Source organism: Streptomyces sp. NPDC087270 (genome assembly GCF_044744625.1).
Classification (GTDB): domain Bacteria; phylum Actinomycetota; class Actinomycetes; order Streptomycetales; family Streptomycetaceae; genus Actinacidiphila.
In genome coordinates this window covers 170,623-228,293 of the sequence record NZ_JBIUYR010000017.1, presented here as the reverse complement: position 1 = coordinate 228,293, position 57,671 = coordinate 170,623, and the positions used below count along the sequence as shown (strand labels likewise).

Genomic DNA, 57,671 nt, shown 5'->3' with positions numbered 1-57,671 from the left:
CGCGCAGTACGGCGTCAGCGGCCCGACCATCCGCGAGGCGATCCGGGTGCTCACGGCGATGGGCCTGGTCTCGTCCAGGAACGGCAGCGGCAGCACCGTGACGGCGCAGAGCGACACGCTCATCGCCGTGTCCATCGCGGCGGTCGTGCAGTTCGGCAACATGAACGCCCGCGACGTCTTCGGGCTGCTCGCGGTGCTCAACACCTACGCGGTCCGGCTCGCGGCCGAGCGCGCCACCGACGAGGAGGTCGCCCGGCTGCGGGAAGCCGCCGAGCGCGCGGCGGACCTGGACGCCGACAGCGTCGAGGAGGCGGCGGCGAAGCTCAAGAACTACTTCCACGCGCTGGCCGAACTCTCCCACCACCCGCTGCTGATCTCGCTGTGCCGGTTCATCACCGAGGTGCAGATCGGGCTCGCCGTCGAGATGTCGGGCGGGAAGCTCGATCGGATCGCGGGCACGCTGCACCGGGCCAGGATGGACATCGTGGAGGCGGTGGAGCGGCGCGACGCGGACGCCGCGGCGGAGCTGGTGGAGGAGTACCACCAGCGGGTGGTGGACCGTATCCAGAAGTCCCGGCGCGGCGACGAGATGACCTCCTCCGACCCGCGGTTCTCCCAGCTGATGGCGTCCTTGCTGACCAGCGGCGCGGCGCTCGGCGGGGAGCCGGAGGAGAGGTGACCCGCGGGCGGATCGGGGGCGGACCGCAGCCTCGGGCGTGAGCCTTCACTCACGCGCGTGAGCACACCCGTGCGTGAGCACTCCCGCGCGTGCGCCCTCACTCCCGGGCGAGCCGCCCGTAGCGCCCGGCGACGCGCAGGTCTGCCGTGATCCGCTCCGCCGCCTGCCGCAGTGGCGGCAGCAGGTCGGTCGTGGCCTGCTCGGCGGTGCCGCCGGCGGCGTGCATGGAGACGTTCACCGCGGCCACGACGCGCCCGGCGCGGTCGCGCACGGGTACCGCGATCGACCGCAGGCCCTCCTCCAACTCCTCGTCCACGAGCGCGTACCGGTCCCGTTCGACCAGGTCGAGGACGGTCGCGAGCCGGTCCGCCGAGGTGACGGTGTGCCGGGTGAGCGGCTTGAGGTCCGCGCCCGCCAGCCGCCGCGCCCGCTCGGCCGCGGGCAGCCCGGACAGCAGCACCCGGCCCATCGAGGTGGCGTACGCGGGGAATCGGGTGCCGACCGTGATGTTGACGCTCATGATCCGCACGGTGGGGACGCGGGCGACGTACTGGATGTCGTCGCCGGACAGGACGGCCATCGACGCGGACTCGCGGACCTGCCCGACGAGCGCGACCAGGTGCGGCTGGGCGATCTGGGGGAGGGCGAGGTGGGACAGGTGCGCGAAGCCCAGTTCCAGGACGCGCGGGGTCGGCCGGAAGAGCCGTCCGTCGTGGGCGACGTAGCCGAGGTGCTCCAGGGTGATCAGTGAGCGCCGGGCGGTGGCCCGGGCCAGGCCGGTGGCCTCGGCGACGGCGGTCAGCGGCAGCGCGGCGCGGGGGCCGCGGTCGAAGGCGGTCAGTACGGTGAGCCCGCGCGCCAGGGACTCCACGAACTCCGGGCCCAGTTCCTGCTTGGAGGCGCGGGTCCAGGCAGCCGGGACCGGGCCGTCCGGGGCCGGACCGTCCGGCGGGGGAGCGGCGGGCTCGGCAGGTCCGCCGCGCACGGCCTGTTCGGCCTGTTCGGCGGGCCCACCGGACGCGGCATTGCCGCAGAGCGCACCCGCCTTGGCACCTTCGCTGAGCGCATCCGCCTTGGCACCTCCGCTGAGCGCACCGGCCTCGGCGCCTTCGCTGAGCGCATCCGCCTTGGCACCTCCGCGGAGCCCACCCGCCTCGGTACCTTCGCTGAGCGCACCCGCCGTGGCACCTCCGCTTAGCCCACCCGCCTCAGCGCCTTCGCCGGCCTCGGCCGTACCGGACAGCGCGGCCTCCATCGCGGCGACCGTCGTACGCAACCGGGGCAGCACCGCCTCGCCCAGGGACCGCGCGCTGTGCCGGCTGGTGTGGCTGACCACGCTCACGGCGCACACCGCGCGGCCGCTCCCGTCCCGTACCGGCATCGCGATCGCGACCAGGCCGGGCTCGATCAGCTGGTCGTCCACCGACCAGCCCTGCCGCCGCGCGTCGGCGGCGCGCCGGTCGAAGGAACCGGCCGCGTCGGCGGCGGGGTACGGCGGCACCGCGGGGAAGCGGCTGCCGGCCGGGTCGGCGGCGCGACCCCGGCGCCACCGCTCCCAGTCCGCGCCGGTCCACTCGGCGGCGAACAGCGCGCCCGGCGCGCCGCACTCCGCGGGGAGCAGGTCGCCGATCCGGAAGACCAGCGACATGGCCCGGCGCCGGGTGGCCTGGGCGACGAAGCGCACCCCGTCCCGGTCGGGGACAGCGAGGGACACCGACTCGTCGAGCCGGTCGGCGAGGGCGTCGGCGAGCGGGCCGAGCCGGTCCGGCAGCCCGCAGGCCGACAGGTAGGCGTTGCCCAGTTCCATCAGGCGCGGGGCGAGGACGGCGTCCCGGCCCTCGACGCGCAGGTATCCGGTCCTGGCGAGGGTGCTGACCACCCGGTCGACGGTGGAGCGGGCCAGGCCGGTGTCCCGGACCAGGTCGCCCACCGAGCGCCGGCCGTCGGCCGCGCCGAGCACGCGGAGCACCGCGAGCCCGCGGATCAGCGGGCCGACGGCCTCCGCGGGTGGCGGAGCCGGCTCGGGGGTGGCGGTGGGACGGGGCATCTGCGGGCTCCACGGGGGACGTCGGGACGGGGGTCGGGACGGTACGGGCGGGGGCGGGTGCCGAGGGGATTTCGCGGCGCGGGTCCCCTGGCACGAGGCCGCACGAGGCCGCACCAAGCCGTACCGGGCCGTACCAAGCCGCGCCAAGCCGTTGACAGGGCGGACCCCTTCGGATCACACTCGGGCGGCAAAATTGATGAACTTAAGTTCACCTGGCGAACAGGCTACTGGGGAGAGCGCGGATGGACAAGGTGGTCGCCTCGGCCGACGAGGCCGTGTCCGACGTCGAGGACGGAGCGTCGCTCGCGGTCGGCGGCTTCGGTCTCAGCGGCGTCCCGAACACGCTGATCGCGGCGGTGCACGCCAAGGGCGTCGGCGGCCTGAGCGTGGTGTCGAACAACTGCGGTGCCATGGACTCCGGTCTCGCCGTACTGCTCGCCGCCGGCCGGATCAGCGCCGTCACCGGCAGCTACATCGGCGGCAACAAGGAGTTCGCCCGCCAGTACCTCGGTGGCGAGCTGGAGTTGGAGCTGATCCCGCAAGGCACGCTCGCCGAGCGGCTGCGCGCCGGCGGCTGCGGCATACCCGCCTTCTTCACCCCGGCCGGCGTCGGCACCCAGGTCGCCGACGGCGGCCTGCCCTGGCGCTACGACGGCCACGGCGGCGTCGCGCTGGCCTCCCCGCCCAAGGAGGTGCGCGAGTTCGACGGCACCGCCTACGTCCTGGAGCGCGCCATCACCACCGACTTCGCCCTCGTCCGGGCCGCCAAGGGCGACCGGCACGGCAACCTGGTCTTCAACAAGTCCAGCCGCAACTTCAACCCGCTCGCCGCCATGGCCGGCCGGATCACCGTCGCCGAGGTCGAGGAGCTGGTCGAACCCGGCGAGATCGACCCGGACCACGTCCATCTGCCCGGCATCTTCGTCCAGCGCGTGGTGGCGCTCACCCGCGCGCAGGCCGCCGACAAGAAGATCGAGAAGGTCACCGTCACGCCCGGGCAGGTGCGGGTCTGATGCCGTGGACGCGAGACGAGATGGCCGCCCGGGCCGCCCGGGAGCTGCGCGACGGCGAGTACGTCAACCTCGGCATCGGCCTGCCCACCCTGATCCCCAACCACCTCCCCGACGGTGTCCACGTGGTGCTGGAGTCGGAGAACGGCATCCTCGGCACCGGCCCGTTCCCGTACGAGGACGAGCTGGACCCCGACCTGATCAACGCCGGCAAGGAGACCGTCACGGTGCTGCCCGGCGCCTCCTTCTTCGACTCGGCGCTGTCCTTCGGCATGATCCGCGGCGGCCACATCGACACCGCGGTGCTGGGTGCCATGCAGGTCTCCGCGACCGGCGACCTCGCCAACTGGGCCATCCCCGGCACGCTGGTCACCGGCATCGGCGGCGCCATGGACCTGGTGCACGGTGCCCGCCGGGTCATCGTCACCATGACCCACACCGCCAGGGACGGCAGCCCCAAGATCCTGGACCGCTGCGCACTGCCGCTCACCGGCCGGGCCTGCGTCGACCGGATCATCACCGACCTGGGCGTCCTGGACGTCACCGACGACGGCCTGCTGCTGGTCGAGACCGCGCCCGGCGCCACCGTCGAGGAGATCGAGCGGAAGACGGCCGCCGCGATCCGGATCGCCGACGGGATCACCCGATGAGCACCCTCCCGCGTGACGTCTACGTCGTGGACGCCGTCCGCACCCCCGTCGGCCGGTACGGCGGCGCGCTGGCGGCGGTCCGCCCCGACGACCTGGCCGCGCACGCCATCCGCGAACTGCTGGCGCGCACCCCCGCACTCGACCCGGCCCTGATCGGCGACGTCTACCTCGGCAACGCCAACGGCGCGGGCGAGGAGAACCGCAACGTCGGCCGGATGGCCGGGCTGCTGGCCGGGCTCCCGGTCACCGTCCCCGGCGTCACCGTCAACCGGCTGTGCGCCTCCGGCCTCGAAGCCGTCGTCCAGGCCGCCCGCGCCGTCGCGCTCGGCGACCTGTCCCTCGCGGTGGCCGGCGGCGTGGAGTCGATGAGCCGCGCGCCCTACGTCCTGCCGAAGAGCGACCGGCCCTTCCCCGCGGCCCACACCGAGCTGTACTCCACCACCCTCGGCTGGCGCATGGTCAACCCGCGCATGGACCCCCAGTGGACGGTGCCGCTCGGCGAGAGCGCCGAACTGATCGCCGACAAGCACGAGATCAGCCGCGAGGAGCAGGACGCGTTCGCCCTCGCCTCCCACCGCAAGGCCGCCCGGGCCTGGCAGCAGGGCCTGTTCGACGACGAGACGGTCCCGGTGCCCGTACCGCGGCGCAAGGGCGCACCGGTCGTCGTCGACCGCGACGAGTCCGTGCGGGCGGACGCCTCGGCGGAGGCGATGGCCGCGCTCAAGCCGTCCTTCCGCGCCGAGGAGGGCACCGTCACCGCCGGCAACGCCTCCCCGCTCAACGACGGCGCCGCCGCCCTGCTCCTCGTCGACGAGGACGGGCTCAAGGCCACCGGCCGCGAGCCGCTCGCCCGTATCCGCGCCACCGGCGTGTCCGCCGTGGCGCCGCACTACTTCGGCCTCGCCCCCGTCGAAGCCGTCAACCGCGCGCTGGCCCGCGCCGGCCGGACCTTCGACGACCTCACCACCCTGGAGCTCAACGAAGCCTTCGCCGCCCAGGTGCTCGGCTGCGTCGCCGAATGGCCCGCGTTCGACCCCGCGATCCTCAACCCGCGCGGCGGCGCGCTCGCGATCGGCCACCCGCTGGGCGCCTCGGGTGCCCGGCTCGCCGGGTCCGTCGCCCATCAGTTGAAGGCGGCGGGCTCCGGCACCGGCGTGGCCGCCCTCTGTATCGGCGTCGGCCAGGGCCTCGCCCTCGTCCTGGAAAGGTAGGAGCGTCCCGCATGCCCACCCCGCCCCCCTCCCTCACCCCGTCCGGTCCCTCCGCCCCGCCCGCGCCCGGCGCGGTTCCCCCCGGGGCCGCCCCGCCCACCCCGCCCAACCCCCTCACGCAGCACGACATCAGCGCCGAAATAGCCGCCGAGCAGCAGGCGTACGCGACCCGCCGAGCGGCCGGCGCCCCCGCCGAGCACCACCCCGACCGCGGCTACGCCCCCTACCGCAGCAGCGCCCTGCGCCACCCCCGGCAGCCGCTCGTCTCCGTGGGCGGCGACCCCGAGGCCGTCGAGCTGACCGGCCCCGTCTTCGGCGCCACCGACCTCACCGCCCTCGACCACGACCTCACCCGGCAGCACCTCGGCGAGCCGCTCGGCGAGCGCATCACGGTCACCGGCCGGGTCCTCGACCGCGAAGGACGCCCGGTCCGCGGCCAGCTCGTCGAGATCTGGCAGGCCAACGCCTCCGGCCGCTACGCCCACCAGCGCGACGACCACCCGGCCCCGCTCGACCCCCACTTCACCGGCGTCGGCCGCACCCTGACCGGCGACGACGGCGGCTACACGTTCGTCACCGTCAAACCCGGCGCCTACCCCTGGCGCAACCACCGGGGCGCCTGGCGCCCGGCGCACATCCACTTCTCGCTGTTCGGCACCGCGTTCACCCAACGCCTGGTCACCCAGATGTACTTCCCCGGCGACCCGCTCTTCGACTACGACCCGATCCTGCGGTCCGTCACCGACGAGTCCGCGCGGGCCCGGCTGGTCGCCGCCTACGACCACGACCTGTCCACCCCCGAATGGTCGCTCGGCTACCGTTGGGACATCGTCCTCGACGGTCCCGCCGCCACCTGGATCGAGGAGGGCCGCTGATGTCCCTCGCCCCCACCCCCTCGCAGACCGTCGGGCCGTTCTACGGCTACGCCCTGCCCTTCGCCAAGGGCGGCGACATCGCGCCCACCGGCCACCCCGACACCCTCACCGTCCACGGCCGGGTCCACGACGGCGCCGGACAGCCCGTGCCCGACGCCCTCCTGGAGGTCTGGCAGCCCGCCCCCGACGGCTCCCGCACCGGCGCGCCCGGCTCGCTGCGCCGCGACCCCGTCGACGGCCGGGTGATCGGCCGCGACGGCGTGGTCTTCACCGGCTTCGGCCGGGTCACCACCGACGCCGACGGCCGCTACGCGATCCGTACGCTGCCGCCGGGCGGGGTGCCGTACCTGGCGCTCATCGTCTTCGCCCGCGGCCTGCTGCACCACCTGCACACCCGGGTCTACCTGCCCGGGCGCGCCGACGTGGCGGCCGACCCGCTGCTCGCCGCGCTGAGCCCGGCCCGCCGCGCCACGCTGCTGGCCACCCCCGACGAGGGCGCGGCGCCGGGCGTCCTGCGGTTCGACATCCGTCTGCAGTCCGACGGCGTGCACGAGGAGACGGTCTTCCTTGCCTTCGACTGATCCCACCGATTCCACCGATTCCACCGATCTCGCCGATTCCTGTGAACCCACGCCCTCGCGGGAACCCGCCGACGCCGCCGCCCACGCGGACCCCGCCGGGGACTTCGGCCTGCTCGCCCCGGGGCGGGCCGGGTCCGCGGCCGAGGCCGCCACGGGCGACGCCGCGTACGTGCGCGCCATGCTCGACGCCGAGGCCGCGCTCACCCGCGCCCAGGCCGCGCTGGGGCTGGCCCCGGCGTCGGCGGCGGCCGCGGTCACGGCGGCCGCCGCGGTGACCGGCCGCTACGACGTGCGCGACCTGGCGCTGCGCTCCCGCGCCGGTGGCAACCCGGTCATCCCGCTGGTCGCCGACCTGACGGCCGCCACCGCCGAACTCGACCCGGCCGCAGGCGAGTTCGTCCACCGCGGAGCGACCAGCCAGGACATCCTGGACACGGCGACGATGCTCGTCGCCTCCCGCACGCTGGCGACGGTGCTGGCCGACCTGGGCCGCGCGGCCGGCGCGCTGGCCCGGCTCGCCGCCGAGCACCGCGACACGCCGCTGCCCGGCCGCACCCTGACCCAGCACGCCGTCCCCACCACGTTCGGGTTGAAGGCGGTCGGCTGGCGGTCACTGCTGCTCGCCGGACACGACCGGCTCGCGGCCGTACGGAACTCGCTGCCCGCTCAACTCGGTGGTGCGGCAGGGACGTTGGCAGCCGTCGCGGCCTTCGCCGGGGCCGACGACGGCAGCGCGGGGGAGGGGGCCGGCGCGCGGGACCGGGCCGGCGCGCACGACAGTGACAGGGCGCACGACAGTGATAGGGCGCGCGACGGCGACATCGGCCTGCGGCTGCTCGCCGGCTACGCCGCCGAGACCGGCCTCGCCGAGCCCGCGCTGCCCTGGCACACGCTCCGCACCCCCGTCGCGGACCTCGCCGGTGCGCTGGCCTTCGCGGCCGGCGCCCTCGGCAAGGTCGCGGCCGACGTGCTGGTGCTGTCCAGGACCGAGATCGGCGAGCTGTCCGAAGGCAGCGGCGGGGGCTCCTCCGCCATGCCGCACAAGGCCAACCCCGTACGCGCCACCCTCATCGCGGCCGCCGCCCGCCAGGTCCCCGCGCTCGCCGCCGTCCTGTTCGGCTCGCTCGCCGCCGAGGACGAACGCCCCGCCGGCGCCTGGCACGCTGAGTGGCAGCCGCTGCGCGAGGCGCTGCGCCTCGTCGGAGGCGCCGCCCGCGACGCCGTCGAACTCGTCGAGGACCTGCGGGTCCACCCGCACCGGATGCGCGCGAACCTCGACGCGACGGACGGCCTCATCGCCACCGAGCACCTCGCCGCCGCCCTCACTGCCCTGATCGGCCGCGGCGAGGCCCGAACCCTCCTCGACCGCGCCGTCCGCCGCGCGGTCGAGGAGGACGTCGAACTCGAGGACGCCCTGCGCGCGGACCCGGCTCTCGCCGCCGCGCTGACCCCCCAGCGCCTGCGCCACCTCCTCGACCCCGTCACCTACCTGGGCTCCGCCCCCGCCCTGGTCGACCGCGCGCTGCGCCCCACCGGACCGTGAGCAGGCGCGCGCGGCGGACGCGGCGCCGACCGGCCGGGCGCGGGGCCAGGCCGTGTGGGGAAAGTCCCTCCCCTTGGTCTGGCGGCCGTGAGGTGCCCCCGGGCTCGCGGCGCCTGGCACGCGCACTCGTCCCCTGCCTTCGCCGGGTGGGGGCAACTCCGGCGAAGCCAGGGGGAGCGGCCCCGGCGTTGCCGGAGCCGCCCGGGTACGCCCGCGCCTGGCGGCCGGGAGGTGCCCGCACCGCCTTGCGATGCGGGGGTGCCCCCAGGCCGAAGGCCGTGGTGGACCACCGGACACCGCGAACCAGGCCGGCCCTTCCGGCCACGCCACCAGCGCGATCGACCGCTGGCGCGGGCCGGCAGGTTCCCGGTGCGGGCCGGTCGGCGGGTGGTGTTGTCCGATTGGTCGAAAGGGTGGGCCGGGTGGGCGTGGTGACGGCCCGACTGGCGGGTGGTGGGGGTCGGTTGGGGGCTGGTGTTGTCCGGTTGGTCGGGGGTGTGGCTGTGCTGGTTGGAGGGGCGGGCCTGGCGGGCCCGGTGTGGGCCGGCGCCCAGGGTGCCCAGGACGCCGGAGCACCTGCACCGTTCGGACCGGCCGCCGCGCTGTCCTCCCGGGAGTGCGGCACCCGCTACCCGCTGAGCCCGGTCTTCGCCTGCCAGGAGTGTTTCGGGCCGCTCGAAGTGGCCTACGACCTGCCGACCGGCGACCCCGAGGTACTGCGCACGCGGAGACCTGCGGGTGCCGGGGGTGGGCCGGCTGCTACCGGTCCGGCCGACCGGAGGCATGGCCCGGACGGCGGGTGTCGTGGGATGGGCGGTGCGTACGGCTGGCGGCGCTCGTGTCCGACCGTACGAACAGGCCGGAGGCATGGCCCGGACGACGGGTGTCGTGGCGTGGGTGGCGCGTACGGCTGGCCGCGCTCGTGTCCGACCGTACGAGCGGGCCGGGGGCATGGCCCGGACGACGGGCGTTGTGGCGCGGGTGGCGCGTACGGCCGCTCGCGCTCGTGTCCGACCGTACGAGCGGGCCGGGGGTGTGGCCCGGACGACGGGTGTCGTGGCGTGGGCGGCTCGTACGGCCGGCCGCGCTCGTGTCCGACCCTACGAAGCAGGCGCCGCCGGCCCGTTGGCGGCGTCACCGAGCGGACCGAGGAGAACGTATGACGAACCTGTTGCACCACCGGGTGGACGGCGCCGGCGGCGCGCCGCCGCTCGTCCTCGGCCCGTCGCTCGGCACGTCGCTCGCGGTGTGGGACGCCCAGGTCCCGGCGCTGGCGCGTACGCATCGGGTGATCCGCTACGACCTGCCCGGGCACGGCCGTTCGCCGGCGCGGCTGCCCGCGACCGGCGCCACTGTCGCCGACCTCGGGCGCATGGTGCTGGAACTCGCCGACCGGCTCGGGGTGGAGAGCTTCGCGTACGGCGGGGTGTCGCTCGGGGGCGCGGTCGGCACGTGGCTCGCGGTGCACCACGCCGAGCGGGTCCGCAGCCTCGCGCTGGTGTGCACGTCGGCGCGGTTCGGCGAGCCGTCCGGCTGGCGGGAACGCGCGGCGCTGGTACGGGCGGAGGGCACCGGGCCGGTCGCCGACACCGCGGTGCACCGCTGGTTCACCCCGGCGTTCGCCGGCGCGCCGGCCGCGGCGGCGCTGGTGGCCGACGCGCGGGCCGCGGACCCGGAGGCGTACGCGGCCTGCTGCGACGCGCTGGCCGCCTTCGACCTGCGCGCGGAGCTGGCGCGCATCACCGTACCGACCTGCGTGATCGCCGGCCGGGACGACCCGGCGACGCCACCCGCGCACGCGCGCGAGCTGGTCGACGGGATCGCCGGGGCGAGCCTGACCGAGGTCGGGCACGCGGCCCACCTGGCGAACGTCGAACGGCCCGGGCCCGTACTGGCCGCGCTGACCGCGCACTTGGCGGACGGGCCGGACGGCGGTGCCTCCGGTGGGCCCTCCGGCGGCCCCTCCGACGACGCCTCCCGGCACGCGGCCGGGATGGCGGTGCGCCGGGCCGTGCTGGGCGACGCGCACGTCGACCGGGCGGAGGCCCGCAGCACCGACTTCACCGCGCCGTTCCAGGACCTCATCACCCGCTACGCGTGGGGCGAGATCTGGACCCGCCCGGGCCTGAGCCGCAGGACCCGCAGCTGCGTCACCCTCACCGCGCTGGTCGCGCGCGGCCACCACGACGAACTGGCCATGCACGTGCGCGCGGCGCTCCGCAACGGCCTGACCCCCGACGAGATCCAGGAAGTCCTGCTCCAGTCGGCCGTCTACTGCGGGGTGCCCGCGGCCAACTCCGCCTTCGCCATCGCCAACTGGGTCCTCGAAGAGGACCGGGCCGAAGAAGAAGAGGGGCACTGATCCTCATGCACACCCCCAACCACACCACCGTCGGCATCATCGGCGGCGGCCCGGCAGGGCTGCTCCTCGCCCGGCTGCTGCACCGCTCCGGCGTCGACTGCGTGGTCCTGGAGAGCCGCGACCGCGACTACGTCGAGCAGCGCCAACGCGCCGGCATCCTCGAACAGTCCACGGTGGACGTGCTGCGGTCCTCCGGCGCCGGCGAGCGGCTCGACCGCGAGGCCCTCGTCCACGACGGCATCGAACTGCGCTGGGACCGCAGGTCGCACCGCATCGACTTCCCGTCCCTCACCGGCGGCCGCCGGGTCTGGGTCTACGCCCAGACCGAGGTCTGCAAGGACCTGATCGCCCTCCAACTGGAGGACGGCGCCCCACTGCTCTTCGAAGCGCACGTGCGGGCGGTCGAGGGCGCCGACACCGACCGGCCGGTGGTCCGCTACACGCACGAGGGCCAGGCCAGGACCCTCACCTGCGACTACGTGGTGGGTTGCGACGGCTTCCACGGCGTCACCCGCGACGCGGTGCCGGACCGCGTCCGACGCACCTACGAACGCGTCTACCCCTACTCCTGGTTCGGGGTCCTCGCCGACGTGCCGCCGTCCAGCGACGAACTGGTCTACGCCCACTCGCGGCGCGGCTTCGCGCTGCTGAGCATGCGCTCGCCGACCGTCAGCCGGCTCTACCTCCAGGTCCCCAACGGCACCGATCCCGCCGACTGGCCCGACGAGCGGATCTGGGACGAGCTGGACGCGCGCTTCGCGGTGGACGGCGGCGGCTGGACGCTGAAGCGCGGGCCCATCACCTCCAAGGGGGTGCTGCCGATGCGCAGCTTCGTCTCGGAGCCGATGAGCCACGGCCGGGTCTTCCTGGCCGGCGACGCCGCCCACATCGTGCCGCCCACCGGCGCCAAGGGGCTCAACCTCGCGGCGGCCGACGTGATCGTGCTGGCCAGGGCGTTCGCCGAGCTGAAGGAGACCGGCTCCACCGCGGGGCTGGAGGCGTACTCGGCGACCTGCCTGCGGCGGGTCTGGCGGGCCGAGCACTTCTCCTTCTTCATGACCAGCACGCTGCACACCGACTCGGCGCAGGGCCCGTTCGAGACCCGGCTCCAGATCTCCCAGCTCGACCGGATCGCGGCGTCCCCGCACGCGGCCGCCGAACTCGCCGAGAACTACGCGGGGTTGCCGATCGGCTGACCCTGCGGCTGCACGCCGCTTTCGTCTCACGCCGCTTTGGCCCCGCCACGCTCTCGTCCCAACCCGCCGCCGGCCGCGACGCGTTGCCGGTCGCCCGCTGACGGCTGCCCGCCGTCACCGTCGTGCCGCCGTACCCGCCTGTCCCGGCGGGTGCGGCGGCTTCTGTGCGTCCCGGGGCGCGGTGGGCCGGCGGGCCGCTCCGCACAGGATGCGGCGGAAAACCGTCAGCTACCTTGACACCAAGCTACTAAGAAGGTTGTGTGGATCGCGACGCCAGGACGCCCTCGGCGGGACGTGCCGTTCACGGGACCGCCGGTTCGCGCGTCCACGCCGGCCGCACGAGCCGGCCACCCCACCCTGGCCGCACACGGGCTCACACCGGACACCGGAGGACAGCGATGAAGATCGCGCCGTACGACGAGAACGCGTACAAGATGGACCACCCCAGAGGGACGGTCTCGTTCAACTACCTGCTGATGGGGGACCGCGGCAAGCCGCTGGAGAACTACCGCTACATCCTCGGCCGGCAGGAAGCCGACTTCCGCATGCCCCGGCACTGCCACACCTTCGAGCAGATCCGCCTGCCGATCGTCGGCGACATGAACCTGGGCGAGCAGGGGATTCTGCGCGAGGGCGAGGTCGGCTACTTCCCCGAGGGGCAGACCTACGGGCCGCAGGACGACCCGCTCGGCGACCCGAAGCAGCTCCAGCTGGTGCTCCAGTTCGGCGGCGCCTCCGCGCTCGGCATGGGGGCCGGCCGCGGCCGCGGCCCGGACAACAAGGAGGCGCGGGCCGAGCGGCGCGAGCGCCGGCCGATGAAGTTCCCGCGGCCGCGCTACAACGGCGTGGTGATCAGCAACCCCGTGCACTTCAACTGGGTGCCGGTGGCCGGGGCGACCGGGGTCGAGCGCAAGCACATCGGCACCTACACCGAGCGGCGGTTCTGGATCGAGTTCCTCAAGATCGAGGCCGGCGCCGAGTGGATCTGCGCGAGCGAGGACGCGCGCCGGCTGACCGTGGTGCTCTCGGGCGCGGGCACCGTCGAGGACACCGAGATCGGCCGGCTCGGAGCGGTCGAGGCCGACCCGGGGGAGAAGGCGCGCTACGTCGCGGCCTCGGAGCTGCTGCTCTTCACGGTGGGCCTGCCGCCGATCCACGTGCCGGCCGTGCCCTCCGACCAGTTCGACCTCGTCACGACCGACGGCGGGATCAGGTTCGAGAACTCCCGGGACGCCGACGCCGGTTGAGCACGGCGCGTTCGCGGCCGGGTGCGCCGGCGGCTCCGGCTCCGGCAGCTGGGCGATTGGCGCCGGCGGTCGGCGGTCGGCGGTCGGCGGCTCGGGGCGCGCGGGTGGTCCCGGGCCCTGCCCCGCCCGGTCGCTCCTCCGCCGGCCCGCTCGGACGCCCGAACGCCCGAACGCCCGAACGCCCGCTCGCACCGCTCCCTTTCCTCCCGCACGCCCCCTCATCCGCACCCACGGAAAGCACCCCAGATCCCCGTGAAAATAGCCTCCCGGCGGACGCCCCTCGGCGACCGGCTCTGCTTCCCCGACGTCGTTCCGGGTCAACTTGTCGATATCCGGGCCGCGTTCGTCCGTCGGCTGGAGACCGGCGGCGTGCATCGGGACGACGCCCTGGCCCGGGCCCGGCTCGCCGTCGCCGGCGACCTGCCCGCGCTGCTGCGGGCGGACCCTCAACTGACGTCCGTCCGTGAGGTGTTCGAGTGGGCGGTCGGCCATGCCGGTGGCGGCGATCTGGACGAGGACTGCCTGTGGTCCGACGAACCCGCCCGGCTCGGACCGCCGATCGGCCGGCCGCGGACCATCTGGTGCATGCTCGCCAACTACCCCCGCGAGCGGCCCGGCGCCGCCGGACCGGCACCGTCCGGTACGGCACCCGCGCCGGCCCGGCGGAGCCCGCAGGGCTGCCTGAAGGCCGCCAGTGCGCTGGTCGGGCCGCACGACGACCTGCGGTACCCGGCGATCTGCGAGAAGGTCGACCCGGAGATGGAGCTGGGCGTCGTCATCGGTTCCCGCGCGCGCCACCTCACCCCCGAGAACGCGATGCGGGCGGTGGCCGGTTACGTCGGCTTCTGCGACGTCGGCTCGCGGGACGTCTCCGAGCGGGACGGCAACCGGATGGACCGCGGCAAGGGCTTCGACACGTTCGGGATCGCCGGCCCCTGGTTCGTCACCGCGGACGAGATCCCCGACCCGCACCGGCTGAGCATCCGTTCCTGGGTCAACGGCGAGCCGCGGCAGGACGGCAGCACCGCCGAGATGTTCCACTCCGTTCCCGACCAGCTGGCCTGGCTCACCGAGGCCCTCACCCTCGTGCCCGGTGACCTGCTCTCGACCGGAACGCCCCTGGGCCACCCCCTCGTCAAGCCCGGCGACGTGGTCCGCGGGGAGATCGAGGGGCTCGGCGTCATCGAGACCGCGGTCGTCGCCGACCGCTGAGGGCCGCCCGCCGCCCGCCCCGCCCCGCCCCGCGGCGCACACGGCGCACGACCGTACGACCGCACCGGTCGCGATCGACCCGACGAACCCGTACCCGACGAACCCGTACAAGGAGTCACCGACATGGCATACCTGACCCTGGCCCAGGCATCCGAGATCGTGGATGCCGCACTCGGCCACGCACGCGAGCTGGGGCTGCGGCCGCTGACCATCACCGTGCTCGACCCGGGCGGCCACCCGCAGGTGGTCAAGCGGGAGGACGGCGCGGGCATCCTGCGCCCGCAGATCGCGCACGCCAAGGCGTGGGGCTGCCTCGGCACCGGCTCGGGCGGCGCCACGGGAGCGCGGCACGCGACGCGCGACCCCGCGTTCTTCGCCGCGCTCGCGGCGATCTCCGAGGGCCGCATCGCCTCCTCCCGGGGCGGGGTGCTGATCCGGGACGAGGACGGCGCGCTGCTCGGCTCGGTGGGCGTCAGCGGCGAGCGGCCGGAGAACGACGAGGCCGTCGCGGTCTTCGGCGTGCGGAAGGCCGGGCTGGTGGCCGACGCGGGCTGAGCGCGGCCCGCGCGGGCGGCCCGGACCGGTGGGAGGTCCCGGCCGCCGCCGTACCCTTCCGAGCCGAACCGCCGCTCGCCGTAAGCCCGTTGACCGCCCGCGCTGACGTGCTCCGCCTGGCGGGCGCCGGGTCGGGCGGGGGAGCGGTCAGCGGTCAGGGGTGGGTGGCGGGGCCGGGGTGTGGCCGTCGAAGACGCTCAGCAGGCGTTCGGCGGCGGCCGCGGCCGTCATCGTGCCGGCCCGGACCTGCTCCTCGAGGCCGGGGGCCAGCGCCTGGACGCCCGGGTGGCCGTGCAGCCGGCCGAGCAGCTCGTCGTCGGCCATGGCCCACGCCCAGTCCACCTGCTGGTCGCGGCGCTTGGCCGCCAGCCGGCCGCCGGCCTCCAGCAGCGCGCGGTGCTGCTCCAGCCGCTCCCACACGGTGTCGAGCCCGGTGGACTCGCGGGCGCTGCAACTGAGCACCGGCGGCGTCCAGTTGGCGTCCGCGGGGTGCATCAGGCGCAGCGCGCCGGCCAGTTCGCGGGCGGCGCCGCGCGCGTCGCGCTCGTGCGGCCCGTCGGCCTTGTTGACCGCGATCACGTCGGCCAGCTCCAGCACGCCCTTCTTGATGCCCTGGAGCTGGTCGCCGGTGCGGGCGAGCGTGAGCAGCAGGAAGGAGTCCACCATCCTGGCCACGGCCGTCTCCGACTGGCCGACGCCGACGGTCTCCACCAGCACCACGTCGTATCCGGCGGCCTCCATCACCACCATGGACTCCCGGGTGGCCTTCGCGACGCCGCCCAGGGTGCCCGCGCTCGGCGACGGCCGCACGAACGCCGCCGGGTCCACCGCCAGCCGCTCCATCCGGGTCTTGTCGCCGAGGATGGAGCCGCCGGTCCGGGTCGAGGAGGGGTCCACCGCCAGCACCGCGACCCGGTGCCCGAGCGAGGTGAGCATCGTTCCGAACGCGTCGATGAAGGTGGACTTGCCCACGCCCGGCACCCCGCTGACCCCGATCCGCCGGGCCCCGCCGCTGTACGGCAGCAGCTCCGTCAGCAGCCGCTGCGCCAGCACCCGGTGCTCGGCGCGGGTGGACTCCACCAGCGTGATAGCCCGCGCGACGAACGCCCGCCGGCCGTCCAGCACGCCCTTCGCGTAACCCTCGACATCCCTGAGCATGCCGCGGCTACAACTCCCCGTGGCCCAGGGCCGCGCCGAGGCGGGCCACCAGATCGCGCGCCGCGTCGGGGATCACCGTGCCCGGCGGGAAGACCGCGGTGGCGCCCGCCTCGTGGAGCGCGGCGATGTCCTGCGGCGGGATGACGCCGCCCACCACGATCATGATGTCCTCCCGCCCCTCGGCGGCCAGTTCCTCCCGCAGCGCGGGCACCAGGGTGAGGTGCCCGGCGGCCAGCGAGGACACGCCGACGATGTGCACGTCGGCCTCCACCGCCTGCCGCGCCACCTCGGCGGGGGTCTGGAACAGCGGGCCGACGTCCACGTCGAAGCCGAGGTCGGCGAAGGCGGTGGCGATCACCTTCTGGCCGCGGTCGTGCCCGTCCTGCCCCATCTTGGCGACGAGGATGCGCGGGCGGCGCCCCTCCGCCTTCTCGAACCGCTCGACCAGGTCCCGGGTGCCCTGCACGGTGGGGGACTGGCCGGCCTCGTTGCGGTACACACCCGTGATGGTACGGATCTGGCCCGCGTGCCGCCCGTAGACCTGCTCCAGGGCGTCGGAGATCTCGCCGACCGTCGCCTTGGCGCGGGCCGCGTCCACCGCGAGCGCCAGCAGGTTGCCGTCGAGGTCGGCGCCCGGCGCGCGCCCGGCCGCCGCGGTCAGCGCCCGCAGCGCGTCCTGGCAGGCGGCCTCGTCGCGCTCCTCGCGCAGCCGCCGCAACTTGGCGACCTGCTGGGCGCGCACCGAGGAGTTGTCGACCGACCGGACGTCGATCTGCTCGTCGGTCTCCACCCGGTACTTGTTGACGCCGATGACCGGCTGCCGGCCGGAGTCGATCCGCGCCTGCGTGCGGGCCGCGGCCTCCTCCACCCGCAGCTTCGGGATGCCCGCGTCGATGGCCTGCGCCATGCCGCCGGCCGCCTCGACCTCCTGGATGTGCTGCCAGGCCCGCCCGGCCAGGTCGTGCGTGAGCCGCTCGACGTATGCGCTGCCGCCCCACGGGTCGATCACCCGGCAGGTGCCCGACTCCTGCTGGAGCAGCAGTTGGGTGTTGCGGGCGATCCGGGCGGAGAAGTCCGTCGGCAGGGCGAGCGCCTCGTCGAGCGCGTTGGTGTGCAGGGACTGGGTGTGGCCCTGGGTGGCGGCCATCGCCTCCACGCAGGTGCGGGTGACGTTGTTGAAGACGTCCTGCGCGGTCAGCGACCAGCCGGAGGTCTGCGAATGGGTGCGCAGCGACAGCGACTTGGGGTTCTTCGGGTCGAACTGCCGCACCAGGCGGGCCCACAGCAGCCGGGCCGCGCGCAACTTCGCGATCTCCATGAAGAAGTTCATGCCGATCGCCCAGAAGAACGACAGCCGCGGCGCGAAGGCGTCCACGTCGAGCCCCGCGGCCTGACCCGCCCGCAGGTACTCCACGCCGTCGGCCAGCGTGTAGGCCAGCTCCAGGTCGGCCGTCGCCCCGGCCTCCTGGATGTGGTAGCCGGAGATGGAGATGGAGTTGTAGCGCGGCATCTTCCGCGAGGTGTACGCGAAGATGTCGGAGATGATCCGCATCGACGGCCGGGGCGGGTAGATGTAGGTGTTGCGGACCATGAACTCCTTGAGGATGTCGTTCTGGATGGTGCCGGCCAGCTTCTCCGGCGGCACCCCCTGCTCCTCGGCGGCCACGATGTAGAGGGCGAGCACGGGCAGCACCGCGCCGTTCATCGTCATCGACACGGTCATCCGGTCCAGCGGGATGCCGTCGAAGAGCTGCCGCATGTCGTAGATCGAGTCGATCGCCACGCCCGCCATGCCGACGTCGCCGGTCACCCGCGGGTGGTCGCTGTCGTAGCCGCGGTGCGTGGGCAGGTCGAAGGCGACCGACAGGCCCTTCTGGCCGGCCGCGAGGTTGCGCCGGTAGAAGGCGTTGGACTCCTCGGCGGTGGAGAAGCCGGCGTACTGCCGGATCGTCCAGGGCTGGTTGACGTACATCGTCGGGTACGGGCCGCGCAGGTAGGGCGCGATGCCCGGGTAGGTGCCCAGCGAGGTCAGGCCCTCCAGGTCGGCGCCGGTGTAGAGCGGCTTGACCCCGATGCCCTCCGGGGTCTCCCACACCGGATCGGGGTCGCCGCCGCCGGCGGCCTCCTTCACCGCCGCACGCCACTGCTCCTCGGTGGCCTGCGCGGGGGCGCCCGGCCCCAGCGGGATCTGCGAGAAGTCCGGAACCTGTGAGAAGTCCGGTGCCTGCGAGAAGTCCGGGGTCTGCATCACGCCGCCACTCCCGCACGGTCGAGGACGGAGGTCAGGACCGCGACGGCGTCGCAGCCCAGGAAGAGGTGGGCGTCGGCGCCCGGGCCGGCGGCGGGCTTCCCCGCCAGGCCGATCCAGCGCGCCCCGGCCGAGCGGAGCGCCGCCAGCACCGGCTCGGCCTGCTCGGCGTAGAGCGCGTCGCTGGAGCACAGGCAGGCGAGTTCCGCGCCGCTGGCGGCGAACGCCGCGGCGACGCTGCCGGCGTCGACGGTCACCGGGTCGTGCACCGGCTCGACGCCGCCGGCCTGGAACAGGTTCGCCGCGAAGGAGACCCGCCCGGTGTGCACCGACGGCGGTCCGAGCGCGGCCAGGAAGACCCTCGGGCGCTCCCCGGTGCTCGCCAGGTGGGCGTCGGAGCGGGCGCGCAGCTGTTCGTACGCCTCGTCGCGGCGGACCTGCGGAAGGGCGCGGGCACGGCCCTGCGGCACGTCCCGCGACGGCGTGTCCGCTGTGCCGGGTGCGGCCTGGGACGGGTCGGGCTCGCGCACCACGGGCCGCTCGGCCAGGTGCGGGAACTCGCTGACGCCGGTCACCGGTTCGCGGCGGGTGGCCAGCGCGCGCTTGCGGGCCTGCCAGGTGGCCGCGATGCGCTCGCCGGCGAGCCCTGAGGACAGCGCCTTCTCCTGGCCGCCGGCCGCCTCCAGCTCCTGGAAGAACTCCCAGGCGCTGTGGGCGAGTTCGTCGGTCAGCCGCTCCACGTACCAGGACCCGCCGGCGGGGTCGGCGACCCGGCCCAGGTGGGACTCCTCCAGCAGGATCGTGGAGGTGTTGCGGGCGATCCTGCGGGCGAACGCGTCGGGCAGGCCGAGCGCCTCGTCGAAGGGGAGCACGGTCACCGCGTCCGCGCCGCCCACCCCGGCGCCCAGGCAGGCGAGGGTGGTGCGCAGCATGTTCACGTACGGGTCGCGCCGGGTCATCATCACCGTCGAGGTGACGGCGTGCTGCCGCTGGCCGCCCGCCGCCAGGGCGCCGGCGACCTCCGTGACCCTGGCCCAGGTCCGGCGGGCCGCGCGCAGCTTGGCGATGGTGAGGAACTGGTCGGCGGTGGCCGCGTACCGGAACTCCAGCTGCCCGCAGGCGGTGCCGGCGTCCAGCCCGGCGGCGGTGAGCGTACGCAGGTAGGCCACGCCGGTGGCGAGCGAGGCGCCCAGCTCCTGCGCGGCCGACGCTCCTGCCTCGTGGTACGGCAGCGCGTCCACGGTCAGGGCCCGCAGGTGCGGATACCGCTCGGCGGTCCGCGCGGCCAGCGCCACCGCGTCGTCGTACCCGGGGGCCGCGCCGGTCCGGGCGGCCAGGCCGAGCGGGTCCGCGCCGAGGTTGCCGCGGGCCTGGCCGGCGTCGACGCCCTCCCGCTCGAAGAGGCTCAGCAACTCCTCGGCGGCGGCGCCGGTTTCGGCGCCGGCCTCCAGCACGATCGGGGCCAGGTCGAGGTAGACGCCCGCCAGTGCCTGCCCGAGGCCGGTCACCGGCAGGCCCGCGCCGCCCACCGCCAGCCACACCGAGGTGACGCCGTTCTCCAGGTCGGCGAGCACCGCCTCGTTGGCCGCGGCGGCCTGCGGCGACCGGTGCCGCTGGCGTACGTCCCAGCCGCCGAGCGGTCGGCTGCCGCGTACATACGGTGCGAAGCCCGGCAGGCCGGGGTCGGGAGAGGTGTCGTCGGCGGTATAGAGCGGGTGCACGGTGAGACCGCCGGCCAGCTCGGTCGACAGCGCCTGCTCGGCCTCCTCGCCGGAGACCTCGCGACCCGACTTGCGCAGTACACCTGCCACGAGCGCTTGCCACTGTTCGCGCGTGGCGTGCGGAAACACGTCGGGTTCTGAGACCCCGTCGTCCGGCAGAACTGTCATGGCACCGATGCTAGGGAAGCCACCGGCCCGATGTCTGCCTCGCGAGGTGAACAGCTACCGCCCCGTAGCGTGACATCGCCCACTTCCACGGGCCTGGCCGCCCGGCCTGACGTGCGGCTTCGCCGGGCACGGCGAGTGACGCCCGCGCGGCGGGGGACCGGCGGGGCCGCGGAGACTGGGGAAATGCCGGGCGGTTCCGTCCTGTGAGGTTCGGAACGGTTTAACGGCGCGGGGTGCCCGGGCGCCCCGTACGAGGGTGACCTCTCCCCGGCGTGGCGGCTGGGAGCGGACCGGCCGTCTGGCTCACCGGGACCGCCGCATCGACGGTCCTCGGGAGCATCGGGCACCGCGCACCGGGCGGACCGTTCCGGTCGGGGCACCGGGGGTCCGCCGGCGGGGTCAGCAGTAGGGCGCCTGGTTGGTGAGGGCGGTCGCCACGCGCGTCCACACCCCGAAGAGCCGGTAGAGCTGGGGGAGCGGTCCGGAGACCCGGACCGTCCGGTCGTCGGTGGAGGTGACGCCCGGGATGCCGAGCAGCGTGGCGGCGACCGACGCGGACTGCCAGCGGACGGTGAGGGTGGACGGGGCGTGGCCGGCGGCGGGTTCGGCGGGTTCGGGGGCGGGTTCGGTGGTGGCGGCGCGCCGGGCGGTGAGGGTGGTGGCGACCGCGGTCTCGATGGCCAGGCGGGCCTCGGCGACCGGGGACAGCTCGGCGGCGAACCGTCCGGCCGCCCGCTTGACGGCGACACAGGTGACCGCGGGGTCCCACGCGGCCGTCTCGGCGCAGGCCGTGTCGTCGCCGGAGAGCATCACCACCGGGACGCCGAGTGCCGCCGCGGTGGCGTGCGCCAGCCCGATCTCGCCGACCGGCCGGTCGTCGAGCCACATGTCCTCGATCTCGTGGCCCATGAAGCTGTGGCTCATCACGCCCAGCGCGCCGGCGCGGGAGTGGTAGCCGACGCAGAGCGCCGCGTCGTGGCCCGCGTCGAGCCCTTCGAGCATGCCCATGGCCTTGGGCCGGCCGCGGACCAGGCGCGCGGCCGGGTGCAGCAGTTCGGGGAGCAGGTTGCGCATCGGCCCGTGCGCGTCGTTGACGGTGACCGCGGTGGCGCCGGCCGACAGGGCGCCGCGGACGGCCGCGTTGACGTCCTCGGTCATCATCACCCGGCCGCGTTCGTAGTCCCGGCCGCCGGGCTGCACGTCGTCGGCGTCGACGAGCCCGGTGACGCCTTCCATGTCGGCGCTGATGTAGATCCGCAAAGCTGCACACTCCCTGGTGGTCGATCACTTGCTCGGACGCAGGGAGGGTGTGCCGCGGTTCGGGCCGGTGGCGATCTTCGTGCGTCCGGCTGCGTGCGTCCGGCGGGGCCGGCGGGGTGCGTTACGCCTGTCCGCCCGTCCGCTCTCGCGCCCCTCCGGGTGCGGGTGCCGATACGCGTGCGGGGTCAGCGGGGCTTCTCCAGCGCGGGCAGCGCTTCGATGACGGAGCGCAGATGGGCCCGCATCGCCGCCTCGGCGGCGTCCGGGTCGGCCGCGCACACCGCGTCGATGACGGCGAGGTGCTGGGGCAGCGAGACCTGCGGGCGGCCCGGGTGCATGGCCAGCCGGAACTGGCGGCGGACGTTCTGCCCGTGCAGGCGCTCCAGCACCGCGCAGGCGGTGTGCTGGCCGCTCATGGCCAGCACGCGGGCGTGCAGCCGGCGGTTGAGGTCGGAGTAGCCGAGCACGTCGCCGGAGGCCACCGCCGCCTTCATCCGCGCGCCGAGGTCGCGCAGCGCCTCGCGGTCGTCGTCGGTGACGCGCTCCGCGGCCTTGGCCGCGCACAGGCCCTCCAGGGCCATCCGCACCTCGGTGATCTCGACGGCCTCGTCGAGCGACACGGCGCGGACCCGGGCACCGCGGTTCTGGATGCGCTCGACCAGCCCCTCGGTGGCCAGTTGGGCGAGCGCGTTGCGCACGCTCGCCCGGCTGGCGCCGAACTGCTCGGACAGCTCGGCCTCCACGAGGCGCTGGTTGGGGGCGAAGTCCCCGGCGGTGACGGCCTCGCGGATCGCGTCGGCGACCTTCGACCCGGCCGGGTCCGCCGCTGCGGCCGTCCTCGCGGTCACAGCCATGACCGGTCCCCCGTTCCTCACATTGGTGACAATATTGTTTCCCGTATCGTAGCGGGTCCGGGTGCCGCCGGAGGTCGGGCGCCCGCGGTTGCTACGACTCCACCGGCGGGGTGCCGTGGGTGTGGAAGGACTCGATGGTCTTCAGCCCCCACGCCTGGCCCTTGGCCCGCTCCGCCTCGGTCCAGGTGATGGTCTTCCAGTCCGGGGCGAGCACCAGGCGGGCGACCGGGTTGCACAACTCCACCCGGTTGCCGCCGGGTTCGTAGACGTAGAGGAAGAACGTCTGCTGGATGGCGTGCTTGTGCGGGCCGGTCTCGATGAAGACGCCGTTGTCCAGGAAGATGTCCGCCGCGCGCAGGATGTCCTCGCGGGTGTCGGTGGCGAAGGCGATGTGGTGCAGCCGGCCGCGGCTGCCGGTCCGGTCGCGGGTGTAGACGACGTCGTAGGACTTGTTGGTGAAGGTCAGCCAGCGTCCGGCGATGATCCCGCTGTCGAGGCGGATCTGCTCGGTGGCGTGGGCGCCGAGCACGTCCTGCACGAACTCCGTGGCCCCTTCGACCTCGGCGGCGAGGAAGTTGACGTGGTCCAGCCGCCGCACCGACACCCCGCGGGCCGGGTACGCCTGGGCCTGGTTCTTCAGCGCGGGCGCTGACTCCGGGGGAGCCTGGTACCACTCGCTCTCCCAGTACACCTCCAGTTCGTGGCCGTCCGGGTCGCGGAAGACGTACGTCGGTCCGAGTCCGGGGTCGCCGTCGCGCCAGCCGATGCCGAGGCCGGCCGCCTCGATCGCCTTCACCCGGCGGTCGAGGGCTTCCGGTCCCGCGGCCCGCAGCCCGGTGCGGCGGATGCCGGAGGTGTGGTGGGCGGTGAGCTTCAGCGAGTGGTGCTCGTAGTCGTCCCAGGTGCGCAGGTAGACCGAGTCGCCCTCGGTGCCGTTCTCGGTCAGCCCCATCACCCGGGTGAAGAAGTCGAGGCTCTCCTCGGGCCGGGGGGTGAGCAGTTCGACGTGGGCGAGGTGGGCGATCTCGTGTGCGGGTGCCACGGTCGGGGTCCTTTGTTCGGGGGGTGTGACGGGGTCCTGGCGGACACGTCGCCTACGTCGCACGGGAGTCGGGGCGGCGCGGACGCGGAGGCGTTCAGCGGCGGCGCGGGGGAGGGCCGTGCCGCCGGAGAGTTTGCGTGCGGTGCGCACCCCTCGGGGCCGGCGCACACAGGTCGTGCACAGTTGCCTTCTCCACTCTTGGATCGTCGCCGCGGCCGGAGGATCGTTGCCAGGGGTTGGGACATCGCTGCCGCGCAGGGCGGGTTCGGCGCGACTCTAGGGGCGCCCCACAAAATCGTCAACAATCTCAGTCGCAACTCTTGCGCCAAAATCAGCGCGAGTTTACGGTCCGTTGACGCGGCGAACGCGCGGTCCGCCCCCACAGGAGTGAGTGAAGGACGCGATGACAACAGCGACAGGGCAACACGCCTCCGGTGACGCTGACGGCGACGCCGGCAGCGAGGGCGGCGGTGCCGGCACGGGCAGCGCACTGAGAACGGGAACGATCGTCGCGGCGCTCTTCGCCGTGTGCCTCGCCCAGATCGGCCTGGCCATGCCGGCCACCCTCAACGGCACCTTCCAGGAGGTCTTCGAGCCGAGCAGCTCCCAACTGACCTGGATCTCCGACTGCTCCCTGCTGCCGATCACGGTGCTCGAACTGACCTGCGGGGTGCTGGGCGACCTGTTCGGCCGCAAGCGGCTGCTGCTGGGCGGCGCCGCGATGCTCGCACTGGGCGAGGCGATATCGGCCGCCGCCCACGGCATCGGCGTGATGTGGACCGGCCAGATCATCGCGGGCATCGGCTGCGCGGCCCTGTTCCCCACCACGCTCGCCATGCTCGTGGCCGGCGAACGCACCCCCGCCCAGCGGGCGAAGATGATCGCGCTGTGGGCCGCGATCCTGTCCACCGGCAACTTCCTGGCCCCGCTGCTCGGCGGCATCACCGCCACCTACCTGCAATGGCGCTGGGCGTTCCTCATCGTCGTGGTGCTCGCGCTCGGCGACGCGGTGATCACCTACCTCGCCGCGCAGGACTCCCGCTCGCCCGCGGGCCGTTCACTCGACCCGCTCGGCCAGACCACGGTCGGACTCGGCCTGTGCGCGCTGCTGTTCGGCGTCATCCAGGGCGCCTCGGACGGCTGGGGCAGCGGCACGGTGGTCGGCGCGTTCGCGCTGTCCGCCGTGTGCCTCGCGGCGTTCGTCGTCGTCGAACTGCGGGTGCGCGACCCGCTGCTGCGCCTCGACCTGTTCCGCTCCCGCACCTTCGCGCTCGCCTCCGCCGTCACCGTGGTCGGCATGTTCGCCTTCCTCGGCACCGCCTACTCCATCAGCCTGCGGATGGGCCCGATCCAGGGCCAGAGCTCGATGCGCACCGCGGTGGCCTTCCTGCTGCTGAGCGGGCTGACCATCTTCCTGCTGCCGCTCACCCACCGGCTGATGGCCGTACTGGAGCCGCGCTGGGTGCTGGGCTTGGGCTTCCTGCTCATGGCGGTCGGCGACTTCCTCGCCGGACGGATGCCGATCACCGACAGCGCGCTGCCCTCCCTGATCGTGCCGATGGGCCTGGTCGGCGTCGGCTTCAGCTTCGCGGTCTCCGCGGTGACCGCGACCGCCGTCGAGACCGTGCCGCACGGCCTGGCCGGCATGGCCAGTGCCACCACCAGCATGCTGCGCGACTTCGGCTTCACCCTCGGCCCCGCGGTGATCGGCGCGGTGGCCACCGCGAACGCCGTCCACCACTTCAGCGGCTCGCTGGCCGCCTCCACGCTCGGCGCCGCCGACCAGGCCAAGGCCCACGGCATCCTCTCCTCGGGCGGCCCGGTCGCCGTGCTGCACGCCGACCCGCCGGCGTCCGGCCTCGCCTTCAAGGCACTCGGGCACGCCTACGCCCTCGGCTTCGAGGTCTGCGCCGTCGCCGCGCTGGCCTGCTGCCTGGTGACGGCGCTGCTGCTGCGCCCCGCGCGGCAACCGGACACCCCGCCGCTCGCCGCACCGGCGGCACCGGCGGCGCTCTAGCCGCGCGGGGACGTGTCGTCGGTTGCCCGGTCCGCGTGCTTCGCGCACCCCGCGGTCAGCCACCGCGCGGTCACCTCGATGGCCGCCGCCTCGTGCGCGGGGGTGTGGAAGCCGTGGTCCGCGCCCGGCAGGGCGTGGAACTGCCAGCCGGGGAGCGTCCCGGCGACCTGCCGGGCGATGTCGTAGGAGACGTAGCTGTCCCGGTCGCCGTGGACCACCAGCGCGGGCAGGCCGCCGGCGGCGTACGACTCGATCGGGCGGTGGCACGCCATCTCCGCGAACAGCACCCGGCCCAGCGAGAAGCGGCCACCCAGCGGCAACTCCCCGGTCTCGGCGAGGCTCTTCATCGGCCCGGGGCCGAAGTTCGCCAGGCCCCACGGCAGTTCGGGTGCGAGGAAGGTCCGCCGCAGGTCGAGGACCGGGTTCCACAGCGCCAGCCGGGCCAGTCGCGGGCCCAGCCACGGCATCGACAACCCGGTGGCGACGGCACCGAAGCTCGCCGCCACCACGGCGGTCGGACCCCCGAACTCCCGTGCCGCGTAAGCCGCGACCGCCTCCAGGTCGAGCATCTCCCCGGCGATCGTGACCCCTTGGGGGCTGCCGCCGCTGGCGCCGTGCCCGCGGAAGCTGAACCGTACGGCGGTCAGGCCCTCGCCGGCCAGCCGCTCCGCCAGCCGGACGAACGCCCCGCCCTCGTCCAGGTCCGCGGAGATGCCGTGCACCAGCAGCACCGTGCCCCGGGCACCGGACCGGCCGGACCCGTCGGGCGCATCGGACCCGTCGGACGCGGGGCGGTGCACGGCGGTGTCCAGTTCGATCCCGTCCGGTGCGACCACCCGCACCCGCTCCACGTCGTCCGTCACGGAACTCCCCGCCTCCTGGGCTCGGTTGCTTGTCTGCGGTGCGCCGCGCCGTACGACTTCCGCGCGCCGAGACCGTAAGGCGTCGGGCACGTCCCCCACCTCGGCGAGCCCCGCGTCCCGGAAGCGGCGCCGGCGCGGGCGGGCTTCCGGGACACGGGCGCGCGGCCCGCAGGCTACGGCGTCCAGCGGTAGAGCAGCACCTTGTTGTAGAGGTCGTCCTCGACCTGGACCAGGTAGTCGCCGTCGGAGCGCTTGGTCGCGGAGATGCCGTACGGCACGTCCACCCACCCCGACCGGTCGGGCGTGCCGATGATGGAGCCGGCCTGCCAGGTCCCCACCGGGCTGGCGTCGGACGCCTTCCACACCCACACCTGGCCGCGGGTCTCGATGCCGGCCGCGAAGATGTAGTCGCCCGCGAAGGCCAGGCTCACCATCGTCACCACGATGGTCGCGTCGGTGTCCCAGGGCAGCAGCAGGGTCCAGGTCGGCGTGGTGTTGCCGGTGCTCCACTTGTCGTAGCGCACCAGGACCTTGCCGCACTCCTTCCAGTGCGCGTTGTCGAACGGCTGGTCAGGGGTGTAACCGACCATGTACATCACGTCGGTGGCCACGTCGTAGTGCAGCCGGCGGACGACGCTGAACGGAGCCGGGAGCGCGATCGTCTCCATGCTCTCGTAGGTGTAGATCGGGTTCTTCTGGGCGTCGAAGCCCTGCAAGGGGTAGCGGCGCAGGTTGCGGTCGCCGCCCTCCCAGATGTCGCCGCGGTCGTCGACGTACCACACCCAGCAGTTGCTGGGGGAGCTGGTGCCGTCGCCCGGCTGGAGGAACTCCCCTGCCTCGAAAGCCCCGTTGCCGCTCAGGTCGCGCCAGATCCACTGGCCGGTCGCCGGCTGGTTCGGCGGCCAGGTCGGGTCGTCGCCGTTCCAGCGCGCCTTGAAGATGGCGCTGGAGGGCTTGGCGATCTCCCCGTCCATGCGGTAGATGAGCAGGTGCCCGCAGTACATGCCGGTGACGTACATGTACAAGGAGCCGTTCAGGCGCTTGAGGAACGGCGAGGTGGCGGAGTGGGTGTGGCCGGTCAGGAACAGCCGCGGGTCCTGGGGGTACTTGACGGAGTCCAGGGTGTAGCTGCGCCAGGTCGAGTCGCTGCCGGGCGCCTTGCCGTAGTCGACGCTGTAGTGGCACTGCTTGGTGTAGATCTCCACGCCGTCGGAGGCCGGGTCGAAGTCGGCGGCGTCCACGAACGCGCTGCCCTGCAACTGCCAGACCAGCGCACCGGCCGGCGAGAACTTCCGCAGCCAGACGCCGAATTCGAACATCGCCACGTAGACGTTGCCGGCCGAGTCGCCGCCGACGCCGACGATCCCGAAGAGCTTGTCCGGCGTGACCCGGCCGGGCGTGCCCGCGCCGATGCCGCCGGCCTGGCCGAGGCTGCGGGCCAGTGACGGCGTCCCGGACAGGTTGGTGTACGTGTGCACCTGGCGCAGCGGGCCGTTGTCGCCGACCAGCAGGTCCCCGTTGACGTCCACTGCCAGCGAGGTCGGTATCCAGTCGGCGGACGGTCCGCTGATCGTCCCGCCCAGCGCGGCACCGGCGTTGGAGAAGTGCAGGATCTGCGCCGGCTTGGTGGGGTCGACGTGCCAGAAGTGGCCGTCGTTGGTGTCGCGGGTGATGTTCGCGACCACCCAGATGTCCCCGTTGGCGGCGATCGTCACCGAGCCGGGCTGGTTGACGCTCCAGGAGTGCTGCACCGCGCCGGTGGCGGCGTCGAAGACCAGGACCTTGTTGTTGGTGCGGTCGGTGGCCACCACCTGCGTGTCGGAGGCCGCCGCCGCGGCCGGCGGGCTGCCGACGGCGTACGTCTGCGAGGTGACGGTGCCGTCCAGGCCGAACCGGGTCAGGCCGTTGCCCACGCTGAGGTACGCGTAGGAGCTGTTGACCGCCACCGCGTCGCCGTTCGCGCCGTGGCAGTTGCCGATGAGGTGGCCGTCCTTGTAGATGCCGGCGTAGTCCCCGCCCTCGTCCCAGAAGCTGACGGTGTAGACGGCGCCGTCGGCGGTGACGGCGATGTTGAAGACGAAGTCCTGCACCCACTCGGTGGCACCGGAGAAGGTGTTCCCGGTCCAGGAGGTGACGACGTTGGTGAGGGTGGTGTCCAGGGACGCGGCCGGCCGTGCCTTGGCCAGGCTGCCCTTGGCGGTGGTGGCCGTGGCGGCGGAGGCCGAGCCGCCGGCGGCGGCCGGGATCGCCAGGGCCGTGCCCGCGACGATCGCGGCGTTCCGTCCGTAGGTCAGCAGTTGACGGCGGCTGACGGCACCGGTGCGAGGCGCGGGTGGAGTCTGTGCGGGTTCCTGCTCGCTCATGAAAAGGGGTCCTTCGTCGTGGGGGCGGCACTGTGGGGCCGGCCGGGAGTCGATCGAGTGACCGTTCACTTGACGGGACGCCAAGCTAGGTCCCCCCGCATCCCGCGTCAATGGCTCGGACCTCTTCCGCTCGGACGCGTGCGCGCTTAGGATGCGTCACATTGTCAAGTGAACGGTCACTGAGAAACGAGGTCCCGCGTGTCCGACCGGCCGACCCTGCGGACCGTCGCGGCGGAGGCGGGCGTCTCCCACCAGACGGTGTCCCGGGTGATCAACGGCGACCCCACGGTCACCGAGACGATCCGCGACCGGGTGCACTCCGCGATGCGCGTGCTCGACTACCGGCCCAGCGCCGGGGCGCGCGCCCTCGCGAGCGGACGTACCGAGGTCGTCGGCGTGGTCCTCCCGCACAACCCCGGCTTCGCCTTCTCCAACGACCACCTCATCCGCCTGGTCCAGGGCGCGGACCAGGAACTCACCACGCGCGGCTACGGGTTGCTGCTGTCCACCCGCGAGGTGCCCGACGACCCGGCGTCGGCCTACCGGCGCTTCGTGCAGCGCCGCCAGGTCGACGGGCTGCTGGTGGAGGCCGGGGCCGGCGGCGAGTCGCTCAACGCCCTGCGCTCCGCCGGGTATCCGACGGTGGTGATCGGCTACACCGACGAGGACCTCACCTGCGTCCACCCCGACGACGAAGGCGGCGCCTACGCGGTGACCCAGCACCTGCTGGCCCTCGGCCACCGCCGGATCGCGGTGGTCGACGGCCCGCGGGAGAACGGCCTCGCGATGGCCGCGCGGCTGCGCGGGCTGCACCGCGCGTTCGCCGACGCACACCGCCCCGTCCCCGAAGACCTCATGGAGCAGGGCGACTTCACCGCCGGCTCCGGCTACGCCGCGGCGGAACGGCTGCTGGCCCGGGCCGACCCGCCCACCGCGATCTTCGCCTTCAACGACGGCATGGCGCTGGGCGCGCTGCGCCGGCTGCGCGAGGGCGGGCACGCCCTGCCCGGCGACGTGTCGGTGGCCGGGTTCGACGACACGGAGGCCGCGGACCTCGTCGACCCCTCGCTGACCAGCGTCAGCCTGCACAGCGTGGACGTGGGCCGGCGCGCCGCGCAGATCCTGCTCGACCTGCTCGACGGACGGCCCCCGGCGCAGCGCGAGAACGTCATGCCCAGCACTCTCAAGGTCCGCGCGTCCACGGCGCCGCCGGCCGCGGGCTGACCCCCCGTCGGACCTGACGGGACCCGACCCGACCCGACCCGTTCCGTCCGACGTGAACCGCAGATCCGTCCGACGTGACGCGATCCGACCAGATCCGACCTGACGCGACCCGAACCGCTCATCCCCCGGAAAGGACCGTCGTACCGATGGACCACGCCCAGAGCCGGACCCACCACCCGGACGGCTGCGCCTACGTCGAGGACGTCTCGCCCGGCAACGGCCGGCTGCGGCCCCGCGCCTCGTTCGACTCCGACGCGCCCGCGATCGACCTGGACGGCCGGTGGAGTTTCCGGCTCGCCGCCGGACTCCACGACCTCACGCCCGGGTTCGAGGACCCGTCCTTCGAGCCCGAGCCCGAGCCCGACGCCGCGTCCGCGTCCGACGCCGTGTCCGACCGGTCCGGCGCCGGCGGCTGGACCGGCATATCGGTGCCCTCGTGCTGGCAGATGGACGGCGTCCCCGGCCCCGGCCGCTTCGGCACCCCCGCCTACACCAACGTCACCTTCCCGATCCCGGTCGACCCGCCGCGGGTGCCCGACGAGAACCCGACCGGCGAGTACCGCAGGGAGTTCGAGGTCGCGGAGGGCTTCGGCGGCGCAGGAGCGGTGGTCCTGCGCTTCGAGGGCGTGGACTCCTGCTTCGCGGTCTGGCTCAACGGGCAGCCGCTCGGCGACGGCAAGGGCAGCCGGCTGCCGACCGAGTTCGACGTCACCGAGGTGCTGCGCCCCGGCCGCAACGTCCTGGCCCTCCGGGTCCACCAGTGGTCCGCCGCCACCTACCTGGAGGACCAGGACATGTGGTGGCTGTCGGGGATCTTCCGCTCGGTACGGCTGCTGGCCCGGCCGGCCGGCGGCATCGCCGACTTCTTCGTGCACGCCGACTACGACCACCGCACCGGCGCCGGCACCCTGCGGATCGACGTCGAGGGCGGCGCCCGCCTGAGCGTGCCCGAACTCGGCATCACCGGCGCCGACCCCGCCGGGCCGTACACCCTGCCGTCCGTCGAGCCCTGGAGCGCCGAGCAACCGCGCCTTTACGAAGGCGAGTTGGCGACGGCGACCGAACGGGTGCCGCTGCGCATCGGGTTCCGCCGGATCGCGGTCGAGGACGGCGTGCTGACCGCCAACGGCACCCCGCTGCTGCTCAGCGGGGTCAACCGGCACGAGTGGGACCCGGTCAGCGGCCGGACCCTGACCCGCGAGACGATGGTCGCCGACGTGCTGCTGATGAAGCGGCACAACATCAACGCCGTACGGACCAGCCACTATCCGCCGGAGTCGGCCTTCCTCGACCTCTGCGACGAGTACGGCCTGTGGGTGGTCGACGAGTGCGACCTGGAGACCCACGGCTTCTCCGAGAACGGCTGGCGGCGCAACCCCAGCGACGACCCGGCCTGGCGTCCCGCGCTGCTCGACCGCGCCGAGCGGATGGTCGAGCGGGACAAGAACCACCCCAGCGTGGTGATCTGGTCGCTCGGCAACGAGTCGGGCGTCGGCGCGAACCTCGTGGCGATGTCCGAGTGGATCAGGGGCCGCGACCCGGACCGGCTCATCCACTACGAGGGCGACTGGGACGACTGCGCCTTCACCGACCTGTACTCGGCGATGTACGCCGACTACCCGGTGGTGGCGGCGATCGGGGCGGGGCAGGAGCCGCGCACCGGCGACCCGGCCAACGACGCCCGGCGGCGCGCGATGCCGTTCCTGCTGTGCGAGTACGCCCACGCGATGGGCAACGGCCCCGGCGGACTGCGCCAGTACCAGGAGCTGTTCGAGCTGCACCCGCGGCTGGCCGGCGGCTTCGTGTGGGAGTGGATCGACCACGGCGTCGCCCAGCGCAGCCCCGAGGGCACCCTGTACCACGCCTACGGCGGGGACTTCGGCGAGCCGGTGCACGACGGCAACTTCGTCGCCGACGGCCTGCTCTTCCCCGACCGCACGCCCTCGCCCGGCCTGCTGGAGTACGCCAAGGTGATCGAGCCGGTCCGGATCACCGCCCGCGCGGACGGCGGCGGCATCGACGTACGCAACCTGCACCACACCCGCGACACCGGCTACCTGCGGTGGACCTGGCTGCTCGAAGTGGACGGCGAGCAGGCCGGGGAGGGGGAGTGGGAGGTGGCCGTGACCGGCCCCGGCGAGAGCGGCCGGGCGGACTGGCCGGAGGACCTGGTGAAGGCGCTCGACACGGCGGGACCGGGCGAGCGCTGGCTGACCGTGAGCGCGCAACTCGACGCGGACGAGCGGTGGGCCGCGGCCGGGCACACCGTCGCCTGGGCGCAGTTCGCCCCGGCCGGCTCTCCGGTCGCCGGCGACCCCCCGGCCGCCGGTGCGGCCCCGCGCACCGGGGAGCCCGGCGCACGCGCTCCGCGCACCTGGTCGCCGCGGCCCGCGGCGCCGCACCTCCCCGCGGCGCACGCGGACACGGCGGGCACCGCGGGCACGGCGGACACCGCGACGACGACGCCGGTGGTCCGGCGCCGGGGCGCCACCGTCACCCTGGGCGCCGGCGAGTTCGACGCCGTCACCGGTACCCTGATCCGCCTCGGCGACCTGGAACTCGACGGGCCCCGCGTCGACCTGTGGCGGGCCCCGATCGACAACGACCGCCGCTCGCCGCTGCTCGCGGCATGGCAGCGCGCCGGGCTGCACCGGCTGCGGCACAAGGTCCTGGGCATCGAGGCCGGCGACGCGACCCTGACGGTGCGCACCACGATCATCCCGGCCGGTCTGGACATGGCGCTGCTCGCCGACTACCACTGGAGCACCGCCCCCGGGAACCGGCTCGTGCTCACCGTCGACACCGCGCCGACCGCGCCCTGGCCGGTCCCGCTGCCCCGGCTCGGCGTCGCGTTGGGCCTGCCGGGCGCGCTCGACCGGGTGGACTGGTTCGGGCTCGGACCCGGCGAGTCCTACCGGGACAGCGAGGAGGCCGTCCGCGTGGGGCGGTACGCGAGCACCGTCGCCGGGTTGCAGACGCCGTACGTGTACCCGCAGGAGAACGGCAACCGGCGCCATGTGCGGTGGGCCCGGCTCACCGCGGGCGCGGGCGGCCAACCGGCCGTGCCGGGGCTGGAGATCACCGGCAGCCCCTGGTTCGACCTGACCGCGAAACCCTGGTCCACCGCGGAGTTGGCGGCCGCCGCGCACACCTCGGAGCTGCGGCCCGACGGCCGGACACACCTCAACCTGGACCTCGAACACCACGGACTCGGCAGCGCTTCGTGCGGTCCCGCGCTCCAGCCGCGGCACGAACTGGCCGCGCTCCCGGCCCGCTTCACGCTCGGCTTCGGACCGGTCGGGACGGAGGCGGGCGATGGCGTAGGGTGACACCCGCGATGTGGACGGATGTATGATCGGGCGGCGAGACAACGTTGGCCCATCTCTCGGCGCCACGTCGCCGAGGGGAACATCACGTGAGTACACCGAGCCCGAGCCCGAGTGCGGCCGCCCCGCGGCGACCGACGATGACCGATGTCGCCCGTGAGGCCGACGTCAGTCTCAAGACCGTCTCCCGCGTGGTCAACGGCGTGTCCACCGTCGATCCGGAGATGGCCGCACGGGTCCGGGCGGCGGTGGCGCGGCTCGGCTTCCGGCGCAACGGCATGGCCCGTGACCTGCGCACCCGCAGCACCTCCGCCACCGTCGGCCTGCTCATCGAGGACCTGGCCAACCCGTTCTACGCGGGCATCGCCGCCGCCGCGGCGCAGTGCGCCCTGGAGAACGACACCCTGCTGATCACCGCGAGTTCGGAGGAGGACGCCGACCGGGAGCGCAGGCTCCTGCTGCAGATGTGCGAGCGGCGCGTCGACGGGCTGCTGGTGGTACCCGCCGGCAGCACCGCCGACCACGTCTACCTGCGCTCCGAGATCGAGATGGGCACGCCCGCGGTGTTCCTGGACCGGCCGCCCACCAACGTGCGCGCGGACACGGTGCTCATCGACAACGCGGCGGGCGCGCGCTCCGCGATCGAGTACCTGACCGCCCAGGGGCACGAGCGGATCGGCGTCGTGTCGGACTGGCTGAGCATCCATCCGATGTCCGCGCGGCTGTCGGCCGCCGAGGCCGCGCTGGAGCGGGCCGGGGCGCCGTACCGGCCCGACCTGATCCGGTTCGGCCTGCACACCGTGCCGGACACCGAGGCCGCGGTCGAGGAGATGCTCACCGGGCCGCAGCCGCCGACCGCCCTGTTCGCGCTCAACAACCGCCTGACGCTGGGCGTGCTGGGCGCGCTGAACCGGCTCGGGCGGGAGGCCGCCGTGGTCGGCTTCGACGACTTCGAGACCGCGGGACTGATGGCCCACCCGCTGACCGTGGTGTCCTACGACGCCCGCGCGATGGGCCGGATCGGCGCGGAACTGCTCTTCCAGCGGATCGCGGGCGACACGTCGCGACCCAGGACCGTGGTCATCCCCACCACCCTGGTGGAGCACGGCGGGGCGCGCCGCCGCGCGCCCGGCACCCCGGCGGGGGAGTGACCCCCCGGCCGGGCCCGACGGACCGACCGGGGACGCACGCACCCCCATCCGGCCACCGTCAGCCGGTGGCTTCCCGGCCGGGGCCCCGGCCGCCGGCCAGGGCGCGGTCGAGGAGGGGTAGCAGCCGGTCCCAATGCCGTTGCAGCGCTGCCGGGTTGAAGGAGTCGGTGTCGGACATGGTGAAGCCGTGGACGGTGCCGGGGTAGATCTCCGAGGTGTAGGCGACACCCGCGGCGTCCAGGGCCTGGTTCAGCTCGCCGAGGGCCTCGGGCGTCAAGTCGCCCTCGGCGTGGCCGAGGTGGACCTGGGCGGTGAGCCCGGCGAGCCCGTCGGCGCTCACGGGGCCGTGGAACACGGCGACCGCGGCCACCTGGCCGGGGTGGGCCGCTGCGGTGCGCATCGCCAGCAGACCGCCGATGCAGTAGCCGGTCACGGCGACCGGTCCGGCGGCGACCTCGGGCTGGGCGGCGAGGAACCCGAGGTAGGCGTCGGCGTCGCTCAGGACACGCTCGGTGGTGTGCGCCTGGATCAGGGGCATCACCTGCGCGAAGACCGCGGGCCGGGCCTCTTCCCCGATGTACTCGGGCAGTTCGATCACCGGTGCCGGACCGTGCCGGTAGAAGTAGTTGGGGACGAGTACGTAGTACCCGTGCCCGGCCAGTTCGCGGGCCATCTCCCGGAGCACGGGCCGGATGCCGAAGCCGTCGGCGTACATCAGCACCCCGGGGTGCCGGTCGCCGCCGTCGGGGAAGGCGGCGAACGCGTCGGCCCGGCCGTCCGCGGTGGGAACCCGCACGGTCCTGGTCTGCACTGGTTGGGTGGGCATGACTTCTCCTGTCGTGGTGGACGTGTCGAGCGGTGGTCAGCACGACAGGAGGCGGAGCCCGCGCGGCGGCGCCGCATTCTCTTTCCCGCGGCGGGCCGGCGGCGGCCCGGACGGCGCTCAGAGGAGCGCCGGGGCATCAATCCGTGTGTGGCGCGAGGCCGTCCCGGTAGTCATCGCCGCACACCGTAGCCACCGGACAGGAGCGGTGCCAACCCCTCGGTCCGGTCCAGCCGGCTCACCCGGTCCACCCGGTCCACCGAGCGGTTCGCGAGAACGATCCCGGTCGGTCCGAGGGCTGCGGTATCGTGCTCGGCGCCGCCGAGTGATCGGCGCTGACCGCCGTCGGGTGATCGCCGCACAGGAGTGAAGGGGGTGTTGTCGATGGCCACCGTCTCCGGGTCCCGCATGCACGCGGGCGAGGAACACGCCGTCCAAGTCACCCCGCTCACCGGTTGATCCGCCTGGTGGCGAGCCGGTGGGCTCTCCTGTCAGGAGACCCCTGTGCACGAGCACACACCTGTCATCTCCGTTCCCGCGGCCGGGAGTTCGACCGCGCGGTCCTTGAGGAAGCTGCGGCCGTACCTGTGGCCGCGCCGCTGGAGACTGTGCACCGTATCCGCCCTGGCCGCGCTGGCTTCCCTGCTGGCACTCGCGATGCCGCAGGTCGTCAAATGGATCGTCGACGGGCCCGTGGCGCGGCACGATCCGCGCGGAGTGGCGCTCGGGGGGCTGGCCCTGCTGCTCCTTGGCGCTGCCGAGGCTTCGCTCTTCGGCGTCCGGCGCCGGCTGGCGGCCGGCCCGCTCGCCGACATCGAGGCACGGATGCGGGCCGACCTCCACCGGCACGCCCAGCGGCTGCCGCTCGCCGCCCACGACGGCTGGACCAGCGGGCAGTTGCTGTCGCGGGGAACCTCGGACCCCCAGGTCATCCACATGTTCATCGCCGGGCCGCTGACGTTCCTGCCCGTGCACGCCGCCACGCTCGCCGTCGGGGCCGCGATCCTGGTCTCCCAGCAGTGGCTGCTCGCGCTCGTCGTGCTGGCACCCGTTCCCCTGCTGGTCATCGAGTCCTACCGGTTCGAGTCCAGGTACGCGGACGTCACCCGCCGGGCCCTGGACCTGTCGGGCGATCTGACCACCGCGGTACTGGAGTCGGTGGCGGGCATCCGCGTGATCAAGGGCTTCCGCCGCGGCGAGGACCGGATCGCCCGATTCCGCGACCAGGTCCGGCGGGTGCGGGAAGCCGAGCTGGACAAGGCGCGGCTGCTGGGCGGGATGTCGGCGGTCACCACCGTGCTGCCGGGACTGGCGACCGTGGCCGCGCTGGCGACGGGTGCGGTCCAGGCCGCGGACGGGCAGCTGTCGATCGGATCGCTGCTGGCCTTCCTGGGAACGGTGGCCGCGCTGCGGCCGGCCGTCGAGGGGGCGGGCGGACTGCTGGCCGGGTGCCATGACGCGGCGGCAGCGGCCGACCGGTACTTCGAGGTGCTCGGCCGGCCGATGACGGATGAGCCGGACCCGGGGGACGGTGAACCGGACGTGGGGGACGGCGAGCCGGACCCGGGGGACGGTGAACCGGGCCGGGTGGCGGAAGAAGGCGGGGCCCGCGGCGACCGGCCCACCTGGACCTCCAGGACCCCCGGCCCCGACGCGAGGCCCCGGTCACCAGGGGCGCGGCGCCCCGCCGAACTCGCCTTCGCCCGGGTGGACTTCCGCTACTCCGACGCCCCCGCCGGTGATCCGCCCGCGCTGCGCGAGGTCACGTTGCGCGTCGCACCCGGTGAGACGCTGGCCGTGGTCGGGGCGACCGGAAGCGGCAAGTCGACGCTCGCCGCCCTGGCCGCACGCATGTACGACCCGGTGGCAGGCCGGATCACCCTGGACGGCGTCGACATCACCCGCGTCCCCCGCGCCGAGCTGCGGTCCGCGGTGGCCGTCGCCTTCGACGAGCCGGTGCTGTTCACCGGGACCGTCATGGACAACGTCCTCATGGGCGCGGAAGCCGGCGCCGACGAGATCGACGAGGCGCTACGGGCCGCGGGCGTCGACGAGTTCGTGCACCGCCTCGCAGACGGTCCCCGCACGCGCGTCGGGGAGGGCGGCATGTCACTGTCGGGTGGACAGCGGCAACGGATCGCCCTCGCGCGGATCATGGTCCGCCGGCCCCGGCTCGCGGTGCTCGACGACCCGCTCTCCGCGCTGGACCTGCACACCGAGGCGCGGGTCCAGGACGCCCTGCGCGAGGTGCTGGCCTCGACGACCGCGGTGGTGGTCGCGCACCGGCTCTCCACCGTGCTGATGGCCGACCGGGTCGCCCTGCTGGAAGGCGGGCGGGTCACCGCTGCCGGCACGCACGAAGAACTGCTGGCCGCCAGCCCGGCGTACGCGGCACTGATGACCCCGATCGACGTCGCCGCTCACGGGCAGGAGGGAGCCTGATGCGCCGCTCGACCCGCTCCTCGACGCCCGTGGTGCCGGCGGCTCGGCCCGACGCTCCGACCGGGGAAGCCGGGGAAACCCGGGAAACCGGGGAAGTCGATGAAACCGGGGCGCCGCGGCCGTTCGCGGCTGCCGCCCACGCCGACCGTGAGCGGGCGGACCCGCTGGAGGCGGCCCCGCCGAGGGGCGCGGCCCGGCGGCTGCTGCGCTCGGTGCTGGGACCCGGCGCCCGGCGGCTGCGGCTCGCCGCACTGGTCGTCCTGCTCCAGCAGGCAGCCGCGCAGGCCGGGCCGGTGGCCGTCGCCGTCACGATCGACCGGGCGATCCCGGCGCTGCGGGCCGGAGACGCACGGCCCCTGGCCGCCGTGGCCGCCGGCTACGCGGGCTGCGTCCTGGCGGCGGGTCTGCTCCAGCGCACGTTCATCCGGCTCTCCGTCCAGGTGGGGCAGCACGCGGTCGCCGAACTCCGGCTGCGGCTGTTCGCCCATCTCCAGGCGCAGAGTGTGGAGTTCCACGACACGCACGCGTCCGGCACGCTGGCCTCCCGCGCGTCGAGCGACGTCGAGGCCGTCCGCTCGCTCTTCGACAGCGGGATCGACCAGATCGTCACCGCGGCGGTGTCCCTGGTCTACATCTCCTCGATCCTGCTGGTGCTCGACTGGCGGCTCGGCTGCGCCGCGGTGGCCGCGATGGCCCCGATCCACTGGACCATGCGGTCCTTCCGGCGGCGCTCGCTCCAGGTGTACCGGCGCCGTTCCGGCGCGGCCGCCGCGGCGTCCGCCGACATGAGCGAGTCCTTCGCCGGCATCCGCACGGTGCGGGCGTTCCGTCTCGAACGCGCCAACGAGCGCAGGTTCGGGCGCCTCAACCAGCGGCACCGGAACGAGAACCGGCAGGCCGAACGGGAGATGGCGCGCTATGTGACCTCCTCGCGCCTGGTCGCCAATACCGCCGTCGCCGGTCTGGTGCTGTGGGGCGGATATCGCGTCGCGTCCGGCGCGATGGAACTGGGCAGCTACGCCGGTGTCGTGCTGTATCTGCGGGATCTCTACGACAAGCCGCTCCGGCTGGGCGGCGTCCTGGACGCCTACCAGTCGGCCACGGCTTCGCTGGGCAAGATCGCGGTGCTGCTGTCGACCGAGCCGACGGTCGCCGAGCCCGCCCGCCCCGCGCTGCTGCCCGCGCCCGCCCGCCAACCCGGCGGGCGGCGGGTGAGGTACGACGATGTCACCTTCGCCTACCGCGACGGGCCTGACGTGCTGCGCCGCTTCGCTCTCGACATCCCCGCCGGCCAGACGGTCGCCCTGATCGGCCCCTCCGGCGGCGGGAAGTCCACGCTGGCCGGGTTGCTGGCGCGGGTGCACGATCCGACCGGTGGCCGGGTGCTCCTCGACGGGATCGATCTGCGCTCCCTCGCGGCGAGCGACCTGCGCAACGGCGTGGTCATGGTCCCCCAGGAGGGTTTTCTCTTCTCCGGCACCATCGCGGAGAACATCGCCTTCGCGCGCCCCGACGCCACCTTCGACGAGATCCGGCGCGCCGCCGAAGCGATCGGTGCCCATCCGTTCATCGCGGCGCTGCACGACGGATATCGGACCCAAGTCGGCGGGCGCGGCGGCCGTTTGTCGTCCGGCGAGCGGCAACTGATCTCCCTGGCACGGGTCCTGCTGGTGGACCCGTCCGTCATCGTGCTGGACGAGGCCACTTCGGTCATCGACATCCCGAGCGAACGCGCGGTGCGCACCGCCATGCGTGCGGTGTTCCACGGGCGGACAGCGCTCGTCATCGCCCACCGGATGTCGACGATCCGGATCGCCGACCGCGTGCTGGTGCTGTCCGGCGGCCGGATCGTCGACGACCGCACCCCGGCCGAACTCGCGGCGGAGTACGGCCCTTCACCCCAGGATCTGCCCTCCGGCCGGGTCGCTCACCCCGCGAACGTGCCCACCGCGACCCCGCGGAAGGCCGTGCCCGGCAGCGCGAACACCGACCCGGCGAGCGGTTCCGCCCCAGGTCGCAGCCCGTCGGACGCCGAGGTGACGTAGAGCGTGCCGTCCGGCCCGAACGCGCAGGACGACGGCTGCGAGACGGGCAGCCGCAGGACCGCCAGGAGGCGGCCGCGCGGGTCGTGGCGGCGTACCTCGCCCGCGCCCCAGACCGCGATCCACAGGCAGCCGTCCTCGTCGACGCACAGGCCGTCCGGCATGCCGTCGCGGCGGTCGTGGCGCAGCAGTTCGCGGAGCGGCCCGAGCCGGCCGGCGGCCGGGTCGTACGGCGCGGTGAGCACCACGCGGCGCACGCTGTCGGCCAGGTAGAACCGGCTGCCGTCCGGGCTCCAGCCCAGGCCGTTGGGCAGGTCGAGGCCGCGCAGCGCGGTGCGCACCCCGCCGTCGGGGTCCCAGCAGTGCAACGCGCCGCCGCCGGCGGGGAATCCGAGCGTGGTGCTGCCGGCCCAGAAGCGGCCGGCCGGGTCGCACTTGGCGTCGTTCATCCGCCGGTCCGGCTCGGGCAGCAGCGGGTGGACGACGGTCAGGGCGGGGCCGCCGTCGCCTGCCGCGCCGATCACCCCCAACCCCGCGCCCACCGCGGCGACATACCCGCCGCGGTCGCGTACCGCGACCGCTCCCAGGCTCATGCCGACCCGGGCCACCACGGACGCGGAGCCCGGCGCCGACCCGTCCGCCGACCCGGTCGCGGAACCCCCGGCGGCGAGCGGGGTCCGCGACAGCACCCCGGCCGGAATGTCCACCCAGAGCAGCTCGTTGGTGCGCGGGTCGATCACCGGACCCTCGCCGACGACGGCGTGGCCGCGCACGAAGATCTCCGGGGCGGGCAGAGAAGTGGCTGGTGACACGGGTGTCCTCCGGTGCGGGCGAAGAGATTTCTCGGTAACTCGGGTGAAAACCCTAGGCAACGTTGTCTCGGATGGCTATGGTTCAGCACGACCGAACGCGAGGGACGACCGGGTCGGGACACCAGCCCCGAACCTCCCCCCTCCGTACGGTGGTTGACGATTCGACAGGTGTCATGACTCATCTGACCAGGAACGAAGACCTCAACTACTGGTGAGCGCACGGCTCGTGCCGTGACGTGTGCCCGTTGCGATCCCTGGAGTGTCCCCTGCGATCCCCGCTGTCCGGGATCTCAGCCAACGTTGTCTCAGATGGTCGGGTGCGACCCGACCGTGGAGGGGAGTGGTGATGGCCGAGTTCGCCGATCCGGCGCGACTGTGGGTCGACGGCGACGCGCTGCGCGTACGGGGCGCCGTGGTCAGCCTGCTGACGGACGGCGCGCGGCTGGGCATCGAGGACGCCGGGGCGCAGGAGGCCGGGACGCAGGACGCCGGGGCGCAGGGCGCCGAGAGCGCGACGGTGCTGCACCTCCGCGCCGAGACCGCCGCAACGACCGTGCTGCGCCTGGACGTTCCGCTCGGGGACGCCTCGGGCTACTGGCACCCCGGGGCCGGCTGGGACCGCCACCTGGTGGCGGACTGGGCCAACCCGTGGCGCACCGTCGGCCTCGTCGACTCCGCGCCGCTGGGCTGCCTGTACGACGCGGCCGGCCGCACGCTGCTGGCCTTCGGCTCCGACCGGCTCGCGGCCACCACCCGGCTCCGGTTCGGTGTCGGCGAGGAGGCGGGCCGCTTCGGTGTCTGGCTCGCGATGGACCTGCGGGCGGGCGAGTCCTGCCGGATACGCCTCCAGGCGCCGGGCCGCCCCTGGGCGGAGTCCGTACGGGCCCTGACCCGCGCCCTGCCCGACGTCGGCGCGCTGCCCACCCCCGACGCGGCCCGCACCCCCGCGTACTCCACCTGGTACGCGATGCACCGCCAGGTGACCGCCGCGGGGGTCGAGGCCGAGGCCGAGCGGGCCGCGGCGGCCGGCTGCGGGGTGCTGCTGCTGGACGACGGCTGGCAGCTCCACGCGGAGGGCGCCGGCTACTCCGGCAGCGGTGACTGGCACCCGGACCCGGCGAAGTTCCCGGACTTCGCCGCGCACGTGAAGACCGTGCAGGGCATGGGGCTGCGCTACGTGGCGTGGATCGCCCCGCTGCTCGTCGGCGAACGCACCGCGGCCCACCGGGAGATGGCCGAGGTCGCGCCGCACGCGATCGAGCGGCTCGGCTGCCGGGTGCTGGACCCGCGCCGGCCGGAGGCGCGGCGGTTCGCCGTCGACTCCTGCGTCGAGCTGGTCCGCCGCTACGGGCTCGACGGACTCAAGATCGACTTCCTGGACTTCGCGACGGCCTACGCGGGCCGGGACGGTGAGAGGGCCGGCCGCGATGACGGCGCCGGTGCCGGCGGTGGTGCCTCCACGGACGCCGGCACCGGCGTCGCCACCGATGCCGGCACCCATCCCGGCACGGAACCCGACGTCGCCACCGACGCCGAGCACGAGCACGAGCCCGAGCCCGCCACCGAACCCGAACCCGACACCAGCGCCGAACCCGGCACCGATGTCGGCCTGGCCATGCGGCAGTTGCTCACCGAACTGCGGGACCGGCTGCGCGAGCTGCGCGGCGACGAGCTGCTCGTCGAACTCCGGCAGCCGTACACCGGGCCCGGCATGCACGGCTTCGGCAACCTGCTGCGGGCCGCCGACTGCCCGGCCGACGCCACCGCCAACCGCGTCCGCACCCTGGACGTCGGGCTGCTCGCCGGGACCGCCGCCGTCCACTCCGACATGCTCATGTGGGACCCCGGCGCCACGGCGCGGGCGGCGGCCAGGCAACTGCACTCCGCGCTGTTCGCCACCCCGCAGATCTCCGTCGAGCTGGCCGGACTGTCCGCGGAGCACCATGCGATGACCGTGTTCTGGCTCGGGTTCTGGCGGACCCACCGCGACGTCCTGACCCGGGGTGAGATCCGGACCGGACGCCCCGACCTGCTCCACCAGACGGTCACCGCGAGCCTGGGCCGGCGCGTCGTCATCGCCTTCTACGCCGAGCACCGCGTCGCCCCGGTCCGCCTGGCCGGCCGCAGCGAGGTGGCCCTGGTCAACTCCACCGCCGCCGCCCATGTGGCCCTGGACGTCGAGGGCCCGGGCGTCCGGGTCCGGCTCGACACCTTCGACGCCTGCGGCAGGCCCGCCGGTTCGGGCCCGCGCACGCTCGGCCCCGGGCTCACCCGGATCGCCGTTCCCCCCTCCGGCCTGTGCGTCGTCACGCCGGAGCCGCCGGAGCCGCCGGAGCCGCCGCAGCCATCGCCGCCACCGCAGTCACCGCAGCCATCGCACTCGCCCGACCCATCCCCGCGCTGAAGAACCGAAGACGAAGACGGAAGAGGACCGACCGTGACCGACAGCCACGCCAGATCCGACCGCACCACCCCGGCAGCGCCGGCCCCCGCAGAGATCTCCCGACGCAAGATCATGGGCTACGGCGCCGCCACCGTGGCGGGCGCCGCGGCCGCCAGTGCCCTGGACTGGGGCCTCGCGCCGGCCGCCGGCGCCGCCACGCCCGAGGGCGCGGCCACGCCCGCCGCCGCGGTGCCGGTGGTCGCCGCCGCCTTCTCCGACCCGACCGGCCTCTACCCGGTGCAGGGCGACACCCCGGCCCGTCCCGCCCTCCAGGTCGTGTTCAACCCGACGGCGGCGCTCAGCGGTTCGGTGGCCTGGTCGGTGTCCGCCCGTACCGGGGCCGCGCTGCGCAGCGGGACCACCGCGTTCACCGCGCCGGCCGGCACCGAGACCACCACCAGCGTCGCGCTGGGCGCCCTGGACCCCGACTTCTACGCGGTCACCGTCACCGTCACCGACTCGGCGGCGAACCAGCTGCTCGCCCAGACCCTCGGCCTCGGCGTGATCCGCCCGACCGTCGCGGACCGCCGGCCCGACTCGCCGTTCGGGATGGGCATCCGGTCGGAGTCCTCGCCGGTCATCACCAAGCAGATCGCCCAGCGGATCGGCGTGAAGTGGACGCGCGGCATCGTCGCCGTCCAACCGGACACCGTCTCGCCGTCGCCGGGCGTGTTCTGGGGGCAGGCCGAGATCGACGCCGCCCGCGCCGAGGTCCAGGAGTGGAACCGCTACGGCATCGAGGCCCTCGGCAGCATCAACTACAACATGTCGTGGAACGTCGAGCCGGGCCCGGACGGCAAGCCGGTGCTGCTCTACCAGAACCGGCCCAAGGACATGGCCGCGCACGCCGACATGGTCTACCACTCCATCGCGCCGATGCAGGACCTGGTGCAGAACTGGGAGCTGTGGAACGAGCCGTGGGTGCACGGCTGGACCTGGATGACCGGCGACGCCCAGGACTACCGCGACATGTGCAAGCTGATCTGGGACCGGGTCAAGCCGGACTTCCCGCAGGTCAACCTGATCGGCGGCGGATCGGTCACGTACAACCGCGACATCGTGTACGCGCAGGGCTCGAAGGACACCGGCTACATCGACGGCTCGGTGAACCACGCCTACGGCTACCCCGACCCCACCCAGTACGCGATGACCAAGACCCAGATCAAGATGGACCGGCGGTGGTCGCGCACCAAGGGCCGCGGCGGGCAGTGGCAGACCGAACTGGGCAACGCCGAGTTCAACTTCACCGACGTGCCGGCCGGCCAGGCGCCCTACGGGGTGGCCCGTACGGTGGCGCCGACGTACCTGCTGCACATGCTCGCCGGCGCCGAGGAGGGCTCGCCGGTCCGGGCCTTCTGGTTCTCGCTGTCCTACGACAAGCCGTACTCCGGCGACGACTTCGACATCTACGACATCGCGACCAGGACCCCCAAGCCCGCGGTGGTCGCCTACGCCACCATGACGGGCCTGCTGGAGGACGCCCGGATGGAGGGCGAGCTCTACCCGGACGCCAAGTCCACCTGGGGCTTCCTGTTCCGCGGCGCCGACGGCAAGGGCCGGGCCGCCGTCTACTGCGACCAGCTCTTCGACGGCACCGAGGAGCACCAGAGCGCCGGCTGGACCGGCACGCTCACCCTGGACGACGCGCGTGGCATCCGCGTGTACGACTACCTCGGCCGCCGGCTCGCCGACGGCCGCTCCTCGCGCGTCACCCTCCCGCTGAACCCCTGGGAGGTCCTGTACTTCGACAGCGACCTGAGCCCCGCGGCGCTCAAGGCCGTACTGACCCGCGGCGCGCGCTTCGACTACAGCACCCCGGTGAAGGTCAGCCTGCTGTCCTTCACCAAGCCGCTGGACGCCACCAGCGCCGTCGAGGTGCGGGTGGAGAACGTCTCGCCGCAGAAGCTGGGCGCGCGGGTGCGGATCACCCCGCCGTCCGGCTGGCGGCTGGCGGCACCGGTGTCACCGGTGGTCGAACTCGCGCCCGGGCAGGCGAAGACGCTGTCCTTCCCCGTCACGGCGTTCCAGGTCGACAGCCGGAACGCGTACACCGTCGGCTACGAGGTGACGGTGCCGCAGCGGCCCGGCCTGCGCCAGACCGGCACCCAGGACGTCCAGGTCGCCTACCTGCCGTTCCGGTCGATCACCGTCGGCGGCAGCGCCAGCCAGTGGAACGGCGTCCTGCCGGTGACGATGACCAGCACCACCGCGGCCGGCGACACCAAGAAGTACGCGTTCCAGGCCGCCTGGGACCACAGCTTCCTGTACGTCAGGGCCGTCGTCGAGGACGACGTCCAGCTGTCCAACGCGCCCTTCCCGGCCAACGAGTACCTCTTCCCGTTCAAGGCGGACAGCATCCAGCTGGCCTTCGACGCGCTGGCGGACAAGACCGAGGACCTGCTCGCGGGCGACGCGCACTACGAGAAGTGCCTGCGGTCGATCTCCCACCTGTACGTGGCGACCCTGGCCACCGGCGGCGTCTCGGAACTGCACCGCCAGCTCGCGCCCGGCACCAACTACCAGACCTACTACCCGACCAACGCGGTGCTCCCGACCCCGCTGGGCCCGCTCGACGCCAAGCCCGACAGCGGCGCCGAGGGCCGGGTGCTGGTCTCCCGGGACGACACGGGCAAGCAGACCCGGTACGAGGTCGCGCTCGCCTGGAGCCAGCTGCCCGAACTGGCCGCCGCGGTAAGGGCCGCGCGCCCCGGCACCGTCACCCCGGCGACGTTCGCGGTCCAGGTGACCGACGCGGGCACCGGCGGCCACGGCGCCACCTACTCGACCACCACCGCGGAGCCCCCGACCTCGGGCTGCTACAACTTCGCGCCGTTCTGGGGCACCGGCGCCCAGTTCGCCGGCGGGCGCGTGGACACCCGCTGGGGCATCGGCCGCTGAGCCGCACCCCCGACGCGACACCGCACCCCGCCGCCTCCCCAGGCCGGCACCTTCCGACAGCACCTCCAGAACCAGGAGCCTTCCCGTGAGCGACCACGCAGCCGATGCCGGCGCACTCCCGCCGGCGCCCGAGCCGGTCGAGCCGCCGTGGGCACAGCCGTCCGGCGTCCGCATCACCGGCGTCCGGACGATCCTGACCGCGCCGGCCGGCACCACGCTCGTCGTGGTCCGCGTCGACACCAGCGAGCCCGGCCTGTACGGACTCGGCTGCGCCACCTTCACCCAGCGCGCGGCGGCCGTGGCCACCGCCGTCGACGAGTACCTGGCCCCGCAGCTCATCGGCCGCGACCCGGCCGACATCACCGACATCGCGTCGACCCTGCACGTGAGCGGCTACTGGCGGTCCGGGCCGGTGCTCAACAACGCGCTGTCCGGGGTGGACATGGCGCTGTGGGACATCAAGGGCAAGCAGGCCGGGCTGCCGGTGTGGCAGCTGCTCGGCGGCCGCTGCCGTACCGCGGTGCCGCTGTACGCGCACGCCGCCGGACGGGACCCGCAGGAGGTCACCGACGAGGTGCTGGCGCTGATGGCGGAGGGCTACCGGCACGTGCGCTGCCAGGTCGCCGTGCCGGGCGCGGGCACCTACGGGGCGCCGGCCGCCGCCGCGGCGGCCGGCGCCCACCGCCCGCTCACCGCCGACGCCTGGGACCCGGCGGCCTACCGGCGCACGGTCCGCGGGCTGTTCGCGCACCTGCGCGAGCACGCCGGCCCCGAGGTCGAGCTGATCCACGACGTGCACGAGCGGGTGCACCCCACCGACGCCGTGCGGATCGCGGCGGACCTGGAACCGTACGACCTGTTCTACCTGGAGGACCCGGTCGCGCCGGAGGACATCGAGTGGCTGCGGATACTGCGCGGCCGGTCGGTGACGCCGATCGCGATCGGCGAGCTGTTCACCAACCCCGCGGAGTACCGCCCGGTCGTCCAGGAGCGGCTGTGCGACTTCATCCGCGTGCACGTCTCGGCCATCGGCGGCATCACCCCCGCCTGGCGGCTGGCGAACGCCTGCGAGCTGTTCGGCGTGCGCACCGCCTGGCACGGGCCGGGCGACGTCTCGCCGATCGGGCACGCCGCCAACCTCGCGCTCGACATGGCCGCGCCCAACTTCGGCATCCAGGAGCAGCACCTGTTCGGCGCCGCCGCGCGGGAGGTGTTCCCCGGGTGCCCCGAGATCCGCGACGGGCACCTGTGGCCGAGCGACCGGCCGGGGCTCGGCGTCGACCTCGACGAGCGACTGGCCGCGAAGTACCCGCCGCGGCCCGCCGCGCTGCCCGGCCAGGCGTGGAAGCCGCCGCGGCGGGCCGACGGCGCCCTCCAGCGCCCCTGACCCGGACCTCCGTCACCCTTGCCGGTCACCCCCGTACCTCTTCCAAGGAGCCACCCTCATGAGACCCCGCATCACCGTCACCCTGCTCGCGGCGACCGCGTGCCTGTCCATCGGCCTCACCGGCTGCAGTTCCTCCTCCTCCGGCGGCGGTGGCGCGAAGACCACGCTGACGGTCGCCGAGTGGACCAACCCCGGCGCCATCCAGTTCACCGAGGAACTGAACGCCAAGTTCGAGAAGGCCCACCCGGGGGTGAAGGTCAAGATCCAGCAGGCGCCGACCGCCAACGGCGCCTGGGGCCAGCTGTGGAACAGCCTGCTGCAGTCCAAGTCCGTCGACGTGCTGGGCCTGGCCGCGCCGACCCAGGCGGGCTTCGCCCCCAGCTACACCAGCCTCAAGCCCGCCGGGGCCGCCGCGCTCATCCAGGCCGGGCAGCTGGTGGACCTGAAGAACCAGCCGTTCATGAAGAACTACAGCGCCACCGACCAGGCCGCCGCGGTCGGGCACAACGGCGGCGTCTACGGCGTGATGGCCGCGCAGTACGCCGCGGCCGGGGCGATCTGGTACAAGAAGGACCTGCTCGCGAAGTACGGCATGACCGTGCCGACGACGTTCCAGGAGTTCGTCGACGACTGCGCGAAGCTCAAGAAGAAGGGCATCACCCCGATCTTCGTGTCCGGCAAGGACGGCATGCAGGGCGGCGTGTGGCAGGGCGTCGAGAACCAGATGCTCATGCAGGGCAAGCCCGCGTCGGACTCGGTGAAGGTCTCCAACGACCGCGCCGACGCGTTCTGGAAGGGCACCCAGTCCTGGACCGACCCGGTCTACAAGGAGTCCTCCGCGCGCTACGAGCAGGTCATGAAGTACATCGAGCCGAACGCGTCGGGCGTCGCCCAGCTGACCGCGCCCGGCGTCTGGGCGGCGCGCGCCAGCGACTACCCCTTCCTGCTGGACGGTTCCTGGGACGGGGCGGTCATCCAGAAGGCCAACCCCAACCTCAAGCTCGGGTTCTTCACCATGCCGGGCACCGACACCGCCTCGGCCAACCGCGTGTCGCTGCGCCCGGACCTCACCTGGATGGTCCCGACCAGCGCGAAGCACAAGGACCTGGCCATGGAGTGGCTGTCGATGTTCTCCCAGCCGGAGAACTACCAGGAGTGGCTGAAGCTGACCGGTTCGGTCTCCACCCAGCCGGCGGTGAAGAACACCGGCCTGGACTGGACGGACTGGCTCAACAGCCACATGGACGGCGCGTTCCAGCAGCTCGCCAACCCCTGGGTGCCCGCGGGCGCGCCCCTGGACGCGGCCGGCCCGGACTTCTACAAGCTGAAGCCGATCGGCAGGGACAGCGTCGACACCATCCTCAACCGCTCGGCCGACGCGTACCGCAAGTCGGTCAAGGGCTGACGACCGACCCTGAGCACAACTGAGAGAGGAGGCGCGGCGTGGCACGCTGTCCCTTCGGAACCCAACGGACGCGGCGGTTCATCCCCTGGGCCAGCATCGCGATACCGGGAGCCGGTTGGCTGCTGTTCGGGCTCTACCCGTCACTGGCCACCATCATCTACTCGTTCACCCGGTACTCCGGACTCCCCGGCACGCCGCTCAACTTCTGCGGGATGTGCAACTACCACACGGCCTTCACCTCGCTGCTGCCGCAGCTGTGGAGCGCGGTACGGGTCACGCTGATCTACGTGGTCGGCGTGACCGTGCTGCAGAACGTGATCGGCCTGGGCCTTGCCATGCTGCTGAACCGGGGCGGTCGCTCGTACACGTTCTACCGTGCGCTGATCTTCATGCCGCAGATCTTCTCGGTCACGGTGGTCGGCGCGGTCTTCTCGCTCATGCTCGACCCCTACTCGGGTCCGGCGGAGAAGCTCGTGCACGGCCTGTTCGGCATCAACTCCGCCTTCCTCGGGTCGAGTTCGCTGGCGCTGCCGCTGGTGATGCTGGTGAACGTGTGGATGTTCTCCGGGTACTCGATGCTCATCTACATCGCCGGGCTGCGGAACATCCCGCGCTCGGTGTACGAGGCCGCGGCCATGGACGGCGCCGGGCGCTTCCGGGTGTTCCGGCACGTGACGTGGCCGCTGCTGGCCTCGGCCACCACCGTCAACGTCTTCCTCACCACCATGGCCACGCTGGGCGAGTACGCCCTGGTGCTGGTCCTGACCGGTGGCAACTTCGGCACCAAGACCCTGGGGCTGTACATGTTCCAAGCCGCCTTCGGCAGCGACAGCCAGCTCGGCTACGGCTCGATGCTGGCGATGCTCCAGTTCGTGCTGACGATCGTGATCGGCGGCGGCCTGCTGTACGTGCTGCGCCGGCGGGAGGTGGCGCTGTGACGACGCTCCAGGTGTCCCAGGCACCCGAGGCCCCCGACGCTCCGCGCACCCCCTCCCCGTCGCTGCGCGGGCTGCTGTCCCGGCAGCGGACCAAGTCGGCGGGGGTGAACCTGCTCTGCTTCGCCATCGCCGCCGGGCTGTTCGCCCTTCCGCTGGTGTACGTCCTGCTCCAGGCGTTCAAGACGTACACCGGCTTCCTGCAGAACCCCACCGGCACCCCCCACCCGTGGACCACCGAGAGCTTCTCGGCGGCCTGGCACCAGGGGCACTTCGGCCGGGAGATGGTCAACAGCCTGGTCTACGCGGCCGTCCCCGACGCCATCACGCTCATCCTCGGCGTCTTCCTCGCCTTCCCCATCTCCCGCGGCTACTTCAAGTACTCCAACGGGCTCTACACGTTCTTCATCTTCTCCGGCTTCCTGCCCGGCGGCCTGATACCGCTGTTCATCGAGGCCCGCACCCTGCACCTGTACAACAGCATGGCCGGCTACCTGATCCTGACCAGCCTGTCCGGCGCCGGGTTCTTCTTCTTCGTCGGCTACATCAAGGGCATCCCGCGCGAGATCGACGAGGCGGCGGCGCTGGACGGCTGCGGCTACATCCGGTTCATCTTCACGATCATCATGCCGCAGATGAAACCGGCCCTGGCCACCTTCGGGATCTTCGGCTTCGTGCACGCCTGGAACAACCTGATCCTGCCGCTGGTGATGCTCTCCGACTCCGCGCTGTGGCCGGTCACCCGCGGGCTCTACTCGTTCTTCGGCGAGTACTCGCAGAACTGGCCGCTCATCGCGGCCGGCACCTTCATCGTGGCCGCGCCGATCATGCTGCTGTTCATCCTGCTCCAGCGCTACCTCGTCGAAGGCGTCGCGGGCGGTGCGTCGTTCGGCACCCAGGGCGTCGCGCCCGGCGCGTCCGGCGCCGGGGGCGCCGAGATGGGAGGCGGCGCGTGACGGCCCCCGTCACCGACTGGCCGGCCGGCGGCTCGGAAGTGCGGTTCCTGCTCCACGACCCGCTCGCCCACCCGGAGTTCGCCTGGCCCAGGACCCTGCTGCACTATCCGGTGCGGTGGGCGGCGCCCGCGGTGCGCGCCGACGCGCTCCGGCTGCTCGACGAGAACGGCTCGCCGGTGCCGTTCCAGCTGACGGAGGTCACCGGGGCGGGCCCCGCGGCCGGGGGCGCCGACGCGCCCCTGGCCGCGGCCACCGTCTGCTTCTTCGCCGACCTCGCGCCCGGCGCGCGCCACGCGTTCACCCTGCGCGCGGACGCGACGGCGCCGGCGGCCGGACCCGACCGGCCGGTCACCGTCACCCCGGCCGAGGACGGCGACGGCATCGTGGTGGACGCCGGCCCCCTGCGGGTGCTGCTGCCGCAGGCCGGCCGGTACACCGGCCCGGACCTGCCCGGCCCGATCCGCCGGCTCGACCGCGGGCAGGGCTGGGTGGGCGACTCGGTGCTGCACCCCGGCGCCGAGCGCCTCGCACACCTCGACGTCCACCAGGTGGAGCACGGCCCGCTGTTCGCCACCCACCGGCTGGACTACCGCTTCACCGGCGGCGCGCGGTACACCGCGACCGTACGCGTCCTGCACGGCTGCGACTTCGTCGAACTCGCCGAGGAGGCCACCGGGTTCGACACGGAGGGCGCCGCGTGGGAACTCCACTGGGAGGGCTGCGCGCCCACCCACCGGTTCTCCTCGGCCTGGCCGTTCTCGCAGGACCCGCGCGACCACGCCGACCCCGGGTCGCCGGAGGTCTACCACTGGCTCGGCATCGACGAGCCGATCGTGGTCGGCGACAGCGGCGAGGACCCGTCGTTCTCCGGACCGGGCGGCCGGGAGCGGCCGCGGGAGCGGATGGCCTTCACCGTCGGCCCCTACGCGCCCAGCTACGCCTGGGGCGTCCGGCCGCACGCGACGTTCTGGGACCGGGCCGGCGGCGACGCGATGGGCGTGTTCATCCGCGACCACGCCCGCTGGGAGGACCACGAGTACGCCGGCTGGGCCTGCGCGGACACCCTCCAGATCCGCTTCCGCCACGACGGGGTGCTGCACTGGACCTGGCCGCTGCGCACCGGCACCCGCACCACCGGCATCGCCTTCTACCACCACGCACGCGACCTGGACGTGCTGCGCGGCCAGCGGGCGATGACCTACCAGTCCACCTACGTGCGCCACCTGCACCACTGGCAGGGCACCCTCAGCCTCGACCGGGTCAAGGACTGGCGCCTGACCTACCACGGCAAGCGCCCCGAACGCCTCTGCACGGAAGGCGAGTTCGACACCCCCGAGCAGTTCGTGGACGCGCTGCTGTACGGCAGCGAGGGCCCGCGGCTGATCGCGAACGGCGTGAACGAACTCGCCGGCTACCTCAACATCGGCCAACGCCCGCTCTACGACCGGCTGCTGGACGGCTACGACCGGTTCGCCGACCGGCTCGACACCGAGCAGCGCGCACGCGTCGACGCCCTGCTGCTGCTGACCGGGTACGTCTCGGCGGGCGAGGAGATCGGCCCGCTGCGGCGGATGATGGGCGGGCACCCCAACTTCCTCGCCGACGGCAAGGCCGCGCTGGCCTGCCTGGCGTGGCTCTTCCCCGAGCACGAGGCCGCGGGGGAGTGGCTGGACCAGTTCGAGAAGTTCTGCGAGCTGTCCGGGGTCTTCCACACCCGCCCGGCCCTGCCCTCCCGGCACGCCCGCCCCGGCCGCTGGACCGAGAGCCTGTCCACGTACGTCTGGGCCTTCCTGCGGCCCGCCGCCCAGGGCAACTTCCTGGGCCGGCGGGCCGACGGGCGCAACCGGATGGCCACCCCGGAGTTCGCCGCCCTCGGCGACTGGCTGGTCCACGCGCTCAGCGCGCCGATCGACGTCACCGGGACCGGCGAGCTGCGCCGGCTGCATCCCGCGCAGGGGGCGCACGCGTACTGGCCGCGCCGCCCTCCCATCGAGATGCGGCTGCTCGGCGAGGCGCTGCACCGCTACCGCCCGCTGGTCGCCGAGCACCTGATGTGGGGCAGCGACCCCACCGCCCGGCGGCTGGACAGCCCGCCGGACGCACCCGACCCGTGGCACGTCACGGTCCGCTCGGCGGGCGAGCGCGGCACCAACCCGCGGCTGCGCAGCGCGAAGTACACCGGGTACGGCGTCACGCTGCGCGCCGGCGTGGACCGCCCGGACGAGGTCGCGGTCTTCCTCCAGCAGGTCGACCGCGGGCCCAACTACCGCTGGGGGATCGCCGACGACAACGGCAACGGCCACCTCTACTACTACGCCGCCGGCCGCTCCTACAGCGGCCACGGCCCCGAGGACGCCGGCGACCGCCGGGTGCCCGACGCGACCTTCGCCACCTCCTGCGCGGTGTGGAAGGACGGCGCCTTCCGCGGGATCGGCAACCACACGCTGGACCGCCCGATGTACGACCTCGGCGGCGCGCAGTACGCCGAGATCACCTCCGACCCCGGCAGCCCGATCGGCGAGCTCTACCTCGGCCGCAGCGTCCTGCTGGTCGGCGGCGACTACCTGGTCAACTACGACGCCTTCGCGCCCGGCCAGCGGATGGTGTGGACGTGGTCGGTGCCGACCGCGGCCAACGGCCGTGACGCCAACAGCTACGGCCACCTCGCCGACGCGATGCCGTTCATCCATGTGGTGCGCGGGGTGCGCGAGGACGGCGCGCTCGACGGCACGTTCGCCACCGACGGCACCCGCGGGGTGCGGCTGGAGGGCAGGGCCGACGGGTCGAACGGCAACACGCTCGCCGTCGTCAGCCACCGCGACGACCTGACCGTGGCCCCCGCGAGCAGCACCCCGTGGGGCGCGAAGGTCCGCACCCCGCACAGCGTCGACCACGTCTTCCGCCACCAGGCGGCGACGCACTACGAACCGAAGGCGGTCGACTTCGCCGGCGAGGGGCTGCGCTTCACCGGCACCGCCGGCGTGATCCGGCTGTTCGACGACGGCAGCCGCGAACTGGCGCTCTTCCACGGCAGCGCCGTCGGCACCGCGGACGTGCTGCTGACCACCGAGGACCAGGACCTGGGCATCAGCCTGCGCTACCGCGACCCCCGCGAGTTCCGCGGCAGCTACGACGCGCCAGGCGACAGCGCGGTCACCCTGCACCTGCTCGGCGGGCTCCCCGCCGGGGCCGTGTTCCACGTCGACGGCGCGGAACTGGCCCCGCTCGCGTCCTCGCGCGACGGCATCCTGCGGGTCGCGCTGCCCGCCGGCCGGCACCAGTGGGAGCTGACCGCCCGGCGGCCCGAGCCGATGCCGCCGCGGATCGTGCGGACCACGACCGTCCCCGGCGGCGCGGTGGTGCACTTCGCGCCGGTCGCGGGCGCGGACACGTATCTGCTCGAAGTCAGCGAGGACGGCGGCGCGACCTGGACGGCGGCCGGGCACACCGCCACCGGCCCGGGCGCGCTGGCCGGGCTGGCCGACGGCACCAAGTACCACGTCCGGGTCACCGCCCGGAACGCCGACCGCAGCGGCGCCCCGGGCGCCGACTACCCGCTGCACGCCACCAGCCGGGCCCCCGACCCGCCGGACGGCCTGACGCTCCGGCTCGGCGCCGGCACGGTCACCGCCACCTGGGGCGAGGTGCTCGGCGCGGCCCGCTACCGGCTCTACCGGCGCCGCAAGGGCGACACCGGCTTCCGGGAGGTCTTCGCCGGCCTGGCCTTCGAGTTCGTCGACCAGGTGCCCGGGACGGTGCCGGCCACCGGCGACCCGGGCGAGGCCGTACCCGGGGACACGCCGGTCCACGAATACGCGGTCGCGGCCGAGAACGGCAACGGCCTCGGCCCCATGTCGCCGACCACGGACACCGATCCCCGCAGCTGGCGGCACTGGTACCCGCCGGTGGAGCTCGCCTTCCGGCGCCACCACAGCTACCTCCGGCCGCCGTACCTGCCCGCCTCGGCGACCCCGGCGCCGTACGACGAGCAGCGGCCGCCGGCCCGGCTGCCGGACGCCGCCGACCCGGTGGAGCAGGCGTGGTGACCCGGCAGCGGGTCCTGGTCACCGGCGCGGCCGGCCGGATCGGGCGGGCGCTGCGCCCCCGGCTGGCCCGGCCCGGCCGCGTCCTGCGGCTGCTGGACATCGCGGAGATCGCGCCGCCGGAAGCCGGCGAGGACGTGGAGGTCGTCCGGGCCTCCTTCACCGACCCCGAGGCGATCGACGCCGCCTGCCGGGCCGTTGACGCGGTGGTGCACCTGGGCGGGCTCGCCGGGGAGGAACCCTGGGAGCGGATCAGGGAGGTCAACATCGACGGCACGCAACGCGTGCTGGAAGCCGCCTGCCGCCACGGCGTGCCGCGGGTGGTGCTCGCCTCCAGCATCCATGCCGTCGGGTTCCGCACCCGCGACGACCCGGCCCGGCCCGGCGGTGCCGGTGACGTCGGTGATGCCGTCTGCTTCGGTGCGGGCGGTCACGCCGCCGCCGCGCGCGGGCCGCAAGCCCGCGCCGACCTGCCCGCGGACATCACGCCGCGCCCGGACACGTACTACGGCGTGGGGAAGGCCGCGCTGGAGGCGCTCGGCGCGCTGCACCACAGCAGGTACGGAGTCGACGTCTCCTGCCTGCGGATCGGGGCGTTCCGGCCGGTGCCGCGCGCGCCGGAGGACCTGGCGGTGTGGCTGTCGCCGGACGACGCGGCCCGGCTGGTCGAGTCCTGCCTGCGGGCGGAGCCGGCCGGCTACCGGGTGCTGTGGGGCATCTCCCGCAACACCCGCCGGTGGTGGTCCCTGTCGGAAGGGGAGGCGATCGGCTACCGCCCCCGGGACGACGCCGAGGAGCATCTGGCCGCCGTCCTGGACTCCGGAGCGTTCGGCCCGGCGGACCTCGATCCGTCGGCGGCCCGCAACTTCCGGGTCGGTGGCAACTTCTGCACCATGCCGCTCGGTTGAGGGCAGAAGGATCGGTCGTGGGGCTGTACGGGCCGTCCGGGTGGCGAACAACGTTGTCATCAGGGGCACTTGGCCGGGAATCTGACTGGGAGAGGGAACGCATGGGTGAGGAACACGCCGGTCGTGTCGCGCTGGTGACCGGGGGATCGAGCGGCATCGGCCGGGCCGCCGCGGAGTTGCTGGCCGCGTCCGGCGCCGCGGTGGCGGTCAGCGCCCTGGACGCGGCGGGCACGCACGAGACCGTCGAGGCGATCACCGCGGCCGGCGGCCGGGCGGTGCCGCTCGTCGCCGACGTCTGCGACCCCGCCGCGGTCGCCGAGGCGGTGCGGCGGACCGTGCACGCCTTCGGCGGCCTGGACGTCCTGGTGACGTCGGCGGGCATCCAGCGGTACGGCACCGTGGCCGACACCGACGACAAGACCTGGGACGAGGTGTTCGCGGTCAACGTCAAGGGGGTGTTCCTGGCCGCGCGCGCCGCGCTGCCGCACCTGCGGCGCAGCGCCGCGGGCGGCGCGGTGGTGGTGGTGTCCTCGGTGCAGGGACGCGCCACGCAGTCCAACGTCGCCGCGTACGCGGCGGCCAAGGGCGCGCTCAACGCGCTGGTGCGCTCGATGGCCGTGGACGAGGCCCCGAACGGGGTGCGGGTCAACGCGGTGTGCCCCGGCTCCGTCGACACCCCGATGCTGCGGCGCTCGGCCGAGCTGTTCACCGACGGCAGCACGGGCGCGGTGAGCCGGCTGCTCGACGACTGGGGCCGCGACCATCCGCTCGGCCGGATCGCGCGGCCGCGGGAGGTCGCCGAGGTGATCGCGTTCCTGGCCGGCGCCCGCGCCGCGTTCGTCACCGGCGTGGACGTGCCCGTGGACGGCGGGCTGCTGGCCAAGCTCGCCGTCGCCCTGCCGCGGGACACCGCCGGACCCGCCATGGGAGGCTGACCGTCATGGTGATGCGTATCGCGCTCGGGCACATAGACGCCTACGAGGACCGGATCGGCACCTTCGCGCGCCAACTGGGCCTCGGCAGCCTCCAGTTCCACGCGCCGAAGGACCTGCCCGGCACCGACGGACACTGGAGTACCGCCGAACTCGCCGCCCTGCGCGGCCGATGCGAGGAGGCGGGGCTGCGGATCGAGGGGCTGGAGAACGTGCCCGCCGCGCACTTCTTCAAGATCCAGCGCGGGCTGCCGGGCCGGGACGAGCAGATCGAGGGCTTCTGCCGGACCCTGCGCAACATGGCCGCGACCGGCTACGACCTGCTCGGCTACAACTGGCTGCCGACCTACGTGTGGCGCACCACGATGGACGCCCCCGGCCGCGGCGGCGCCGCCGTGACCGGCTTCGACCTCGACCTGGCCCCGGCCGGAAACGCCCTGGCCGGCTACAAGCTCACCCCCGAGGAGCCGATCACCGAGCCGATCACCGCCGAGCAGTCCTGGGCCCACCACCAGTACTTCCTGGACGCGGTCCTGCCGGTCGCCGAGGCCGAGGGCGTACGGCTCGCCCTGCACCCCGACGACCCGCCGGTCGACGAGCCGCTGGGCGGCGCGACCCGCATCTTCACCTCGCCCGCGGCGCTCGCCGAGGCGTGGCGGCGCAGCGGCGGCAGCCCCGCCTGGGGGCTGGACCTGTGCCTGGGCACCGTCTCGGAGATGGCCGGCCAGGCGGCCGCGGAGGAGATCATCCGCGCGATGGGCCCGGCCGGCAAGATCTTCTACGTCCACTTCCGGGATGTGCAGGGCACCGTCCCCCGCTTCGCGGAGTGCTTCCTCGGCGAGGGCAACCTGGACGTCCCCGGGGTCTTCGGCCTGCTGGACGAGGTCGGCTTCGACGGGTTCGTGATCGACGACCACGTCCCCGCCCTGGTCGGCGACCCCGGCACCTGGGCGGACACCTCCGCGGACGCGTACATCAGCCGAGGCCGGTCGTACGCGATCGGCTACCTCCAGGGGGTGCTGGACGCCGTCCGGCGGTGAGCCCGCGGGGACCGCGGGTCCGGGCGCCGGACCACCCGGACC

40 protein-coding genes (1 of these 40 running past the window's edge) are annotated in these 57,671 nt (G+C 73.9%); 28 read left to right on the top strand and 12 right to left on the bottom strand.

Features of this window, described 5'->3' with window-relative positions:
- Positions 1-679, top strand: partial view of a FadR/GntR family transcriptional regulator gene (locus ACIPAE_RS29945; RefSeq protein WP_402449378.1) — the 3' portion only. 131 nt of this gene lie to the left of the window's left edge; 679 of the gene's 810 nt are visible here — the last part of the coding sequence; its start codon lies beyond the left edge, outside the window; it ends in the stop codon at positions 677-679.
- A 97-nt stretch (positions 680-776) separates the two neighbouring features.
- On the opposite strand, the gene ACIPAE_RS29940 is transcribed toward ACIPAE_RS29945, so the two are convergent.
- Entirely contained in the window at positions 777-2,726 is a 1,950-nt protein-coding gene (locus ACIPAE_RS29940; protein WP_402449375.1) for an IclR family transcriptional regulator C-terminal domain-containing protein, read from the bottom strand.
- Between the two features lie 242 nt (positions 2,727-2,968).
- Here ACIPAE_RS29940 and ACIPAE_RS29935 point away from each other — a divergent pair, with 242 nt between their 5' ends.
- The 11 genes from ACIPAE_RS29935 (at position 2,969) to ACIPAE_RS29885 (ending at position 15,168) form a co-directional block, all read left to right on the top strand.
- The gene (locus ACIPAE_RS29935) at positions 2,969-3,739 is read left to right on the top strand and encodes a CoA transferase subunit A (RefSeq protein WP_329372321.1); all 771 of its coding nucleotides are present in this window, start codon (positions 2,969-2,971) and stop codon (positions 3,737-3,739) included.
- Positions 3,739-4,386 carry a CoA transferase subunit B gene (locus tag ACIPAE_RS29930; protein ID WP_329372323.1) on the top strand — a complete coding sequence of 216 codons (648 nt, stop codon included), beginning with the start codon at positions 3,739-3,741 and terminating at the stop codon, positions 4,384-4,386. Before ACIPAE_RS29935 ends, ACIPAE_RS29930 begins: the two co-directional genes overlap by 1 nt.
- Positions 4,383-5,597, top strand: coding sequence for a thiolase family protein (locus tag ACIPAE_RS29925; RefSeq protein WP_402449372.1), 1,215 nt, complete (start codon positions 4,383-4,385; stop codon positions 5,595-5,597). Before ACIPAE_RS29930 ends, ACIPAE_RS29925 begins: the two co-directional genes overlap by 4 nt.
- Before the next feature lie 11 nt (positions 5,598-5,608).
- Positions 5,609-6,472 carry a protocatechuate 3,4-dioxygenase subunit beta gene (gene pcaH, locus ACIPAE_RS29920; protein ID WP_402449370.1) on the top strand — a complete coding sequence of 288 codons (864 nt, stop codon included), beginning with the start codon at positions 5,609-5,611 and terminating at the stop codon, positions 6,470-6,472.
- Positions 6,472-7,053 (top strand): protocatechuate 3,4-dioxygenase subunit alpha, encoded by a 582-nt coding sequence (gene pcaG / locus ACIPAE_RS29915; RefSeq protein WP_366413381.1) that lies wholly within the window; start codon positions 6,472-6,474, stop codon positions 7,051-7,053. The genes pcaH and pcaG overlap by 1 nt, the downstream gene beginning before the upstream one ends.
- Before the next feature lie 178 nt (positions 7,054-7,231).
- The gene (gene pcaB / locus ACIPAE_RS29910; protein ID WP_402449419.1) at positions 7,232-8,596 is read left to right on the top strand and encodes a 3-carboxy-cis,cis-muconate cycloisomerase; all 1,365 of its coding nucleotides are present in this window, start codon (positions 7,232-7,234) and stop codon (positions 8,594-8,596) included.
- A 1,159-nt stretch (positions 8,597-9,755) separates the two neighbouring features.
- Entirely contained in the window at positions 9,756-10,958 is a 1,203-nt protein-coding gene (gene pcaD, locus ACIPAE_RS29905) for a 3-oxoadipate enol-lactonase (RefSeq protein WP_402449367.1), read from the top strand.
- A gap of 5 nt (positions 10,959-10,963) precedes the next feature.
- The gene (locus ACIPAE_RS29900) at positions 10,964-12,154 is read left to right on the top strand and encodes a 4-hydroxybenzoate 3-monooxygenase (protein WP_402449364.1); all 1,191 of its coding nucleotides are present in this window, start codon (positions 10,964-10,966) and stop codon (positions 12,152-12,154) included.
- Positions 12,155-12,552: 398 nt separating this feature from the next.
- Positions 12,553-13,401, top strand: coding sequence for a hypothetical protein (locus ACIPAE_RS29895; RefSeq protein WP_402449362.1), 849 nt, complete (start codon positions 12,553-12,555; stop codon positions 13,399-13,401).
- Positions 13,402-13,770: 369 nt separating this feature from the next.
- The gene (locus ACIPAE_RS29890; RefSeq protein ID WP_402449360.1) at positions 13,771-14,613 is read left to right on the top strand and encodes a fumarylacetoacetate hydrolase family protein; all 843 of its coding nucleotides are present in this window, start codon (positions 13,771-13,773) and stop codon (positions 14,611-14,613) included.
- A gap of 123 nt (positions 14,614-14,736) precedes the next feature.
- On the top strand, positions 14,737-15,168 hold the full coding sequence (locus tag ACIPAE_RS29885) for a heme-binding protein (protein WP_329372339.1): 432 nt from the start codon (positions 14,737-14,739) through the stop codon (positions 15,166-15,168).
- Between the two features lie 147 nt (positions 15,169-15,315).
- Here the strand turns inward: ACIPAE_RS29885 and meaB are convergent, their stop codons facing one another.
- The 6 genes from meaB to ACIPAE_RS29855 form a co-directional block, all read right to left on the bottom strand.
- Positions 15,316-16,326 carry a methylmalonyl Co-A mutase-associated GTPase MeaB gene (meaB, locus tag ACIPAE_RS29880; protein WP_329372341.1) on the bottom strand — a complete coding sequence of 337 codons (1,011 nt, stop codon included), beginning with the start codon at positions 16,324-16,326 and terminating at the stop codon, positions 15,316-15,318.
- A gap of 7 nt (positions 16,327-16,333) precedes the next feature.
- Entirely contained in the window at positions 16,334-18,574 is a 2,241-nt protein-coding gene (gene scpA, locus ACIPAE_RS29875) for a methylmalonyl-CoA mutase (RefSeq protein WP_366413391.1), read from the bottom strand.
- Positions 18,574-20,463 (bottom strand): methylmalonyl-CoA mutase family protein, encoded by a 1,890-nt coding sequence (locus ACIPAE_RS29870; protein WP_402449358.1) that lies wholly within the window; start codon positions 20,461-20,463, stop codon positions 18,574-18,576. The genes scpA and ACIPAE_RS29870 overlap by 1 nt, the downstream gene beginning before the upstream one ends.
- 399 nt (positions 20,464-20,862) lie before the next feature.
- A complete protein-coding gene (locus ACIPAE_RS29865) occupies positions 20,863-21,723 on the bottom strand; it encodes a M55 family metallopeptidase (RefSeq protein ID WP_402449356.1) in 861 nt (286 codons plus the stop codon).
- A 185-nt stretch (positions 21,724-21,908) separates the two neighbouring features.
- Entirely contained in the window at positions 21,909-22,577 is a 669-nt protein-coding gene (locus ACIPAE_RS29860) for a GntR family transcriptional regulator (protein ID WP_402449354.1), read from the bottom strand.
- Positions 22,578-22,668: 91 nt separating this feature from the next.
- Positions 22,669-23,619 (bottom strand): catechol 2,3-dioxygenase, encoded by a 951-nt coding sequence (locus ACIPAE_RS29855; protein ID WP_402449352.1) that lies wholly within the window; start codon positions 23,617-23,619, stop codon positions 22,669-22,671.
- A 403-nt stretch (positions 23,620-24,022) separates the two neighbouring features.
- On the opposite strand from ACIPAE_RS29855, the gene ACIPAE_RS29850 reads away from it, so the two are divergent.
- The gene (locus ACIPAE_RS29850) at positions 24,023-25,636 is read left to right on the top strand and encodes an MFS transporter (protein ID WP_329372351.1); all 1,614 of its coding nucleotides are present in this window, start codon (positions 24,023-24,025) and stop codon (positions 25,634-25,636) included.
- Here ACIPAE_RS29850 and ACIPAE_RS29845 read toward each other — a convergent pair.
- The gene (locus ACIPAE_RS29845) at positions 25,633-26,499 is read right to left on the bottom strand and encodes an alpha/beta hydrolase (protein WP_402449348.1); all 867 of its coding nucleotides are present in this window, start codon (positions 26,497-26,499) and stop codon (positions 25,633-25,635) included. The genes ACIPAE_RS29850 and ACIPAE_RS29845 overlap by 4 nt on opposite strands.
- Positions 26,500-26,672: 173 nt before the next feature.
- Positions 26,673-28,862 carry a hypothetical protein gene (locus ACIPAE_RS29840; protein ID WP_402449345.1) on the bottom strand — a complete coding sequence of 730 codons (2,190 nt, stop codon included), beginning with the start codon at positions 28,860-28,862 and terminating at the stop codon, positions 26,673-26,675.
- A 198-nt stretch (positions 28,863-29,060) separates the two neighbouring features.
- Here ACIPAE_RS29840 and ACIPAE_RS29835 point away from each other — a divergent pair, with 198 nt between their 5' ends.
- The 3 genes from ACIPAE_RS29835 to ACIPAE_RS29825 all read left to right on the top strand — a co-directional run bounded on the left by ACIPAE_RS29835 (position 29,061) and on the right by ACIPAE_RS29825 (position 34,563).
- Complete coding sequence (locus ACIPAE_RS29835; RefSeq protein ID WP_329372356.1) at positions 29,061-30,086, top strand: LacI family DNA-binding transcriptional regulator; 1,026 nt, start codon at positions 29,061-29,063, stop codon at positions 30,084-30,086.
- A 146-nt stretch (positions 30,087-30,232) separates the two neighbouring features.
- Positions 30,233-33,415 carry a glycoside hydrolase family 2 TIM barrel-domain containing protein gene (locus ACIPAE_RS29830; RefSeq protein WP_402449343.1) on the top strand — a complete coding sequence of 1,061 codons (3,183 nt, stop codon included), beginning with the start codon at positions 30,233-30,235 and terminating at the stop codon, positions 33,413-33,415.
- Between the two features lie 137 nt (positions 33,416-33,552).
- Positions 33,553-34,563, top strand: a complete 1,011-nt coding sequence (locus ACIPAE_RS29825; protein ID WP_329372359.1) for a LacI family DNA-binding transcriptional regulator — start codon at positions 33,553-33,555, stop codon at positions 34,561-34,563.
- A 58-nt stretch (positions 34,564-34,621) separates the two neighbouring features.
- Here the strand turns inward: ACIPAE_RS29825 and ACIPAE_RS29820 are convergent, their stop codons facing one another.
- Together ACIPAE_RS29820 and ACIPAE_RS29815 are read right to left on the bottom strand one after the other, a co-directional pair.
- A complete protein-coding gene (locus ACIPAE_RS29820; protein WP_402449339.1) occupies positions 34,622-35,389 on the bottom strand; it encodes a dienelactone hydrolase family protein in 768 nt (255 codons plus the stop codon).
- A 170-nt stretch (positions 35,390-35,559) separates the two neighbouring features.
- Complete coding sequence (locus ACIPAE_RS29815; protein WP_402449336.1) at positions 35,560-35,778, bottom strand: hypothetical protein; 219 nt, start codon at positions 35,776-35,778, stop codon at positions 35,560-35,562.
- 112 nt (positions 35,779-35,890) lie between these two features.
- Between ACIPAE_RS29815 and ACIPAE_RS29810 the strand changes: the two genes are divergently transcribed.
- On the top strand, positions 35,891-37,828 hold the full coding sequence (locus ACIPAE_RS29810) for an ABC transporter ATP-binding protein (RefSeq protein WP_402449334.1): 1,938 nt from the start codon (positions 35,891-35,893) through the stop codon (positions 37,826-37,828).
- Positions 37,828-39,873: an ABC transporter ATP-binding protein gene (locus ACIPAE_RS29805; RefSeq protein ID WP_402449332.1), complete on the top strand. Its 2,046-nt coding sequence runs from the start codon at positions 37,828-37,830 to the stop codon at positions 39,871-39,873. Before ACIPAE_RS29810 ends, ACIPAE_RS29805 begins: the two co-directional genes overlap by 1 nt.
- On the opposite strand, the gene ACIPAE_RS29800 is transcribed toward ACIPAE_RS29805, so the two are convergent.
- Positions 39,756-40,682 carry an SMP-30/gluconolactonase/LRE family protein gene (locus ACIPAE_RS29800; protein WP_402449330.1) on the bottom strand — a complete coding sequence of 309 codons (927 nt, stop codon included), beginning with the start codon at positions 40,680-40,682 and terminating at the stop codon, positions 39,756-39,758. The genes ACIPAE_RS29805 and ACIPAE_RS29800 overlap by 118 nt on opposite strands.
- Before the next feature lie 346 nt (positions 40,683-41,028).
- Here ACIPAE_RS29800 and ACIPAE_RS29795 point away from each other — a divergent pair, with 346 nt between their 5' ends.
- From ACIPAE_RS29795 to ACIPAE_RS29750, 10 genes are all read left to right on the top strand, one after another.
- On the top strand, positions 41,029-43,086 hold the full coding sequence (locus ACIPAE_RS29795) for an alpha-galactosidase (RefSeq protein WP_402449328.1): 2,058 nt from the start codon (positions 41,029-41,031) through the stop codon (positions 43,084-43,086).
- 33 nt (positions 43,087-43,119) lie between these two features.
- Complete coding sequence (locus tag ACIPAE_RS29790; RefSeq protein ID WP_402449325.1) at positions 43,120-46,023, top strand: sugar-binding protein; 2,904 nt, start codon at positions 43,120-43,122, stop codon at positions 46,021-46,023.
- Positions 46,024-46,108: 85 nt separating this feature from the next.
- Positions 46,109-47,410 carry an enolase C-terminal domain-like protein gene (locus ACIPAE_RS29785; protein WP_329372374.1) on the top strand — a complete coding sequence of 434 codons (1,302 nt, stop codon included), beginning with the start codon at positions 46,109-46,111 and terminating at the stop codon, positions 47,408-47,410.
- A 58-nt stretch (positions 47,411-47,468) separates the two neighbouring features.
- Positions 47,469-48,815: an ABC transporter substrate-binding protein gene (locus ACIPAE_RS29780; protein ID WP_402449322.1), complete on the top strand. Its 1,347-nt coding sequence runs from the start codon at positions 47,469-47,471 to the stop codon at positions 48,813-48,815.
- Positions 48,816-48,853: 38 nt separating this feature from the next.
- Positions 48,854-49,753: a sugar ABC transporter permease gene (locus ACIPAE_RS29775; protein ID WP_329372378.1), complete on the top strand. Its 900-nt coding sequence runs from the start codon at positions 48,854-48,856 to the stop codon at positions 49,751-49,753.
- Entirely contained in the window at positions 49,750-50,706 is a 957-nt protein-coding gene (locus ACIPAE_RS29770; RefSeq protein ID WP_329372380.1) for a carbohydrate ABC transporter permease, read from the top strand. Before ACIPAE_RS29775 ends, ACIPAE_RS29770 begins: the two co-directional genes overlap by 4 nt.
- Positions 50,703-54,752: a hypothetical protein gene (locus ACIPAE_RS29765; RefSeq protein ID WP_402449319.1), complete on the top strand. Its 4,050-nt coding sequence runs from the start codon at positions 50,703-50,705 to the stop codon at positions 54,750-54,752. The genes ACIPAE_RS29770 and ACIPAE_RS29765 overlap by 4 nt, the downstream gene beginning before the upstream one ends.
- Complete coding sequence (locus ACIPAE_RS29760) at positions 54,746-55,657, top strand: NAD-dependent epimerase/dehydratase family protein (RefSeq protein ID WP_402449317.1); 912 nt, start codon at positions 54,746-54,748, stop codon at positions 55,655-55,657. The genes ACIPAE_RS29765 and ACIPAE_RS29760 overlap by 7 nt, the downstream gene beginning before the upstream one ends.
- Positions 55,658-55,758: 101 nt before the next feature.
- Entirely contained in the window at positions 55,759-56,592 is an 834-nt protein-coding gene (locus ACIPAE_RS29755; RefSeq protein ID WP_366412906.1) for a glucose 1-dehydrogenase, read from the top strand.
- A gap of 5 nt (positions 56,593-56,597) precedes the next feature.
- Complete coding sequence (locus ACIPAE_RS29750; RefSeq protein WP_402449315.1) at positions 56,598-57,629, top strand: mannonate dehydratase; 1,032 nt, start codon at positions 56,598-56,600, stop codon at positions 57,627-57,629.
- Positions 57,630-57,671 lie beyond the last annotated feature (42 nt).

Bases quoted from the DNA above. Each gene is read 5' to 3' on its own strand.
- ACIPAE_RS29940 (WP_402449375.1), bottom strand. From the start codon at position 2,726: ATGCCCCGTCCCACCGCCACCCCCGAGCCGGCTCCGCCACCCGCGGAG.
- ACIPAE_RS29935 (WP_329372321.1), top strand. From the start codon at position 2,969: ATGGACAAGGTGGTCGCCTCGGCCGACGAGGCCGTGTCCGACGTCGAG.
- ACIPAE_RS29930 (WP_329372323.1), top strand. From the start codon at position 3,739: ATGCCGTGGACGCGAGACGAGATGGCCGCCCGGGCCGCCCGGGAGCTG.
- ACIPAE_RS29925 (WP_402449372.1), top strand. From the start codon at position 4,383: ATGAGCACCCTCCCGCGTGACGTCTACGTCGTGGACGCCGTCCGCACC.
- pcaH (WP_402449370.1), top strand. From the start codon at position 5,609: ATGCCCACCCCGCCCCCCTCCCTCACCCCGTCCGGTCCCTCCGCCCCG.
- pcaG (WP_366413381.1), top strand. From the start codon at position 6,472: ATGTCCCTCGCCCCCACCCCCTCGCAGACCGTCGGGCCGTTCTACGGC.
- pcaB (WP_402449419.1), top strand. From the start codon at position 7,232: ATGCTCGACGCCGAGGCCGCGCTCACCCGCGCCCAGGCCGCGCTGGGG.
- pcaD (WP_402449367.1), top strand. From the start codon at position 9,756: ATGACGAACCTGTTGCACCACCGGGTGGACGGCGCCGGCGGCGCGCCG.
- ACIPAE_RS29900 (WP_402449364.1), top strand. From the start codon at position 10,964: ATGCACACCCCCAACCACACCACCGTCGGCATCATCGGCGGCGGCCCG.
- ACIPAE_RS29895 (WP_402449362.1), top strand. From the start codon at position 12,553: ATGAAGATCGCGCCGTACGACGAGAACGCGTACAAGATGGACCACCCC.
- ACIPAE_RS29885 (WP_329372339.1), top strand. From the start codon at position 14,737: ATGGCATACCTGACCCTGGCCCAGGCATCCGAGATCGTGGATGCCGCA.
- meaB (WP_329372341.1), bottom strand. From the start codon at position 16,326: ATGCTCAGGGATGTCGAGGGTTACGCGAAGGGCGTGCTGGACGGCCGG.
- scpA (WP_366413391.1), bottom strand. From the start codon at position 18,574: ATGCAGACCCCGGACTTCTCGCAGGCACCGGACTTCTCACAGGTTCCG.
- ACIPAE_RS29870 (WP_402449358.1), bottom strand. From the start codon at position 20,463: ATGACAGTTCTGCCGGACGACGGGGTCTCAGAACCCGACGTGTTTCCG.
- ACIPAE_RS29860 (WP_402449354.1), bottom strand. From the start codon at position 22,577: ATGGCTGTGACCGCGAGGACGGCCGCAGCGGCGGACCCGGCCGGGTCG.
- ACIPAE_RS29850 (WP_329372351.1), top strand. From the start codon at position 24,023: ATGACAACAGCGACAGGGCAACACGCCTCCGGTGACGCTGACGGCGAC.
- ACIPAE_RS29840 (WP_402449345.1), bottom strand. From the start codon at position 28,862: ATGAGCGAGCAGGAACCCGCACAGACTCCACCCGCGCCTCGCACCGGT.
- ACIPAE_RS29830 (WP_402449343.1), top strand. From the start codon at position 30,233: ATGGACCACGCCCAGAGCCGGACCCACCACCCGGACGGCTGCGCCTAC.
- ACIPAE_RS29825 (WP_329372359.1), top strand. From the start codon at position 33,553: ATGACCGATGTCGCCCGTGAGGCCGACGTCAGTCTCAAGACCGTCTCC.
- ACIPAE_RS29820 (WP_402449339.1), bottom strand. From the start codon at position 35,389: ATGCCCACCCAACCAGTGCAGACCAGGACCGTGCGGGTTCCCACCGCG.
- ACIPAE_RS29805 (WP_402449332.1), top strand. From the start codon at position 37,828: ATGCGCCGCTCGACCCGCTCCTCGACGCCCGTGGTGCCGGCGGCTCGG.
- ACIPAE_RS29795 (WP_402449328.1), top strand. From the start codon at position 41,029: ATGGCCGAGTTCGCCGATCCGGCGCGACTGTGGGTCGACGGCGACGCG.
- ACIPAE_RS29780 (WP_402449322.1), top strand. From the start codon at position 47,469: ATGAGACCCCGCATCACCGTCACCCTGCTCGCGGCGACCGCGTGCCTG.
- ACIPAE_RS29755 (WP_366412906.1), top strand. From the start codon at position 55,759: ATGGGTGAGGAACACGCCGGTCGTGTCGCGCTGGTGACCGGGGGATCG.
- ACIPAE_RS29750 (WP_402449315.1), top strand. From the start codon at position 56,598: ATGGTGATGCGTATCGCGCTCGGGCACATAGACGCCTACGAGGACCGG.